We start from the raw sequence: 40,409 nt of genomic DNA, 5'->3' as shown, positions 1-40,409 counted from the left end.
AATACAGCGCCTGGAAATCATCGTTCATGTTGGCCAGGATGGCATCGACCAGTACTCGCAATTTGCGCAAGGGATGCGCATCCGGGATGCGTTCCTCCAACGAGCGGTAACTGTACAGAGAGTGCTGGGTGACGTCGGTCTTGCGCATGATGGCGGTGGGAAAGTGGGGCTGATGAAACAACGTTTACCGGCCCGTGATGGTTGACGGGCACGGCGATTAATTCAACACCCTGTTAGTGTAACGTCCTTGTGTCACAAATCCGACTAAGCCAGCTTAAGAACTTGATTCAACGCAACAATGTTCTGGCCAGAACAGGCCAAGATGGCAAGGCGCCGCCACGGTGGCGATGGGGGGAACGCTGGCCATCGGCGCAGGATTGGCAGAAACCGCGCGTTACAAAAATACAACAGGGCCGTACATTTATGACGCTTTTCACCAATTTTTTCACGCATATTTGACCAATCCCGCACGTCTTGCGCGCCGACGAACTAAGGTTCATTCATCGAAACGCGGCAGTCAGCGCATTTCAATCTGCTCGGATCTCGGACGGAACTCACTTTTAATAGGGAATAAGACATGAAAAAATCACTCGTTGCCCTCGCACTCTTCGGCGCCTTTGCCGCAACCGCACAAGCGCAGTCGTCCGTCCAAATCTACGGCACGATCGACGCTGGTCTGGGCAAAGCATCGAATGCGACCACCGCCGTCACCAAGCGCGACAACAACAAACTGGGCTTCAAAGGCACGGAAGATCTGGGCAATGGCTTGAAAGCTATTTTCCAACTGGAAATTCGCTATGAATCCGATACGGGCACGCTGGAAAGCAATGGCGCCCGTCCATTGTTCCAGGGTCAAAGCCGCGTCGGCCTGCAAGGCGACTTCGGTACCGTGCGTCTGGGCCGTGGCCTGACCGCATACCAGGAAGTGAGCACCATGTTCGAACCATGGTCGGGCATGCCTACGCAAGCCGGTTTCCAGACCGACCTGACCGTAGCCGGCTACACCAGCGATCCACTGAGCCCGGCTGGCAACTCGCGTAACCGCTTCTCGAACGCCGTGTTCTACAACTCGCCAGTGTTCAATGGCTTCCAGTTCAACGCCACCGTGGCCGCCAAGGAAGCAAATACCAATGCCGCCGTTGGCGCCACCGTAGCCAACACGACAACGAACGCCTCCGGCAACTTCGCCTTGGCAGCCAATGTGGCGCCAGCATCGAACCCGTACTCGATGTCGGGCACGTACAACAACGGTCAGTTCGCCGCCATGGCTGCCTACGAGCGCAATGGCCTGCAAGCGAAGCTGTGGTCGGTTGCCGCATCGTTCAATCCGGTAGCGGAACTGAAACTGATGGCCTCGTACCAGCACCAGGATGACGGCAATTTCAAAATCATCAATACCGACACCAAATCGTGGGTGCTGGGCGCCAACTATGACGTCGGCCCAGGCAAGATCCGCGCTGGCTACGGTCAGAAAACACCGGATGGCGTCGCCAAGACCAAGCAGGCATCGCTGGGCTATGACTACAATCTGTCGAAGCGTACCTATCTGTACGCAGATATTTCGAACAAGAAATCGGCCAGCGCCGCAAACTACAACAACACCACCTCGGTCAGCTACATCGGTCTGGGCGTACACCACAACTTCTAATGCCCCGCACATCACCCTCCAAGGGTGATTGCTGAGCAAGGAATGCAAGGCGGCATAGGCAACCATGCCGCTTTTTTCATGGGTGCGCGGAAAATGCATCGGTGCCGCCCCCTTTGCGCCTATGCCGGCGCACTCTCGGTTAGAATGAAGCGTTCATCCTTCACTGACAGATATTTTCAATGACCGCCACACTCGATTCCAGCACCGTCGCCCAGTACCTGAGCGAGCATCCGTCTTTCTTCGAAGAGCATACCGCGCTGCTCGGCGAGGTCAAGCTGAGCAGCCCGCTGACGGGACGCACCATCTCGCTGCAGGAGCGGCAGATGGAAGTGATGCGTGACAAATACAAGGCGCTCGAACTGCGCATGTCCAAGCTGAGCCGACTGGCTGAGGAAAATGGCGACATCGCCAGCAAATTCCACGGCTGGAACCAGGCCATGCTGCAAGTGCGCAGCGATGCCGCCATGCCGCGCGTGCTGGTCGATGCCTTGCAAAGCAATTTCGACGTGCCCTATGTCAGCCTGCGCCTGTGGCAAGTGCTGCCGGAACACGCCAGCGACTGGTTCACGGAAGATGTGACGGCCGATATACGCATGTTCGCCAACAGCCTGCAAGCGCCGTATTGCGGCAGCAACCGCGATTTCGAAGCCGTGCACTGGCTGCAGGCCGATAAAATCGCCTCGACCGTCATGATCGCCCTGCGCGCCCCCGGCACCACGGGCACCTTCGGTTTGCTGGTGCTCGGCTCGCCCGACGGCGAACGCTTTACCTCCAGCATGGGCACGGACTTCCTCGTGCACATCGGCGCCACGGCCAGCGCCGCCCTGGCCGCGCTACGCGCCTGAGAACGCCATGCATGCGGCGCGCAGCAAGGCCGAGTGGCTGGCCAGCTACCTGGCGCAGCTGGCCACGCAGCGCAAGCTGTCGCCGCATACGCTGGACGCCTACGGGCGCGACCTGCGCGCCTTGCTGGAACTGAGCGGCAATACGCCCTGGACGGCCCTCGCGCACAACGAAATACGCCGCTACACGGCCAAACTGCACGCTAGCGGCCTCGACCCGCGTTCGATCGCCCGCAAGCTGTCGTCGTGGCGGGGCTTTTTCAACTGGCTCAGTGGCGAGACCCAGCTTGACGCCAACCCTGTCGACGGCATCCGCGCGCCCAAGCGGGCCAAAACCTTGCCCAAAGCCCTGTCGGTGGACGATGCCGTGCGACTCGTGGCGCCCGCGCAACACCAGCAGGGTAGCGCCGAGCCGGAGCAATTGTGTAACCGCGCCATGTTCGAGCTGCTGTATTCGAGCGGCTTGCGCGTCTCCGAACTGACCAGCCTGGACACCCATTACTGCAAGGCCGAGGGCGGCCAGCCCGCCTCGCTGGGCTGGCTTGACATGGCCAGCTTCGAAGTCATCGTCACGGGCAAGGGCAGCAAGATGCGCAAGGTGCCCGTCGGCAAGGCAGCCCTCGTCGCGCTGGCCAGCTGGCTGGCCGTGCGCCCGCCCGCCAGGGATGGCAGCGCCGCCATGTTTTTAAGCACGCGCAACACGCGCATCTCGCCGCGCGTATTGCAGTTTCGCCTGAAGGCGCATGCGCTGGCCACCGACATTCCCGCCAACGTGCACCCGCACGTGCTGCGCCACTCGTTTGCCTCGCATGTGCTGCAATCGTCGGGCGACTTGCGCGCCGTGCAGGAAATGCTGGGTCATTCCAGCATCACCTCGACCCAGGTCTACACGGCCCTCGATTTCCAGCATCTGGCGCACGTGTATGACCAGGCGCACCCGCGCGCCAAGCTCAAGTAGGCAGCCGCGCCCGTTGAGCAGCCTGATCCATATCAAGTAGATGGGCGCGCATTTGCAAGCATTTGCAAAATTCCGGCATAATCGTCCGCATTCTTCCGCTTGCGCGGTGGCACCATCGATTACAGCATAGGCATCTCTCATGGCACTGATTCCAACCACCATCCTCACCGGTTTCCTGGGCGCAGGCAAAACCACCTTGCTCAACCGCATACTGCAGGAAGACCATGGCATGCGCATCGCCGTGATCGAAAACGAGTTTGGCCAGGAAAACATCGACAATGACATCCTGGTACAAGATAGCAACGAACACATCATCGAGATGAACAACGGCTGCATCTGCTGCACCGTGCGCGGCGACCTGATCGTGGGCCTGACGGAACTGGCGCGCAAGCGCGACGCCGGCCTGCTGGCGTTTGACCGCGTCGTCATCGAAACGACGGGCCTGGCCAATCCCGGCCCCGTGGCGCAAACCTTCTTTGTCGACGAAGAAGTGGGCAGCCACTACATGCTCGACGCCATTATCACGGTGGTCGATGCCCGTCATGCCATGAAGCAACTCGATGAATACGAGGAAGCCCAGCGGCAAGTGGGCTTTGCCGACAAGCTGCTGCTGTCAAAAACCGACCTCGTCAGTGAAGAAGACGTGGCCACGCTGACGCGCCGCCTGATGCGCATCAATCCCCGTGCGCCCATCGCCAAGGTCGATTTCGGCCGCGCGCCGCTGGCCGAGGTGCTCGACATCCGCGGCTTCAACCTGAATGAAAAGCTGGAACTGGACCCGGATTTCCTGGCCACCGAAACGGCGCACGTGCATGATCATGATAAAGCGCATGACCATGCAGATGTGCACGCAGATGTGCACGGCCACGATCATGCGCATGCGCACGAGCACAGCGACGCCTGCGCCACCGATTGCGGCCATGTTGACCACCACCATGCGCAGCACAGCGATGATATCGCCGCTTTTGTTTTCAAGAGCACGCAACCGTTCGACAGCGCCAAGCTTGACGAGTTCCTCGGCGGCCTGGTGCAAGTGTATGGCCCGCGCATGCTGCGCTACAAGGGCGTGCTGCTGATGCAGGGTGCCGAACGCAAGGTGGTATTCCAGGGCGTGCACCAGTTGATGGGTAGCGACCTGGGTGCCAAATGGGGCGAGAATGAAGTACGCGGCAGCAAAATGGTGTTTATTGGCAAGAATCTACCAAAAGACATTTTTATTCGCGGACTCGAACAATGTTTGGTATAAACTAGCCGGGTTTTGCAAAGTATTCTTTGCAAAACAGAAACAAAAGGGAAAGTTAAGCACGCTTTCCCGCTGTCCGACACCCATCTTGCTGGTATAAACCAACAAGTAGCCGTTTCTGATCGGCTAGGCAACAAATCGGGATGGCAATATAAGGCAAAGCATGCCAAAATCAGCGACGAAAACGGCCCATGTCGTTAGCCTGTCATGAAATGCTGGCAAACTGCCGCTGGCCACATGCCAGGCATGCAAGCGATCCACCCAACACGCCCTTGTCGCGCGCATAGCGCGACTGGCATAGAGCGGTAAAAAGTTATCAACATGGCACCATAGCCTGCCGGTAATCCTGGCTTTCGCCGGCAAGCCAAGGTCGCAAGCAGTACAGCGGGACAGCAATGCCAAGCGGAACCTGTACAGTTGCTCGGCATCGCCGCATCAACTGATCAATTTGAAAACTCTGTCGTATCGAAGGTAAGCGAAGTTATGACCAAAACTAATAAATCGACCCCGGCCGCCAACCAAGACATCCCTCTCATCAGCGAAGACCAAATTCGTGCCATGAGCGAAGATGACTACATGAATCCGGCACAACTGGCATTCTTCAAGGCGCGCCTGCAGCAGCTCGAGAAAGACCTGCTGAAAAACGCCGGCGAAACCACGGAACACTTGCGTGAAACCGTGCTGGTCCCGGATCCTGCCGACCGCGCCACCATCGAGGAAGAGCATGCGCTGGAACTGCGCACGCGCGACCGCGAACGCAAATTGCTGAAGAAAGTGCAGCAATCGATCGCCAGCATCGACGCCGGCGACTATGGCTGGTGCGAAGAAACGGGCGAGCCTATCGGCATACCGCGCCTGATCGCCCGTCCGACCGCCACCCTGTCGCTGGAAGCCCAGCAACGGCGCGAACTGAAGCAAAAGCTGTACGGCGACTGATCACCCCTCCCCTTGCGCGGCCGCTCCGGTGGCTCCGCAAGGCCGAAAAAAAAGCACACAACCGGCGTTGCGTGCTTTTTTTTCGTCCTGCGCCGACTACACTGAAGCAGGCACGGCCGCTTGCAATTGCCTTTTCCATCCCCACTTTTGAGCCATGGGCGCGCAGGCACATGACGCTGCACGCATCGGCATGAATCTTTTGAGGTCACTATGGAACAATTTCACGGCACCACCATCCTCTGCGTCCGGCGTGGCAAGCAAGTCGCCCTGGGCGGCGATGGCCAGGTAACTTTGGGTAACATCGTCATGAAGGGCACGGCCCGCAAGGTGCGTAAGTTATATCAGGGCAAGGTCCTGGTCGGCTTTGCCGGCGGTACGGCCGACGCCTTCACCCTGCTAGACCGTTTTGAAGGCAAGCTGGAAAAGCACCAGGGCAATCTGCTGCGTGCCTCCGTCGAATTGGCCAAGGACTGGCGCACCGACCGCGTGCTGCGCCGCCTGGAAGCGATGCTGCTGGTAGCCGACAGTGAGTCGACCCTGGTCATCACGGGCAATGGCGACGTGCTGGAACCGGAAGACGGCATCGGCGCCATCGGCTCGGGTGGCACCTTCGCCCAGTCGGCCGCCAAGGCGCTGCAGGAAAACACAGACTTGTCGCCGGCCGAAGTGGTCAAGAAATCGCTGACCATCGCCGCCGAGCTGTGCATCTATACCAATATGTCGCACATCATCGAGACGCTGGACTAAACGTCCCCGAGCTCAGAATACAGAAAGCCATTATGATCATGAACATGACCCCGTCGGAAATCGTTACCGAACTCGACAAACACGTGGTGGGCCAGGCCAAGGCCAAGCGCGCCGTTGCCATCGCCCTGCGCAACCGCTGGCGCCGCCAGCAGGTGGCCGAGCCCCTGCGCCATGAAATCACGCCCAAGAATATCCTCATGATCGGCCCCACGGGCGTAGGCAAGACGGAAATCGCGCGCCGCCTGGCCAAGCTGGCCGAGGCCCCGTTCATCAAGATCGAAGCGACCAAGTTCACGGAAGTGGGCTATGTAGGGCGCGACGTCGACACCATCATCCGCGACCTGATCGACATCGGCATCAAGCAGACGCGCGCGCTGGAAATGAAGAAAGTGCGCGCACGCGCCGAAGATGCAGCCGAAGACCGCGTCATCGACATCCTCGTGCCGCCGGCACGCGACTTCGGCTTCACGCCGAATACGCCAGCGGCCGCGGACAGCGGCAGCGGCAGCGGCGACAGCACGCGCCAGACCTTCCGCAAGCGATTGCGCCAGGGGGAGCTCGATGACAAGGAAATCGAGATCGAGCTGGCCGAAGCGGGCCCGCAGATGGAAATCATGGCGCCGCCGGGCATGGAAGAAATGACGGAGCAGATCAAGTCCATGTTCTCGGGCGTGGGCGGGCAGCGCAAGAAGGCGCGCAAGGTCAAGATCCGCGAAGCACTCAAACTGCTGGTCGAGGAAGAAGCGGCCAAGCTGGTCAACGAAGATGAGCTGAAACAGAAGGCCATCCAGAACGTCGAGCAGAACGGCATCGTCTTTCTGGATGAAATCGACAAGATCGCCTCGCGCTCGGAGTCCGGCGGCGCCGACGTCTCGCGTGCGGGCGTGCAGCGCGACCTGCTGCCGCTGGTCGAAGGCACGACCGTCAACACCAAGTACGGCATGATACGCACGGACCACATCCTGTTCATCGCCTCGGGCGCCTTCCACCTGGCTAAGCCGTCGGACCTGATTCCTGAACTGCAGGGACGTTTCCCCATCCGCGTGGAACTGGAATCGCTGTCGATTTCGGACTTCGAGCGTATTTTGACCAGCACCGACGCCTGCCTGACGATGCAGTACGAAGCTTTGCTGGCGACGGAAAACCTGACCTTGAAATTCGCGCCGGAAGGCATCACGCGCCTGGCGGAAATCGCCTATTCGGTCAATGAGCGCACGGAAAACATCGGCGCGCGCCGGCTGTACACGGTGATGGAAAAACTGCTGGAAGAAGTGTCGTTTACAGCCAGCGAAGGCAGCAGCAGCACGGAAAACCTGCTGGTAATCGATGCCGCGTATGTCAACGAACGCCTGGAAGCGCTGTCGGTCAACGAGGACCTGTCGCGCTACGTGCTGTAGTCAGGGAGGGGAAGCGATGGCAAACAAGGCATTGGCGACACGGCAGAAAATGCAATTGCGCGTCGAACCTTCGCAAAAACCGCGCAATCCGGTCGCCACGGCCGCCTTGCAGCGCGCCGCCGGGCCGCACGTGAAAACCGTGTCTGGCCAGCGCCAGCAGGAAAAACGCCAGCTGGCGACATTGCTGTTGAAGGTGGCGACGGACAAATAGGCCGCCCGCGGACACCCCCATCGGGGCGTCCGCCATCAAGCCACTCTCTGCCGCAGCAACATCCCTTTAAAAACGGTAGGACGCGCCCAGCGAAAACATGTCGACCTTGGTGGTTTGCTTGTCGTTGTACTTGACGGGCACGCGATCCCAGTCGAGGTGCAGCGACCAGTTCTGGTTCAGCGCATATGCCGTGCCGATGCCGTAGATCAGGCCAGCCTTGTTCTTCTTGTCCGAACCACCGGCCAGATAATCGACCTTGCCTTGCGTGTAGGCCACGCCGGCGCGCCCGCTCAGAGTGAAGGCATCGAACTGGTAGCCGAGCACGCCCTGCACGCCGGCGCCGGTGAACTTGCCGCGGCCGGCGCGCTTGCCCGCGCCCGTGTCGAAGCCGGACTTGACCTCTCCGCCCAGATACCCCACCAGCTCAAGCGAAGGCAGGGCCACGCCGCCCTGAAACGGCAGCGCGTCGAAACTGTAACCCACGTAGGCCTTGCCATTGCGCTTGCTGCTTTTATCGCAATCGCCTTGTCCTGGCAGGCAATCGAGGCCGGTATTGGCGCGAAAGCCGTAGCTGGCGCCCGCGTAGACGGGACCCGGTGCAGGCTCGGCAGCTACGGCATGCAGGGGAGCGATGCTGGCCAGCGCCAGCAGCGCTGCGGGGAAACGGAAAGATGGGAACATGGATAACCTCTACAAGTGGATGGATTGCCTGGTTGTAGCGCGCTGCGCGAGCCACAAGCGGGAGTGTCATCTCTTTTGCGGAGAAGTACTATCACCTTGTGCAAAGTGCCATTTGCGGCTACATTCGGTACCGTCATCCGCTACCAAACTTGCAAAAAAGGATATCTCGTGAGTTCACCTGAACTGGTTTTGCGCGTGCTGCGCACCCAATTGCGCGCCGCCGGCATCACGTACAAGGTCTTGGCCGAGCGCATCGCCATGAGCGAGTCGAGCGTCAAGCGCATGTTTGGCCAGCACGATATGTCGCTGTCGCGCCTGGCCCTGATCTGCAAGGCCTCGGGCATCGCCATGGAAGACGTGCTGCGCGGCGCGGCCGACATCACGCCGCACGCCGACACACTCACCCTGGTGCAGGAAAAGTCGCTGGTGGCGCATCCGCGCTTGCTGCTGGTGGCAATCTGCTGCCTGGGCCACTGGAGCCTGGAGCAGGTGGTGGAAACGTATGCGCTGACGCAGGCCGAATGCATAGGCTGCCTGGCAGAGCTGGACCGGCTGGGCTTGATCGAACTCAAACCGCTGAACCGCTACAGCCTGCGCGTCTCGAACGCCTTCCACTGGCTGGCCGACGGTCCCGTGCAGCAGTACTTCCGCGAACACGTGGTGGCCGATTATTTCAGTGGGCATTTCGATGGCGCCGGCGAAACCCTGATGTGCATTCCGGCGCGCCTGTCGCTGTCGAGCGCGCAAGAGCTGGTGCAAAAAATCCGCCAGCTGGCCGAGGAACTGGCGCGCCTGCACCAGAACGACCGGCGCCTGGCGCCCACCGAGCGCGATGGCTTTACCCTGCTGCTGGGCTTTCGCTCATGGGAATTTGCCGCCTTCACGGCCCTGCGCCGCAGTTCGGCCGCCGCCCTTCCCGCTGCGCCGACCGCCAACTACCAGACGGGTCCCAGGAACAGATAGAAGGTGCTCTCGCCCCCCTTCGATGCGCCCGAGGCCACATACACGGGACCGAAGCGCGTATCGACGGAGAGGAAGGCGCTGCTGGCCTGCGTGAACTTGCTGCTCTTCCAGCGTTCATTCTGATCGAAGCCGCCGCCCATTTCCAGCGAAAAGCCGGCCCGCACGGCGCCACCGAGGGTACTGGGCAGGGAAGCGATGCGGCGCGCCATCACGACCCGCGCCAGGGCGATGCTGCGCCCGCTCACCGATGCAAAGTCCGTGCCGGACAGGCGCAGGAAGCCGCCCAGGCTGAGCGGCGCCTCGCCGCGCTGCGCGCGCGCCCATTCGCCATACACGTGGCCAGCCCAGTTGCCATAACCGAAAGCCTTCAATGCCGTCAGCGAAGAACGGCCCAGCGCCGCTTCGCCCGAACCCGTGGTCGAAGCGCGCGTCCAGGTGGCGTCGAGCAGCGCACCGCGCGTGGGAAAGCCGGGCGAATCGAGCGTATCGACGCGGAACTGCACGAACTGCGTAGTGCCCAGCGCACGCGACTCTGGCAGCGTGGGATCGGCCGGTATCGCCAGCTTGCCCTTGATCTCCGTGCGCGTGACACCGAACTGCAGATCGCCCCAGGTACCGAACTCGCGTCCCAGCACCAGCGCCGCCGTCTGGCCGTTATACGTCAGGCGTGCGCTGCGCCGGCCCTGGTCGAAGACATCCATCGCCGAGGAGGTGTATTGCAGTTGCGGCGCGATATACCACGGGTTGCCCGCGCCCAGCGGCTGCCAGAATTGCACGCCATAACCGCGCGCATTGCCGATCTGCGCTGTGCTGCGCAACTCGCCGCCCCAGCTGTTCAGGTTCGAATGCACATGCAGCAGCTTCAAGGCGAAGCTGTTGCTATCCCTGAAATCGCTGGACAGCTCCAGGCCCACGCGCAGACGGTTGCTGGCCCACGGCGCCTCCACGGCCTTGATGCTGACCGTGCGCTGGTCGCCCGCGTCGACCACTTCGCTCTCCACGCGCGCCACGTCGCCGCGGCCATACAGCTTGCCGGCAGCCTTGATCACGTCTTCCTGGGTGACGAGCTGGCCTTCCACCAGCCCGGACTGGGCTTGCAGGATGCGCGGATTGATATCGCCTTCGCTCTCCACGGCCAGGCGCGTGAGCGGCAGGGCCACGTCCAGCAAGGCCGGCGCGGCCAGGCGCAGCTGCTCGCGCGCCGCGTACTGTTCCGGCGGCAGGGCCAGCGGCGCCAGGCGGGCGGCCAGGGCCTGCGCCGCCTGCTCGCCGGCGCGCATGGCGCGCGCATAGTTTTCAAAGTCGAGGAAACTCACGCCCGTCAGGTCCGGCGCCATGAGAATATCCTGTGGACGCAATTCCTTGAGCGAGCGCTGCACGTTTTGCTCCGTGAGGATCTGCAGCATCTGCTGCGCCACGCCGATGGCGCTGCCCAGCTCTTTTTCCGGCGCCAGCGGCGTGCCCACGTTGACGGCGATGATGATGTCAGCGCCCATGGCGCGCGCCATGTCGACGGGCAGGTTGCGCACCAGCCCCCCATCGACCACCAGGCGGTTGTTCACGCGCACGGGCGCAAACACGCCCGGCACGGCCAGCGAGGCGCGCATCGACAGGAACAGCGGCGTGTCGACCAGCTCCACCAGCTCGCCATTGACCAGGTCCGATGCCACGGAACGGAAGGGCAGCGGCAACTGGCTGGCGGGACGGTCGCGCATGCCGGCGGGCAGCAGCCGGTTCAAGGCTATTTCCAGCGCCGCATTGCTGGCCGCCGCCGGCGGCGTGGAAATGCCGTTACGACTGAGGCCAAACTCGATGCGCGACGGCAGCAATAAATCTTCCTCGCGGCGGCGGAACGCCAGTTCATCGCGCGGCGGCCGGTCGGCCACCACGCGCGCCCAGTTGGTCTCGCGCGCCATCTTTTCCAGGTCGGCCACGGAAGCGCCGGCCGCATAGGCGCCGCCCACCACGCCACCCATGCTGGTGCCCACCACCATGTCGATCGGCACATGCAGCTCCTGCAGCACTTTCAATACGCCGATATGCGCCAGGCCGCGCGCGCCGCCGCCCGACAGTACCAGGGCGATGCGCGGACGCGCCGGTACGGGCGCCGTCTGAGCGGCTGCCGGGGAAGCGGTGGTGGCGGCGCCAGCTTGCGGCAAGGCGCATAGCGCCGCCACGCAGCCTGCCAGGACGGCACGGATCAAGAACATGAAGACTCCTGTGGCGATGGCGGCACGGCACCATCGGAAAAATACGATAAAAACAGCGTTAATGCGACGGCGGCGTGCTGGTGGTGCTCACTTGCGGCGCCGGCATCATGGTTGCCGGACGCTGCTGCTCCATCGGCAGCGGCGGCGGCACCAGGTTCGTGACGGGCGCGGCAGCCGGCGTCGGGGTGGCAGACACTTGCGCCGGCAGGGCCAGCGCCTTGTCGTCGGCCACCAGGTCGATACGCTTGCTCACGCCGCCATCGCGCAGCAATACATGGCGCGCATGCACTTCCAGCACGGTCACGCCGGGCACCACCTCGGCGCCTTCGGGCAGGGCCACGGACGGCTTGCCATCGGTCGAGATGATGGCCACGCTGCCGCGGCCATTCGCGGCCGCTACCACGCCCTTGAGCTGATAGTTGCTGGCCGTGGCCACACTGACCTGGCCGCCGAACAGCGAGGCGCCCGCCTCCACGCTGGCATCCTGCACCACCGGCACGGCGGGTGGATTGATGGGGCGTTGCGGTGCCTTGAACAGCTGCATGGCCCAGTAGGCCAGCGACACGGACAGCGCCACGACGGCGAGCAAACTTGTAAATTGAGGCAAACGCTTCATGGCTTCCTTGAGTTTCTTATCTGACGAGCTGATTGATTTCGATAATCGGCATCAGCACGGCCAGCACGATCAGCAGCACCACCACGCCCATGGCCAGGATCAGGGCCGGCTCCAGCAAGCCGGCGATGGTCAGGGTGCGGCGTTCCAGGTCCTGCTCCTGCGCGCTGGCGGCGCGTTCCAGCATGGCCGGCAGCTCGCCCGTGATTTCGCCGGCGCGTATCATGTGGATCAGCATGGGCGGGAAATGCTTCTGCGCCGACAGCGCGCGCGCCAGGCTGACGCCCTCGCGCACGGCGCCGCTGGCTTCTTCCACCAGTTCCTGCATCGCCACATTGGTCAGCGTATCGCGGCTGGTGTCGAGCGCGCGCAGGATCGGCACGCCGGACCCCGTGGTAATGGCCAGGGTGCTGGCGAAACGCGCCGTATTCAGGCTGCGCTCGAACTTGCCGTACAGCGGCGCCGTCAGCAGCCAGGTATGCCAGCGCCGTTTCAAGGCCGGCTGCTGCAGCGCGCGGCGCCAGGCGACCCAGGCGCCGGCGAGGGCAATCGCCACGACGATGCCGTAATGGCGCACGAAGTCCGACAGCGCCAGCATGATCACGGTCAGCAGGGGCAGCTTCTGCTTGGTATTGGCAAACACGGAAACGATCTGCGGCACCACGTAGGTGAGCAGGAAAATCACGATGGAAAACGCCACCACCGTGACGATGGCCGGATAGGTAAACGCCAGCTTGACCTTCTGCACCAGTGCATTGCGCCGTTCGATATAGTCGGCCAGGCGCGACAGCACGCGCGACAAATGGCCGATCTGCTCGCCGGATGCCACCAGCGCCCGGTAAATTTCCGCGAAATCGCGCGGATGGCGCGCCAGCACGTCGGAAAACGCGGCACCGCCGATCACTTCCGAACGGATCGAGGCGATCAGGTCGCGCAGATACGGCCGCTCGGCCTGTTCCAGCAGGGCGGAAAAGGCCTGTTCCAGCGGCAGGCCCGCTTCCAGCAGGCTGGCCAGCTGGCGCGTAAACAGGGCCAGCTCGGTGCTGGACAAACGCTCGCCGAAGCCGCGCCGCTTGGTGACGCCGGCGGCGTCGACCTGCGCAGTGATCGGCTCGACGGCCAGCGGCACCAGGCCTTGCACGCGCAACTCGGCGCGCGCGGAACGGGGACTGTCGGCATTAAGCACGCCCTTGCGGGTGGCGCCCTGGGCGTCGACGGCTTCATAACGGAATGCGGGCATGGTGGCGGGCCTAGTCTTTGGTCACGCGCAGCAATTCAGCTTGCGTGGTGGTGCCGTCGCGCAGCCAGCGTTCGCCGTCATCGCGCATGTTCGTCATGCCATCCTGCAGGGCGACGGCGCGCACGTCCGCTTCCGAGGCGCGGTTGTGGATTTGCGCGCGGATCTGCTCCGTCGTGCGCAGCAGCTCGTATACGCCGACGCGGCCCTGGTAACCCGTCTGGCCGCACTGCTCGCAACCGACCGCCTGCCAGTATTGCCCATCGAAGGTCTTGCAAGCGCCGCACAATTTGCGCACCAGGCGCTGCGCCAGCACACCCAAGAGCGACGACGACAGCAGGAACGGTTCGATGCCCATGTCCAGCAGGCGCGTGACGGCCGCCGAGGCATCGTTGGTGTGCAGGGTTGCCAGCACCAGGTGGCCCGTCAGCGAAGCCTGCACGGCGATCTGCGCCGTTTCCAGGTCGCGGATCTCGCCGATCATGATTACATCGGGATCTTGCCGCAAAATCGCCCGCAGCGCCTTGGCAAAGGTCATGTCGATGCGCGGATTGACCTGCGTCTGACCCACGCCGGCCAGATCGTACTCGATCGGGTCTTCCACCGTCAGGATGTTCGTGGTGGTGGCATTGAGCATCGACAGCGCCGCGTACAGAGTGGTGGTCTTGCCCGAGCCGGTGGGTCCCGTGACGAGCACGATGCCGTGCGGCTGCGTGATCAGGCCATCGAACTGCTTCAGCATGGGCGCGCTCATGCCCAGGTGCTGCAAGTCGAGGCGGCCCGCTTCTTTGTCCAGCAAGCGCAGCACGGCCCGTTCGCCATGCCCGGTTGGCAGGGTCGAGACGCGCACATCGACGGGTTTGCCGCCCACGCGCAGGGTGATGCGGCCATCCTGCGGCAAGCGTTTTTCGGCGATGTCGAGCTGCGCCATGATCTTGATGCGCGAAATGAGCGAACCGTGGATGGCCTTGCGCGGGCGCACCACGTCGCGCAGGCTGCCATCGATGCGAAAGCGCACGACGGACGTCTGCTCGAACGGCTCGATGTGGATATCGGACGCGCCTTCGCGCAGCGCCTGCGTGAGCAAGGCGTTGATCATGCGGATGACGGGCGCGTCGTCGGACGATTCGAGCAAGTCCTCGATGGCCGGCACATCCTGCAGCAGCTTCGTCAAGTCCAGGTCGGCGTCGAACTCATCGGCCATCTGCGACGCATCGCCGCCACCGCCCGCGTAGGCGCCGGCAATGGCCGCATCGAGTTCGCCGCGCGGCAGCACCGTCAATTGAATCTGGCCGAAGCGGCGCGACACTTCGGCAATCGCCGCCGGCGCCGTCGATGCGGCCACCAGCACCTCGACCGGGGCGCCATCGACGGCGCCGGGCCGGGCCAGCAAGCCGAAATCGCGCGCGTAGGCGTAGGGAAGCAGATTACTCATGGCTGTCCCGTCACTTCTGCTGCTGCGGCTGTGACTGCTGCTGGTATTGCTGCAGCAGCGGCTGCGGCGGCGTGGCCGCGTTGGCCGGCGCGCCTGGCGGCGGCGTCGGCGCCGGCGGCACGGGGCGCGTCACCATATTGCCGCCCACCGGCTGGCCATCTTGCAGGGCCGGCAAGACGGGCGTGCCCAGGTCTTTCAGCATCAGATTGCCCATCGCCGGCACGGCGGCCGTCTCGGCCGAACGCATGTAGTCGTAGCGGTCGGCGGCCAGGCTGCCGCTCTGCTCCTTGTTGCGCACGATGACCGGGCGCAGGAAGATCATCAGATTGGTTTTCTTGCGCTCGCGCGTCTGGTACTTGAACAGGTTGCCGATCAGGGGGATATCGCCCAGGCCGCGCACTTTCTCGGCATTGTCGCCCGTGCTGTCCTCGATCAGGCCACCGAGCACGATGATCTGGCCATCGTCGGCCAGCACATTGTTTTCGATCACGCGGTTGTTGATGGTGATGCCGCTGACGGCCGACGCCGTGGACTTGTCCACGCTCGACGTCTCGTGATAGATGCCCAGCTTGATGGTGCCGCCTTCCGAAATCTGCGGGCGCACCTTCAGGGTCAGGCCCACTTCCTTGCGGTCGATGGTCTGGAACGGGTTGGTGTTGGTGCCGGCCGTGCTGGTGTACTGGCCCGTCAGGATGGGCACGTTCTGGCCCACCTTGATGGTCGCCAGTTCATTGTCCAGGGTGATCAAGTTCGGCGTCGACAGGATGTTCGCGTTGCCGTCCGATTCCAGCGCATGCGCCACGGCGCCCAGGCCCAGCGCGCCGTTGATCTGCTTGAAGATACCCACCGTCAGGCCGCCCGTCGGCAAGACCTTGCCGCCGCCCGTGGCGATGGCGCCGATATTGTTGCTGGTGCCGGAAGCGAACGACTGCAGCGCCCCCACGCGGTAGTTGCTGCCACTGTCGCCCGACAGGCCCAGCCACTGCACGCCGAACTCGGACGCCTTGGACGACGTCACTTCGACGATCAGCGCCTCGATGTAGACCTGGGCGCGGCGCACGTCGAGCTGGTCGATCACGGCGCGCAGGTTGCGGTAGACGGCTTCGTTGCAGGTCAGGATCAGGGTATTCGTCGATGCGTCGGCCTGGATGAAGCCGGCCGTGCCGCCCGACGACAACTGCTGCGGAGCATTGTTCAGCGAAGCGCCGCCCGAGCTGCGATTTTGCGTATTGCCGCCCAGGCCGGTGCTATTCATGCCGCTGTTGTTCTGGCTGATCGGGTTGTTGGTGGCGAGGTTGCTGGTGCCCTGCTGCGCCGTGGCGGCCGAGCCGTCCGACGTCACCACCGAGCGCAGGGTCTGCGCCAGCTTGGTGGCGTCCGCATTCTTCAGATACACCACGTGCACATTGCCCAGCTGCGTGGTGGGCTGGTCCAGCTTCGAGATGAGCGACTTGGCCAGGTTGGCGCGCGCCGCCGATGGCGCGCGCAGCACCAGCGAATTGGTGCGCGGGTCGGCCAGCACGGAGACCTTGCCCGTGTCGGCGGCCGCGCCGGCGCCCGCATTGCCGCCTTCCATCAGCTTGTTGACCATCGAAGCCAGGTCGGAAGCGATGGCATAGCGCACGGGGATCACGTCGAGGTCCGTCGAGGCGGGCACGTCGAGCGCGGCGATGATCTTCGCCAGGCGCTTGAGGTTATCCGCGTAATCGGTGATTACCAGCGAGTTGTTGCCCGGGTTGGCGTTGATCGTGTTGTTCGGCGAAATCAGGGGCCGCAGCACGGCCAGCAGGTTGGCCGACGATTCGTAGTTCAGGTAAAACACCTGGGTGGCGATCTGGTCGCCCTTCACCTGGCTGGCGCCGTTGCCCACCTGGGTCGGCACGGACTGCAGCTTGGCGTCCGCTTCCGGCACCACTTTCGCGTAGCCGTCGCCGGAGACCACCGCATAGCCTTGCAGGCGCAAGGCCGAGGCCAGCAGCCCGAAGGCTTGCGTCTTGCTGATCGATTTTTCCGACACCAGGGTGATCGTGCCCTTGACGCGCGGGTCGATGACGAAATTGATGTTGGTGTAATGGCCCACGGCCTTGATCACCGATTCGATGTCGGCGCCGACGAAATTGAGCGCCGCTTCATCGCCGGGCGCGGCCCAGGCGGGTGCCGGCATGCCGGCCACGGAACAGCACAGCAAGGCGGCGGCCGACAGGCGGCGCAGCGAGAAGGAGAAAGTATGGGGGCTCACGGATGGTTTTTTCATTGTCTGAACTCTAAGGCGATGATGTTTTTTTCGCTATTGCTACGGCGCTGTCCCAGCAAATTCAACAAACTCGCCAAGGTCTCTTCATATCCTGCTGCGGCCTGGGCCTGGCCGGAAAACTGCATGCGCCCCTGTTGCAGGCTGCCGCTGCCATCGAGCAGCAGCGGTCCCTTGATGGAGCGCAAGGTCAACGTCGCCTGCTGCCCCTGCCAATCGAAATCAAGCTCGTAGCTGCCCAGCGGACGCAAGGACGACAGGCGCGAGGCCATGTCCGTCATCTGCAAGGTGGTGCGGCCGACGGCGGAAAACTGCCGCTGCTCCAGGGCCAGCTCCAAGGTGCTCCACGACAATCGCATGCTGCCCGTCGGCGCCACGGTATTTAACGGCGCGCCCAGGCCACCGAGACCATCGGCCGGCAGCAGCAGGGCCGCCGGGCTGACCTGCCAGTGCGACCACGAACCGCGCAAGTTCACCGGCTGCGACAGCGCCTGCGGGTTTTGCAATTCCACGTCCGCCGATCCCCACAGCACCGAGGGCGAAATACGCCAGCTGAAACGCCCCGGCAGCAGGGGCGTCACGGCGCCGTTCGCGCTGGCCGCCCCGCCGATGAAGGCCGAACCGCGCCACAGGGTACCTTGCGCGTCGCCCAAGGTCAAACGTCCACCCGTCTGCTTTTCCACGATGCCGGCAACCCAGCCGGCCGGGAAAAATACCAGCAGGGTGAGGCAAACGCTGACGATGATGGCCAGCAGCCAGCCAAGCAAGCGCCTCATCGTGCCGCGCCCGGGCTCTGGTGCAGGGTCAGGCTGGCATCGACCAGCCCTGCCTTGCCCTGCGCCGTGATCTTCGCTTCCTGCACCGCCACGCGGCCTTCGCGGCGCAAGCCGTCCAGCCACAGCATGACGCTGGCAAATGGCACGCCGTTGAGCTGCACGCGCGCGTATTCGCCCGTCATCGACAGCGATTGCGGTGTCAAGCCGCGCGCTTTCAACGAGGCATCGAGGCTTGCGCGGCCCATGGGCGCGACCTGCACGGGTGCCTGACGCGCCAGTTCGCCCGCTTCGCGCGCCAGCGCCTGCAGCTGGGCCGCGTTCTGGCGCAGCTCGGGCAAGCTCTTTTGCAAGGCGATGCGGCCCGTCCAGGCAGGCTCGAAAAACACCGCGTAGACGAACGCCAGGCCCGCCACCACGCCGCCGATGGCCAGCAGCTTGCGCTCCTGCTGCGTGCGCTCCGCCCAGAACGTTTGCAGGTTCTGCTCCTGCCCCGTCAGGGCCGCGCGTATCTTGTTTACGGCTGCACTCATGCTTTTACTCCCGTGGCCGGCGTGATCTTCCACACGCCCGGCGCCGTTTCATTCAAGGCCAGCTTGCGCGCGGCCAGGCCGTCGCGCACCTGCGCCTGGGCGCTGGCGTCGACCATGTCCGGCTTCAGCTTGACGATCAGGGCGCGCTCGCGGTATTCCAGCGAGGCCACCACACCGCGCCCGGCCAGGCCGCCCAGCGCCTCGCCCAGCGCCGCGCTCATGCTGGTGAAGTCATCCATGCTGGCTTGTCCGCCCTGCAGACGGGCAGCAGCGATATTGCGCCGCATCTGCTCCGCTTCCAGCCCATACACGGGCGCTTCGTTCGGATACGCGGCCTTGAAGGTTTGCTGCATCGAGGTGCGCACGGTGGCGGCCTCGCGCTTCAGGCGCATCCATTCGATATTCATGCCGGCCAGATTGACGATCACGGCCAGCAGCCCCAGGCGCAGCGGCCAGCGCCAGCGGCGCCATTCGGTGGCCGATCCCGTGGCCGTGCCCAGTGCGGGCGCCAGGTCCAGCGACGTTGCGCGGGCACCGGCGATCCAATGCGCCCAATGATCGCTCTCCAGCGTCACGCCCTCCATGCCGGCAGCCAGCTGTTGATATTGCGCCAACTCGGCCTGCGCCACGTAGACCGTCAGGGGCACATCGCCGGCAAACGCGCGCGTCGTCAGCAGCGCCTGCTGCGGCTGAGCCGGCAAGACCAGGCCCAAACCCTCTTGCGGCGCCTGGCGCAAGGCCAGTTCCAGGCCGTCGCCGGCCGCGTGCAAGGAAGCCGTCACACTGCCAGGCTGCAAGGGCAGGCACAGCTGCGATGGCAGCAGCCGCACCTTGTGCGCGCCCTGCACCAGCAAGGCCTTGACCAGTACCTCGGCCCAGGCGCGCTGCGCCACAGCGACCGTGCGCATGCCCGCCCCATCGGGCGCACCGGCGGCCAGCAGGCAATCCTGAGTGTCACCGAGGATATGTTCTTCCACCAGGCCAGGCAAGGCCGCGCGCAAACGGGCGCCGGCCAGCGGCGGGGTTTTCAGGCGCAGCAGGGTCACGTCGGCCGCCGCCAGCAGCAATACCACCTGCTTCGCGCCGGCAATCAGCTGACCCAGGCTACCCAGCGGCGCACTGCCCTGTTGCAGCAAGGCGCCGCCGTCGCCGGCCAGCACGAAGGAGCAGGCAGGCGCGCTGTCGGTGGACGCCTTGGCCGGGTGACGGATATACAATATTGTCAAAGTGACTCGCTTTCAGGGGTTAATTTTCCCGCAACCAGACCAGACGGGTTGCCCGCTCCCGGTCTGGTTGTCGATAAATGAGGGCCACGGCATCGAGGGCGGCGCGATCCAGCCGCACGCGGATGACGGTCAGGAAGTAGCGACTCTTCACATCGAGTTCCACGCCTTCAATCACTTGCTTGCTATCAATATTATTCTTGAAGTTTGCCAAATCAACAAACTTTTTACGCGGATTGCTCAAGGTTAGGGCGCTGGCCTCGGACAGCGACATCATCGTCACGGCTGCCAGCACCTCGGCCGGGGCCGTATTCACGTTCACCGCCGTCACGTCGCCCGCATTCAGTTTCGGCAGCACGATGATGAAGTCGCGCAGTTTCTCGATGATCTGCGGCGTATAGCCGGACACAGCCAGCAAATCCTCGACCTGTGTGAACGCCACCGGCTCGCTGCTGCCGCCCGATGCGGGCGCGGCGGCGGGCGTCTTGCCGTCGCTGCCGCTGTCCACAGTGCGCGGTTTCGGCATCGTACGCAGCACGACTTCGGCCGTCGCCTGCGCCAGGCCGCTGTCGAGCCGCAGGTTCGACAGCAAACGCTGGTAGGCCAGCACCTGCTTCGGATTGATGCCGCCCGTGGCGGCGACCAGGTTGCTAATATTAAACCGCGCCTGCGCATCGAGTGCGCGGCCCGACACGGTGGCTTCGAATTTTTCCGTGTCGACCTTTTCGCGGTCCACATAATCGTCGAGCCGCGCTTCCTCGATGGGCGTGGCCCACACGCCGTCCAGCGCCGTCAGCGAGGGATTGTCCTGGCGCAACCAGAAGCGGGCGAAGTCGACCATGCCGCGCATGGCCCACTGCGTCTGCAGGCGCAAGCGCTGGTTTTCCATCGAGCGCACCTGCACTTGCTGCTGCCAGAACAGGCTGGCGACGACGGTGATGGCCAGCGCCGTCAGCAGCAAGGCCGTGATGACGGCCACGCCGCGCTGGCGGCCGGGGCGGATAAACGTCTTCATCCCGGTCCCAATAAAAAGACTTTGGACAGGCCCGCATCCTGGCCCGGCATTTGCAAGGTCACTTCCAGGCCCGGCACTTGCTTGGAAATGGCGGCGCCCGCCGTCAGCACGTTCCAGGCGCCATTGCTCCAGCCGCGCATGACCATGCTGTCGACGCCATGCATCAAGGCCACGTCGGCGTTGGAGGTATCGGTATCGTCGCGCGCCGCCTGCCACAGGGTGTCGAGCACGGCCAGGTCGCGCGTGCCGTTCGACTCGCGCCGCGTCAGCACGCCGCCGCGCAGACGGTAAGTGACCACTTGCAACTGCTGCGGCTCCTGCTCCGACGCGGCCAGGCGCACCAGGGTCAGGCGGTCGGTCTCGGCGCTCAGGTTGGTGCGGCCATTCAGCAAGGTATTGTTCTGGCCGGCACCGGCCAGGTGGTCACAATCACTTTGCATCTGGGCAAACGCCAGCTGCATGCCGCGCGCCTGCTCCAACTGGCTGGTGAGCACTTCGCGCGAGCGCATGATGCTGTCCAGGCCGCGCCAGCCCAGCACGGCGACCATGGCCAGGATGCCGATCGCCACGAGCAGCTCGATCAAGGTGAAACCTGCGGCGGAGTGATTACGGCGCGCCATCAGTCGTTGAACGCCAGCAAGACCAGGCGCACGATGCGCCGGGCCGGGTATTGCACATCGTACACATTCACGCGCACTTGCCGGATGCGGGGATTCGGCGTGGCCACCACTTCCTCTTCGCAGATGAGTTTTAAATCGCCCTGCGGGCAGTCGACCGTGCGCTTGCCCGTCTGCGGGAAGGTTTTCGCCAGGCGCAGCCGCACCAGGTGGTTTTCGGCCGACCAGGTGGCCATCATGGCGCTGCGCAAGCCGTCGCTATTTTGCGTCAGGCTGCCGACGGCGCGCAGCGAGGCGCCCAGGGCCGTGCCGACGATGACCAGGGCGACCAATACTTCCAGCAAAGTGAAGCCGCGCGGGTGGCGGCGAAATGAGCGCCGCATCATTGTTCGACCGTAAAATGGCCGATGCCGTCGGCGCGGATGGCCACGCTGCGTTCGCCGCTGGCCAGGGTCAGCACGAAAGGCTTGTCGACCGGTTCGCGGCCGAAGATGATGCGCAGCGGCTGGGCCACGCTGTTCGATGGCTGCACGCTGAGCAGCATGGGCGTGTTGGCAAATGCCCGCTCGCGCAGCAAATCGTCCTGCGTCACGGGTTGCCACAGCTTTTCATTGAGGACCAGGAAACGGTATTGATTTTCGTCAGCCTCGAATGCCACTTGCCGGCTGCGCACGATGGCTTCATCGCGCGCCAGTTGCAGCAGCAGCGCGATGCGCTCGGCTTCCTTCTGCAGCGCTTGCTGGCCATTCGGCATGGCGTTCAGCGACACCAGGCCCAGGGTGACGCCAATGATGACCATCACCACCAGCAATTCGATCAGCGTGAAGCCGCTGGCGCGTGGCCGGGGCGGTGCGCGACCGGTGGTCATGGCAGGCATGCAATGGAAAACTTACAGTTCCCAGGAGCCGATATCGGCATCGTCGCCGCTACCGCCAGGCTGGCCGTCGGCGCCCAGCGAAATCAGGTCGACTTCGCCTTTCACGCCCGGCGACAGGAACTGGTAGGGATTGCCCCACGGATCCTTCGGCATCTTTTCCAGGTAGCCGCCCGCCTTCCAGCCATTCGCGGCCGGTCCCGTGGTGGGTTTCTCGATCAGCGCCTGCAAGCCCTGCTCGGTGGTCGGGTAGCGCTGGTTGTCCAAGCGATACAGTTTCAATGCTTGCATCACGGTGGCGATGTCGACTTTCGCCGCCGCCACTTTCGACTCGCCCGTGCGGGCGATCAGCTTGGGCACCACCAGCGAAGCGAGGATGCCCATGATCACCACCACGACCATGATTTCGATCAAGGTGAAGCCGCGCGCGCGGCGCTGGCGGGTCGGATGGTTTGCTGCGTTTTGCATAAGAAAGAGAGAAGAAGGTGAGTAATGAGTGCAGAGTATAAAGCGGAAATATGACAAAGCCTGTCATATGGGGAAAAATTTGTGCGCGGCGACTCAGAGCGGCAAGACCACTCCACCGCAAACGGCGCAGCCGGGGTCGCGCGCGACCTGCATGCTGCTCCATTCCATGTGCAAACCGTCAAGCAGCAGCAGGCGCCCGGCCAGTGATTGCCCCACGCCCATCACCAGTTTCAGCGCCTCGGCCGCCTGCATGGCGCCCACCACACCCACCAGCGGCGCGAACACGCCCATGCTCGAACACGCCTCGTCCGTGAACTGCTGTTCCTGCGGAAACAGGCAGGAATAACATGGCTGGGTGCCCGTGCGCGGGTCGAACACGCTCACTTGCCCGTCGAAACGGATCACGGCGCCCGACACCAGCGGCACCCTGCCCGCCACGCAGGCGCGGTTGACGGCATGGCGCGTGGCGAAGTTGTCCGTGCAATCGAGCACCACCGTGGCGGACAAGACCAGTTCGGCCAGGCGCGCGCCGTCGAGGCGCTCTTGCAATGCAACGATGTCTATCTCGGGATTGATGCCGGTCAAGGTTTCGCGCGCCGACAGCACTTTCGGCTGGCCCACGCGGGCCGTCGTGTGGGCGATCTGGCGCTGCAGATTGGTCAGGTCGACCGTGTCGTCATCGACCAGGGTCAGCTTGCCGACACCGCTGGCGGCCAGGTACATGGCGGCCGGCGAGCCGAGCCCGCCCGCACCGACCACCAGCACATGCGCATCGAGCAAGGCTTGCTGGCCTTCAATACCGATCTCGTCTAACAGGATGTGGCGCGAATAGCGCAGCAGCTGATGGTCGTTCATGGCGGCAACTACGGTTTTTGCACAGGGATTTTCTTGTCGTCCGCCTTGATGTCGGAAGCGATTTCCGGCTTGGCGCTGATTTTCTCGCCCTTGGCCAGCTGCACCGGCAAGCCCTGGAAGTGGTTCAAGGCTTGTTGCAGCTGGAAATCATCCTTGGCGCCGTATTCGAGCGGCTTGCGCTTTTTCGCCGTGGCAATCAGGCGCTGCTCTTCTTCCAATTGATCTTGCATGCCTTCCATGGTTGGCTTGGCCGCTTCCGGCTTGCCATCATCGCTGCTCAAGTGCTTTTCCAGGTCCGCCTCGCGCACGCGCAGGCTGTTCCAGCCATCGCCTTCGGCCGTTTCATCGACCAGCAAGTCGGGCACGATGCCGCGCGCCTGGATGGCGCGGCCTTTCGGCGTGTAGTAGCGGGCCGTCGTCAGCTTGACGGCCGTATCGGCCGTGATCTGGCGCAAGGTTTGCACGGAACCCTTGCCGAAGGTCTGTGTGCCCATGACGGTGGCACGCTGGTAATCCTGCAAGGCGCCGGCGACGATTTCCGAGGCGGACGCGGAACCGGCATTGACCAGCACCACCAGCGGCACGGTTTTCAGCGCGGCCGGCAGCTTGGCCAGCGGGTCGGCCTTGGTGCCCGGTGGCGCATAGAATTCGCGGCGGCCATAAAACACCTGTTTCGACTCGGGCAACTGGCCCTTGGTGGAGACAATCACGGAGTTACCCGGAAGAAATGCTGTCGCCACGCCGATGGCGCCCGGCACCACGCCACCGGGATCGTTGCGCAAGTCCAGCACCAGGCCCTTGAGCTTGGGGTCTTGCGCATACAACGCGTTGATTTTTTTGACCATGTCATCGACGGTCGGTTCCTGGAACTGGGCGATGCGAAGCCAGGCATAGCCGGGCGCGACCATCTTGGCCTTCACGCTTTGCACGCGAATTTCCTCGCGCACGATGGGGAACACCAGCGGGCGGCTTTCGCCCTTGCGCGACATCGTCAGCACCAGCTTGGTGCCAGGCTGGCCGCGCATCTTCTTGATGACTTCCTCCAGCTGCAAGCCTTTCAGCGGGATATTGTCGAGACGGGTGATCAGGTCGCCCGCCAGGATGCCGGCCTTGGCGGCAGGGCTGTCTTCGATGGGCGAGACGACTTTCACGTAGCCGTCTTCCATGCTCACTTCGATGCCGATGCCGACAAACTTGCCCTGCACGCTTTCGCGCATTTCCTTGAAGGCATTCTTGTCGAGGTAGACAGAATGCGGGTCCAGCGACGACACCATGCCGGAAATGGCTTCCGTCAAGAGTTTCTTGTCTTCCACCTTCTCGACATAATCCGACTTGATCAGGCCGAACACATCGGACAGCTGGCGCAGCTCGTCGAGCGGCAGCGGGGCATTCGTGATTTTCTGCGCCACGGCCGGGAACTGCAGCGACATGCCGATGCCGGCCAATACGCCCAGACCGATCAGGCCGATACTTTTGACTTTGATACCCATGTATTCTTCGCAATCTACAAATTCGCTGCCGCAGCAATGGTGGGGAACTTAAAACTTCACCCAGGTGGCGGGGTCGAAGGCGCGGCCCTGATGGCGCAATTCAAAGTATAGCCCTGATTCCTCGTTGCCGCCGCTGTTGCCCGCGCTGGCAATGGCGTCGCCGCCCTTGACGGCATCGCCCACGCGTTTCAGCAAGGATTGGTTATTGCCATAAATACTCATGTACTGGCCGCCATGGTCGACGATGATCAAATTGCCGAAACCGCGCAGCCAGTCGGAAAATACCACGCGGCCGCCGGCGATGGCGTGGACCTCGCTGCCTTCGCCCGTGCGGATGAACACGCCCTTCCAGCTGGGGCCGTCACCGCGCTTACTGCCGAAGCGGGCGGCGATCTTGCCCGCCACGGGCGAGCGCAACTGCCCTTTCATGCTGGCAAAGGCGCCGGCCGGCGCGGCCGGGCCCAGGCTCGGGCGTTCCGGCTCAGGTTCCTTCGGCTCGGGCTTGGTCGCCACCTTGGCCACTTGCGGCGGCTCGTCGTCATCGATCGGTTCCAGTTTCACAGGCGGCGGTGGCGGCGTCTGCGGCTTGATCTTGCCCGACTTGTTTTGTTGCTCTTTCGCAATGCGCTCGCGTTCGGCCTGCGCCTGGGCGGCCTTGGCGCGCGCGGCCAGCAGGCGTTCGCGTTTTTCCGCCGCAATCTTGGCGTCGGCGGCCGCTTTGGCGGCGGCGCGCTGCTCGGCCAGCAATTGCTGGCGTTTCTTTTCGGCCGCAGCGGCGGCGGCCTGCTCTTCGATCAGTTTCGCCAGCTTGCCGACCAGGTTGCCCATGCGCTGCTCGTCGCGCTCGACATTGCCCACTTCCTTGCGCTGCGCCACCAGGCGTTGCGACAAGCTCGTCAGCAAGGCGGCGCGGCGCGCCTTTTCCTGCACCAGCAGGGCCTTCTGGTCGCGCTCTTCCTGCGCGATTTCTTCCAGTTCATCCTTGGCGTTCTGCACATCCGCCTGATTTTTCTCCACCGCCAGCAAGTTGACGCGCAAGGCTTCCAGCAAGCGTGCCTGCGCCTGCGACACATAGGCCATCAGTTGCAAATCGCGGTTGATGCGGTTCGGATTGTCGCCCGACAAGAGCAGCTTGATGCGGTCTTCGTTGCCGGCGACATATTGTTTACGCAGCAATTTGGACAGCTGCGCTTTTTGTTTCTCGACGGTGGCCGTCAGTTGCTGGTGCTCCTGCCCCAGCACATTGAGTTTCACGCCCGTCGCGCTTTGCTCCTGCGCCAGGTCGCGCAAGGCGCGGTTGGCGTTGGAAATGGCCTCTTCCGACTCGGCCAGGGTATCGGCCGCGTCATCCTTGGCGCTTTCCGTGCGGCTGATGTCGCGCTTGAGCGCCGTCAGCTTTTGTTGCAATCCAGCACGTTGTGCTTCCGCGGCCACTTTCTGCTTGCTGCGTTCGGTGGGCTTGGCACCCTGTACGGCGCCGCTCGACAACAGCAGCGCTGCGCACAGCATGGCACCGGCGCGCCACGCCGGCAGGGGTCGTTCAGCAGAGGGGGCGATCGCTGTGCCGCGGAAGAAAGACAACAAGTTACTTGGCCTTCCCTTGGTTCGCCACGGCCGCTTGCGCTGCCGCAATCGCTGCCGGGTCGCCCAGGTAGTAGTGACGGATCGGTTTCAGGTCGGCGTCCAGTTCATACACGAGCGGCTGGCCGTTCGGAATGTTCAGGCCCACGATGTCGCTGTCGCTGATGCCGTCCAGCATCTTGATCAGCGCGCGCAGGCTGTTGCCGTGGGCCGAAATGATGATTTTCTTGCCGGCGCGGATGGCCGGGGCGATTTCTTCGTCCCAAGACGGCATCACGCGCGCCACGGTGTCTTTCAGGCATTCCGTCAGGGGAATCGAGGCCTTCGGCAAGCCGGCATAGCGCGGATCGTTGAACGAGGCGCGGTCATCGTCAGCTTCCAGCGGCGGCGGCGGCGTGTCATAGCTGCGGCGCCATACCAGTACTTGCTCGTCGCCATACTTGGCGGCCGTCTCGCCCTTGTCCAGGCCTTGCAGGGCGCCATAGTGGCGTTCGTTCAAACGCCAGTCATTCTTGATTGGCAAATACATCATGTCCATCTCGTCGAGCGCCAGCCACAGGGTACGGATGGCGCGCTTCAAGACCGAAGTGTAAGCTACGTCGAACGTAAACCCTTCCTGCTTGAGGATCTGGCCGGCGGCCTTGGCTTCGTTGACGCCCTTTTCCGTCAGATCGACGTCGGTCCAGCCGGTGAAGCGGTTATCGAGGTTCCAGGTGGACTCGCCGTGACGCATGAAAACGATTTTGTACATAGTTCTATCTTCTCAAGGGGTTCAAATCAAAAAAGCAAAACGTAAAAAGACCTCGTCCAGCTTCTATTTTATAATGCGCGGATTGACTTAAACCATTGGACCCTACGTGAAATTCATTATCGACCACATTTTTCTGTTTGCCATCGTCATTATTTCCGGCGGCGCCCTCCTCTGGCCACTGCTGTCGATGCGCGGCAAACGCGCGACCGTGCTGGAAGTCACGCAACTGATCAACCGAGGCAAGACCATCATCATCGACGTGCGCAGCGCGGAAGAATTCGCCACGGGCCACTTGCCTGACGCGAAAAACATGCCGCTGCCGGAACTGGCAAAACGCCTGGGCGAGCTGGAAAAATTCAAAACGCGCCCCATTGTAGTGGTTTGCCAGAAAGGTTCGCGTTCGGCAACGGCCGTCGGCCTGCTGGGCAAAGCCGGTTTCGCCGAGGCAACGAGCCTGGAAGGCGGCCTCGACGAATGGAAAAAGCAAGGTTTGCCATTGAAAACCTTGTCGCTGGCCAAGTAAGCCTGCGCCAGCATTAACATAAGGAGTCATCATGAGTGTCCCAGTAATTGTGTATAGCACCGCCGTGTGCCCGTATTGCGTGCGCGCCGAACGCCTGTTGGAAGCCAAGGGCGTGAGCGTGCAAAAGATCCGCGTCGACCTCGACCCGGAAGAGCGCATCAAGATGATGGAACGCACGGGCCGCCGCACGGTGCCGCAAATCTATGTGGGCGACACCCACGTGGGCGGATTCGACGATTTGTATGCGCTCGATCAAGCCGGCAAGCTGGACCCCTTGTTAAATGGGACGGCAGCCTGATATAAAGCGGGTTCGAGAAATTGCTTGGTTTTTTGTCGTATTGTTTTGATACAATTGCCCTCGCACCTGATCTGGCCGTGCCTACCCGGCACGGTTTACATACCGCAAGCACCATATTTGAACGGTGTGCCGTTCTTGTCCTCTACAACGAAAGCGTTCCATGTCTGACGAAAATCTGCAACCAGTCTTCCAAATCCAACGCGTCTACCTGAAAGACATGTCGCTCGAACAACCAAATTCCCCAGCTATTTTCCTGGAACAAGAAGCACCAGCGATCGAAGTAGCTTTGGACGTGGGCGCTGCGCCTCTGGCCGACGGCATCTTTGAAGCCACCGTGACCATCACCGTGACCGCCAAAGTCGGCGATAAAGTCGCTTTCCTGGTCGAAGGCAAGCAAGCTGGTATCTTCGAAGCACGCAACATTCCTGCCGATCAACTCGATCCGCTGCTGGGAATCGGCTGCCCGAACATCATCTACCCTTACCTGCGCGCCAACATCGCCGACGTGATCACCCGTGCCGGCTTCCCGCCAGTGCACCTGGCCGAGATCAACTTCGAAGTGTTCTACCAACAACGTCTGCAAGCTATTGCTGACGCTGCTGCCGCAGCGCCAGCAGCCAGCGAAACGCACTAAGCTCTTGCAAGACCCCGCCAGCCGTCAAGGTTGGCCTGACACGGCGGCCTGGCCGCCGTGTTTCGTTAAGGTTCAAAAAATATCATGTTGAAAAGTGCGCTCTTGAGCAAGTTCCGCTGGATAGCCGGCGCCGTGCTGCTGCTGGCCTCCGCCGCCAGCCACGCCGTCGATTTCAAAACGGTGGGAGCAAGCCCCGTGATCCTGTACGACGCGCCATCCGCCAAGGGCGGCAAGCTGTACGTGGCGCCACGCGGCATGCCGCTGGAAGTCGTGCTCAGCTACGGCGAATGGGTCAAGGTGCGCGACGCCAGCGGCGAAATGGCCTGGACCGAAGCCAAAGGCCTGTCGGCCAAGCGCAACGTCGTGGCGCGCGCCGCGAACCTCAAGGTTCGCGCCAGCCCCGACGATACCGCCTCGCCCATCATCCTCGTCGACAAGGGCGTGCTGCTGGAAATGAGCGAGCAAGCCAGCTCCGGCTGGGTCAAGGTGCGCCACAAGGACGGCCAGAGCGGCTACGTCAAGACCAGCGAAGTGTGGGGCCTGTAAGCATCGTAAGCACCGCCAGATTCATCCGGGCAACGGCCAGCCGCGCCGTGCCCTTCCCCCTGCCAGACTGAGGTTGCATGCAAGTTTCCCCTGAAAACACTCCCGATACCAGCACCACAGCTGCCCCACGCCGCATTACCGTGCTGGGCGCCGGCGCCTGGGGCACGGCTGTGGCCATGGCCCTGGCAGGCCGCCACGACGTGCTGCTGTGGGGCCGCAACGGCGACGCCATGGCCGCCATGGCCGCCAGCGGCGAAAACAGCTATTTACCGGGCTTCCCTTTGCCGCCGCAATTGCGCATAAGCGCCGATTTCGACGCCGCCGTGGCGCACGCCGGTGGCGAACAGGGCCTCTTGATCGCCGCCTGTCCCGTGGCCGGCTTGCGGCCCCTGCTGCTGCAATTGAAAGACAAGGCCATCGGCAAGCTGGTGTGGCTATGCAAGGGCTTTGAAGGCGGCACGGGCCTGCTGCCGCACCAGATCGTGCAGAAAGTGCTGGGCGACAACATCCCCGGCGGCGCCCTGTCCGGGCCCTCGTTCGCGCAGGAAGTGGCACGCGGCTTGCCGTGCGCGCTGACCATCGCTTCGCACAGTGTCGCCTTGCGCGGCGCCGTCGTCTCGGCCTTGCATGGCGGCACCATCCGCGTGTATGCCAGCGAAGACCTGGTGGGCGTGGAAGTGGGCGGCGCCGTCAAGAACGTGCTGGCGATTGCCACCGGCGTGGCCGACGGCCTGGGCCTGGGCTTGAATGCGCGCGCCGCACTGATCACGCGCGGCCTGGCGGAAATCACGCGCCTGGGCACGGCCCTGGGTGGCCAGACGGAAACATTCATGGGCTTGACGGGCATGGGTGATTTGATTTTGACCTGCACGGGCGACCTGTCGCGCAACCGCCGGGTCGGCCTGGGCCTGGCGCAAGGCAAGGCGCTGGCCACCATCGTGGCCGAACTCGGTCACGTGGCCGAAGGCGTGCCCTGCGCCAATGCCGTGCGCGAACTGGCGCGCCGCATGGGCGTCGACATGCCGATCACCAACGCGGTAGCCGGCGTGTTGTTCGATGGCGATTTGCCGCACCTGATGGTGCAGCAACTGCTGTCGCGCGATCCGCGCGCTGAGGCGGCCTGAATCGCTAGGGGAATTAGCGCCCCACCTTGACCATCAATATCGTCAGCAGCACCAGACTGTCTTCGCGCGCGGCCAGCGCATGCGCCTGGCCGCCGTGCAAGTACAGCATCTGCCCCGGCCCCAGCAGGTGCTCCTTGCCATGCGCATCCACCGCCACCTGCCCTTGCAGGCACAGCAAGGTGATTTCACCGGGGACATGATGCTCGGGCATGGTCTTGCCCTTGGGCATGCACATGCGGATCAATTCCAGCTCCTCCGTCTTGGCCAGCGCGATGGCGGAAAACTGCGACAGGTCGTCACCGTCCCTGCGCAGCACCTCGATCACCTGTCCTGAACTTGCGTGCTCCAGTGCCATCATGTGCTCCTTCAGCAATTACTCGGGGACTTCGTCCGGCTCTTTCGCGCCGCGCATCCATTCGACCAGCGGCCACGCATCCTGCAAGCCTTGCGCCAGGGTCGACAGCAGTTTTTCCGGTTCGTTCACGGGCAGCGGCACTTCGCTCCAGACAAAAAAGCTCTTCAGCTTGATGAATTCGATATGTTCGGCGTCCGCCTCGAAACCCTTGGGCGGGCGCTGCAACTTGCCCTCGTTCTGGATGCTGCCGAAACGCGCCTTCAAGCGCTTATTTTTCAGTACTTTGGAAAAACCTGGCGCGTCGTTGACCATGTGTTCGCGCAGCGCCTTCAGGCGGCCGGGTGGCGGCATGTATTCGCCGGCACCGAACAATAGCTTGCTCTGGCCATCGATCTGCAGATAATACGTGGGGCCGCCCGCCTTGCTGGGGCGGCGCATGTCGTTTGGCGCGATGGCGGCCGAAAACCGCGTCTTGTACGGGCTCTTGTCGTGCGCGAAACGCACGTCGCGGTTGATGCGGAACAAGGCCTTCTTCGGATTGCAGTACTTCACGGCCGGGTCAAACTTGCCCAGCTCACCGATCAGGCTAGTCACCAGGGCGAGGAATTCCTCGCGCAGGATGTCGTAGCGGGGCTTGTTCATGACAAACCAGGGACGGTTGTTATTCTCGCTCAGTTCACGTAAAAATTGGGTCAAATCACGCACATGCATGTGTCAAATTCCGATCAGCAACTATTTGGAAAGCTCTTTCGGTAGAGGGCGCTTGCCCACCATCACGTCGAGCGCCGCTTCGCGATTCTTGCGCAGCACCGTCATTTTAGCTTTTCCGCCGGGTGGCAGTTGGGCGATCAGGTTGAGCATTTCCGTCGTATCGCCGACGGGCTTGCCATCCACCGTCAGCAGGATGTCGCCGGGCACGATGCCCGCCTTGTCGGCCGGACCGTTGCGCACCACGCCGGCGATGATGGCGCCGCTGGTACGCTGCAGACCAAAGCTTTGCGCCAACTCGGGCGTGATGTCCTGCGTTTCCACGCCGATCCAGCCGCGCACCACATGGCCATCCTTGATGATGGCTTCCATCACCGTCTTGGCCGTCGAGACGGGTATGGCGAAGCCGATGCCGACCGAGCCGCCGCTTTGCGAATAGATGGCCGTATTGATGCCGATCAGGTTGCCGCGCGTATCGACCAGGGCGCCGCCCGAGTTGCCGAAGTTGATGGCCGCATCCGTCTGGATGAAGTTTTCAAAGCTGTTGATGTGCAGATTGTTGCGGCCCAAGGCGGAGATGATGCCCATGGTCACCGTCTGGCCCACGCCGAACGGGTTGCCGATGGCCAGCACCACGTCGCCCACGCGTGCCAGTTCCGACTGGCCCAGCACGATGACGGGCAGTTTGTCGAGGTCGATCTTGATCACGGCCAGGTCCGTTTCCGGATCCAGGCCCACTACCTTGGCCGGCGCCTTGCGCCCGTCGGTGAGCACGACTTCGATTTCATCGGCGCCTTCCACCACATGGTTGTTGGTGAGAACATAGCCTTCATGGCTGACGATGACGCCCGAACCGAGGCTGTTTTTCAAGTCCTCGTCATCCTCGCCGTCCGGGGCGCGGTCGCCGAAGAAACGTTTAAAAAAGGGATCGCGCGCCAGCGGATGGGCGCCGCGCTTGGGTACTTGCAGGGTGAGGATATTGACAACGGCGGGCATGGCGCGCGCCGCCGCGTCGCGGTAGGAACCGGGCGACAGGCTGCTCGATGCCGTTTCCACCACGGGCACCGGTTTTGCAGCAGAGCCCAGCTGCTGTACCCGGCTGGCCGGGCGCAGCGCGCCGTACACAAAGTACAGCGCCAACGCGATGGTCACGGTTTGCGCAAACAATAACCAGAATCGTCGCATAGAGTTCTCTGCCCAGGTCAGCCGGCCGGTGCCGGAACGCCTTATTTTGCCAGATTGTTGCTGTTGCGTGCGTTCTGCTGCAGGGAGTCGCGGATTTCACGCAGCAACACGATGTCTTCCGACGTGACGGCGTCCGGCGTCGGGACCGGCGAGGCCGCTTCGCTGCGGCGGGCCTTGTTCATCAGGCGCACCATCTGGAAGATGATGAAGGCAAGAATGACAAAATTGAGCAAAATGGTCAGGAAGTTGCCGTAGGCCAGCACGGCGCCCGCCTTTTTCGCTTCCACCAGGGTCATCGTCGTGGCCTGGCCGTTCAGAGGCAAATAGTAATTGGCGAAATCAAGGCCGCCGAAAATGCGCCCGATGGGTGGCATGATCACGTCTTGCACCAGGGAATCGACAATCTTGCCGAAGGCGCCGCCGATGATGACACCGACCGCCAAGTCGACAACGTTGCCTTTCATTGCAAATTCTTTAAATTCCTTCATCATTGCCATGGCTACTCCTTCGGATAGGTATAAAAACATGTCGATCATACTATTGATTCCCGGTGCCACCAACTTGTGGTTGTCGTCAAGACCAATTCGGGCACAGCGGGGCGTATCTAGTTCGAAAGAACTAGCCACCTCCTGCAAAAGTATATAAATTATGGTACAAGCAACGTTTTTGTTTTATTCGTTGTTTGCTTCACTTATAATTTGCGGTTGCCAGAAGTGGCTTTTTCACTTCCGGATAATCAACAAGAAACTGGCACGGGCTGCGCCATTGGCCGAAGTTCCGCAGGGATGTTGCCACTTTACCGCGCAAAGATGCGGGTTGCGGCAATCGGTGGGAAAGAGCTTCGGCGACGGGTTTTTCGCGGCTGCCACTCATAATAAAGATTCGCATTTTGACTGATTGGGGTTTGCATGAGTAACGAAAAGCAGGTCGATTCAGGCCGTCGCGGCTTGCTCGTCGCCACGTGCGCGGCGGGCAGTGTAGTTGGATTGGCAACCGCGGGAGCCTTGGTAAGCACCTTCCAGCCGTCGGAGCGCGCGAAAGCGGCTGGCGCGCCGGTTGAAGTAGACATCACCACCTTGCAAGCCGGCGAAATGCGCACCGTCGAATGGCGCGGCAAGCCGGTCTGGATCATCAAGCGCACGCCAGAAATGATCGCGTCGCTCAAACAAACCGATGGCAAAGTCGCCGATGCCAATTCCCAACGCAATCCCGCCGAATTCACGCCTGACTACTGCATGAACGAATGGCGCTCGATCAAGCCTGAAATTCTCATCGCCGTCGGCATCTGCACCCACCTGGGCTGCTCCCCTTCCTCAAAATTTACCCCCGGCCCGCAACCGTCGCTGCCCGATGACTGGGAAGGCGGCTTCCTGTGCCCTTGCCATGGCTCCACCTTTGACATGGCAGGCCGCGTGTTCAAGAACAAGCCTGCGCCGGACAACCTGCAAGTGCCGCGCCATATGTACCTGAGCGACACCAAATTGCTGATAGGTAAAGACGAGAAAGGCGAGGCTTGATCATGGCTGCTTTTAAAGAAACGAAATTCCCGGCCGACGCTCCCGTCGCCGAAAAAGCGCTGGGCTGGGTCGATGACCGCTTTCCCCTGACCAAGCTGTGGAATGACCAATGGGGCAAGTACTACGCCCCGAAAAACTTCAATTTCTGGTACATCTTCGGCTCACTGGCCATGCTGGTGCTGGTCTTGCAGATCGTCACCGGCATCTTCCTGACGATGCACTACAAACCGGATGCGGCGCTGGCCTTCAATTCCGTCGAGTACATCATGCGCGAAGTACCGTGGGGCTGGCTGGTGCGCTACATGCACTCGACGGGCGCCTCGGCCTTCTTCATTATCGTCTACCTGCACATGACGCGCGCCCTGCTGTACGGCTCGTACCGCAAGCCGCGTGAACTGATCTGGCTGTTCGGTTTCGCCATCTTCCTGTGCCTGATGGCCGAAGCGTTCTTCGGCTACCTGTTGCCATGGGGCCAGATGTCGTACTGGGGCGCACAAGTGATCGTCAACCTGTTTGGCGCCATCCCGTTCATCGGCCCTGACCTGTCCTTGTGGATCCGCGGCGACTACGTTGTGTCCGACGCGACCCTGAACCGCTTCTTCGCCTTCCACGTGATCGCCATCCCGCTGGTACTGCTGGGCTTGGTTGCAGCACACTTGATCGCCCTGCATGAAGTGGGCTCCAGCAACCCGGACGGCATCGAAGTGAAGGAAAACCTGGGCGCCGATGGCCACCCGCTCGATTCGATTCCTTCGCATCCGTACTACACCGTGCATGACCTGTTTGGCGTGTCGATCTTCCTCGTCATTTTCAGCGCCGTCGTGTTCTTCGCGCCGGAAATGGGCGGCTATTTCCTGGAATACAACAACTTCCTGCCTGGCGATTCGCTGAAAACCCCGCTGCACATCGCGCCAACCTGGTACTTCACGCCGTTCTACTCGGTGCTGCGTGCCACCACGGCCGACTTCATGTACGTGCTGATGGGTGTCGTGGCGGCCTACGTGGTATTCATCTGGCTCAAGTCGCGCCTGTCGACGACGATCAAGTCGGCCATCGCCGGCATCGCCATCGTCGCCATCATCGGCATGCTGCCGCAGGTGCTGGACGCGAAATTCTGGGGCGTGGTGTTCTTTGGCGGTTCCGTCGTGATCCTGGCCTTCCTGCCATGGCTCGACCATTCCCCAGTGAAATCGATACGCTACCGTCCGAACTGGCACAAATATGTGTACGCCATCTTCGGCCTGTCGTTCCTGATCCTCGGCTACCTCGGTACCCAGGCGCCAACGGATACGAAAACCATCGTGTCGCAAGTGTGCACACTGATTTACTTCAGCTTCTTCCTGCTGATGCCATGGTGGAGTGCAATGGGCAAGTTCAAGACCGTGCCGTCGCGTGTGACGTTTCACCCGCACTAAGCCGCTCTCACGCCACGCTCAAAGGACCTTACATGAAATTTTCAAAAAAACTGCTCGCCATCCTGGCCTTCGTGCCCGCCATGGCTCTCGCCAGCGAAGGCGGCTTTCCGCTGGATAAGGCGCCTGACCGCCAGACCAACATGGCAGCGCTGCAACATGGCGCCAAATTGTTCGTCAATTATTGCCTGAATTGCCACGCCGCCGTGTCGATGCGCTACAACCGCCTGCGCGACCTGGGCTTGACGGAAGACCAGATCAAGCAGAATCTGTTGTTCTCCGGCGATAAAGTAGGCGACTTGATGACCACGGCCCTGGCACCGCAGGACGCCAAGGCGTTCTTTGGCGTCGTACCGCCGGATTTGTCGGTAATTTCGCGCGCGAAATCATCTTCCGCTGGCACAGGCGGCGACTACCTGTATACTTACCTGCGTACGTTCTATAAAGACGACACTCGGCCGACCGGCTGGAACAACATGGTCTTGCCGAATGTTGCCATGCCGCATGTATTATGGGAATTGCAAGGTGTCCAGACTGCCAAGTTCGTGGAAGAGACGGATCCCCACGAGCCAAGCAAGAAGATCCACAAATTTGCCGGCTTCGAGCAGGTCAAGCCCGGCACGTTGAACAAGATCGAGTATGACAATGCGGTAGCCGACCTGGTCGGCTACATGGAGTGGATGGCCGAACCGGCACAGCAAACACGCAAACGCCTGGGCGTGTGGGTGCTGCTGTTCCTGTCGGTATTTGCTCTGCTGGCATGGCGCCTTAACGCGTCGTTCTGGAAGGAAGTCAAATAAGTGAGGCGCCGGCCATAGGCCGGTTTATGCCTGTTTCTGCGTTGTCCGCATGAGTGGACAAGCGACCTGGGGTGAGCCGTTCGCGGCTTCACCCCCTTTGTTTCTAAGGAACTATAAAAAATGATGGTTCTCTATTCGGGTACAACCTGCCCATTTTCGCAACGTTGCCGCCTGGTCCTGTTTGAAAAAGGCATGGACTTCGAAGTGCGCGACGTCGACCTGTTCAACAAACCGGAAGACATTTCGACCATGAACCCGTATGGCCAGGTGCCTATCCTGGTCGAGCGCGAACTGATCCTGTATGAATCGAACATCATCAACGAGTACATCGATGAGCGCTTCCCGCATCCGCAACTGATGCCGGCCGATCCGCTGATGCGTGCCCGCGCGCGCCTGATGCTGTTCAATTTCGAAAAAGAGCTGTTCGTGCACGTGCACGTGCTGGAAAGCGAACGCGCCAAGAGCAACGACAAGGCCCACGACAAGGCACGCGCGGAAATCCGCGACCGCCTGACGACCCTGGCGCCGCTGTTCCTGAAAAACAAGTACATGCTGGGCGACGAATTCTCGATGCTCGACGTGGCTGTCGCGCCGCTGCTGTGGCGCCTGGACCACTACGGCATCGAACTGTCGAAGACGGCTGCACCGCTGATGAAATACGCCGAACGCATCTTCTCGCGTCCTGCCTACATCGAAGCGCTGACGCCATCCGAAAAGGTCATGCGCCGTTAAGATATTCCCGGCAAGCCACGCTTGCCGGGGTATCTGTGTCTTTTGAACTACCGGTGCGCCCGCCTCAAGCTTGACGAGGGGCGCTCCCGCCTCACAGTGCCTATCATGTCTGAAATCTCAACCAAACCTTATATGCTGCGCGCCATCTACGAATGGTGCACCGACAGCGGCTACACGCCTTATCTCGCGGTCAAAGTCGATTCGCGCACCACGGTACCGATGGAATACGTGAAAAAGGGCGAAATCGTGCTCAACATCAGCTTCGGCGCCACCAGCGCCCTGAAGATGGACAACGACGCCGTCCGCTTCCACGCCCGCTTTGGCGGCGTCTCGCGCGAAATCTACGTGCCGGTCGACAACGTGATGGCCATCTACGCCAACGAAAACGGCCAGGGCATGGCTTTCGAGCCCGTGCTGGGCAACGATGACCCCGACGCGCAACCGACCGACAGCCCAGCCTCCGCCGACCTGCCACCGCCAGCACTGGCCCCGGTCTCCAGCGCCCCGGCCCTGTCGTCCGTGCCAACCAGTTCCCCCGAACAACGCGACAACGCCACGCCCGGCGACGACGAGCCACCAAAAAAAGGCGGCCGCCCGACCCTGACGCGCATTAAATAGCGTATAATTCGCAACGCACAGTTTTTGCCGACTTAGCTCATTTGGTAGAGCAGTTGATTTGTAATCATCAGGTGGCCAGTTCGAAACCGGCAGTCGGCACCAATAAATTCAAGCACTTAGCCCAATGCTCAGGATTGGGCTTTTTGCTTTCTGGACGCCATGTAACCCCTGTGTAACCCGGCTTGATCAATCAAGCCGGATTAACCAGCGGCCTGTCGCACCATGCATAGGAGATCAAAGAGCCCAAAAGGGCTCTTATCGAATACATCGCATGCACAGGTGCGACGCCCTTCTCTCAAGCACCAAGAACGCGCCGGATACCCTCTACCGGCCAGGCCAACCGGCCGTTCACCCGAATCGGTCGCAGAGGTCCATTTTCGGCGGACGCCCATACCCGCAATGTCTGCGGTTTTCTCCCCAGGTGGTAAGCAGCACATGCGGTGTCGACATGTGTCCGCCGTTCCAAGTCAAGCGGCATAAAGCCAAGCCAAGATTGAGAACCTGCCATCAGGTGTTCTACTGCTCGCGGTTGTTGCTGATCCATTCATCGCCTCGAAATTTGAGCGCCGAACAACAGGCCAACCTCAATGGTCAGCGTCACATTGTCCGGCACATGTCCGACAACGCCGGGGCACGGCCCCAGCCCAAGAATACTGTTCCGTATCGACGTCGCCCCTGACGCGCAGTCAATACGCAAGCGCCTTTCGGCGCTTGTCCCCCACCCGGCTTCAGGCGCCGGGCGCAACTGCCATGCGGTCTCCCGCGTCGCGCTACCTGCAAAAGAGACAGGTCATTGGTGGCGCCACACCGGTTTTTCATATTCAGAGATGGGGACGGCAAACGTAGTCCGGCCAATGGCCTGGTTAATGTGTTGGATCGACACACGACCAGTTAAAGCTGATGAGGAGAAGCGTCAGGATGAAAAAAACAGGCTTGCCGGGTACTGGAGACGATACTCCGCTTGTGAAACGTCGATGGCGCCTGCTATGCGTCGCTCATTGTTCTGCTGGACCGAGGTAGAAAGCAGTTCGTTGGTCAGTCAAGAGACGAAATAGAAATGGTGCGCCATTCAAACTGGCGTTACTTGAAGAGCAATTCCCGCCATAGCGGGCATTGTGTGTTGAGGTAGATTTCAGTTTTCAGGAAGTAAATCCCTGGCCATTCCGCAGAGCGAATCAGCATCATGAAGCAACACATATTGCCTGTCAACAAGTTTCCAATCATGAGCTTCAGGCATTGATACCCGTCCCTGCCCCCTGCAGACGCTGCGATCAAAATGACGTTGCCACAGAGAAATTGAAGTGATACTATTAGATGTCGCCATGCGGCAATATTGTAAATGCAATTCCCTGTAAAAAGTAACCAACAAAGCAGTTCACAAAATCGTCAGCTTCTGACGCTTCTTCCAGCAAACGCTTGGCGATTGCTCGGCTGAACACGCTCAACATCAGCAACTCTTGGCATATCAGTAATTACCGTATCCCTGAATCTTCTCGTGTATACGCCTGACGTTTCGTGATCTTCACGATGTGTCATCTTGGTCGACCATCTGCAACGTAATCCCAACGCCAACCAGGGCAGGAACCTATACGCCTGTGCTCCACCAACGCTGGCGCGCCCAGCATCGCCATCTTGGGCAATTCCTATTCCGCCCCATTCCCTCCTCAACTCTTCTGCGTCTGCCTGGACCTTTCGTGATCAGCTCACGACTAGAGCCATCAGGTCGATCCGCATGCAATGCAGTACCCGGGTGCGACCGGGCAGATGAGAGCAGTTCCTCGTCTATTCGCACACAACCGTGGGTACGTTTTACTCATACCTGTATGCATATTGGATCAAGGAGGATGGCATGTTTTTTAGCACCAACGAAATAGCGCAGCTTGCTATTACGTTCCCCTGGGGACACACGGCCCAAGTCAAAATCAAGGCAGCAAAACACGGCGTGGCACCGGACGACATCATCCAGGAAGGACGCGAAATAATTCTGGAAAAAGCTCCGGTATTTGACCCAGCCAAAGGCACCCTGTGCCAGTTCGTATTTGGCCACCTGGAGAAAAGAATGCTCCGTCAGCTGGGCGCACACACGTTTGCTGTTTCCATCGACAGCGACGAACATTTTGGTGACAGTACACGCAGCATCATCGCCAATCTGGAGGCGCCAGCAGTGTACGACGACGATTTCCCTCCACCTTCAGATCAATCCAAAAGTTCTAAGGCCTTGTCAATCGCCAGTTTTGTGAGCGGAAAGTCGACTACGGATCTTGCACGGGCCCTTGGCTGGGTATTTCGGTCCATCGTGCCCACCGATTCCGGTCCATTGTGCCCAGCCATTCCGGTCCATCGCGCCCACCCATTCCGGTCTATCGTGCCCAGTTTGAGGGCCAGACCGGAATCACTGGTCACGA

Annotated in this window: 43 protein-coding genes, 1 tRNA gene and 1 pseudogene; 21 read left to right on the top strand and 24 right to left on the bottom strand. The window is 61.9% G+C overall.

The window, feature by feature from the left end:
* A pseudogene (locus tag CSZ94_RS28835) lies at nucleotides 1-148 on the bottom strand (IS5/IS1182 family transposase); the annotation flags it as partial.
* 429 nt (nucleotides 149-577) lie between these two features.
* On the opposite strand from CSZ94_RS28835, the gene CSZ94_RS19845 reads away from it, so the two are divergent.
* The 8 genes from CSZ94_RS19845 to CSZ94_RS19810 all read left to right on the top strand — a co-directional run bounded on the left by CSZ94_RS19845 (nucleotide 578) and on the right by CSZ94_RS19810 (nucleotide 7,982).
* Nucleotides 578-1,648, top strand: coding sequence for a porin (locus CSZ94_RS19845; protein WP_102123103.1), 1,071 nt, complete (start codon nucleotides 578-580; stop codon nucleotides 1,646-1,648).
* Nucleotides 1,649-1,827: 179 nt separating this feature from the next.
* Entirely contained in the window at nucleotides 1,828-2,493 is a 666-nt protein-coding gene (locus CSZ94_RS19840) for a DUF484 family protein (RefSeq protein WP_102123102.1), read from the top strand.
* A gap of 7 nt (nucleotides 2,494-2,500) precedes the next feature.
* Nucleotides 2,501-3,448 (top strand): tyrosine recombinase XerC, encoded by a 948-nt coding sequence (locus CSZ94_RS19835; protein WP_102123101.1) that lies wholly within the window; start codon nucleotides 2,501-2,503, stop codon nucleotides 3,446-3,448.
* Between the two features lie 139 nt (nucleotides 3,449-3,587).
* The gene (locus CSZ94_RS19830) at nucleotides 3,588-4,694 is read left to right on the top strand and encodes a CobW family GTP-binding protein (protein WP_102123100.1); all 1,107 of its coding nucleotides are present in this window, start codon (nucleotides 3,588-3,590) and stop codon (nucleotides 4,692-4,694) included.
* Between the two features lie 480 nt (nucleotides 4,695-5,174).
* Nucleotides 5,175-5,627, top strand: coding sequence for an RNA polymerase-binding protein DksA (gene dksA, locus CSZ94_RS19825; protein WP_034753066.1), 453 nt, complete (start codon nucleotides 5,175-5,177; stop codon nucleotides 5,625-5,627).
* Nucleotides 5,628-5,837: 210 nt separating this feature from the next.
* Entirely contained in the window at nucleotides 5,838-6,374 is a 537-nt protein-coding gene (gene hslV, locus CSZ94_RS19820; protein ID WP_096233303.1) for an ATP-dependent protease subunit HslV, read from the top strand.
* 38 nt (nucleotides 6,375-6,412) lie between these two features.
* A complete protein-coding gene (gene hslU, locus CSZ94_RS19815; RefSeq protein ID WP_102123105.1) occupies nucleotides 6,413-7,771 on the top strand; it encodes an ATP-dependent protease ATPase subunit HslU in 1,359 nt (452 codons plus the stop codon).
* A 16-nt stretch (nucleotides 7,772-7,787) separates the two neighbouring features.
* Complete coding sequence (locus CSZ94_RS19810) at nucleotides 7,788-7,982, top strand: hypothetical protein (protein WP_102123099.1); 195 nt, start codon at nucleotides 7,788-7,790, stop codon at nucleotides 7,980-7,982.
* Nucleotides 7,983-8,048: 66 nt separating this feature from the next.
* On the opposite strand, the gene CSZ94_RS19805 is transcribed toward CSZ94_RS19810, so the two are convergent.
* The gene (locus CSZ94_RS19805; RefSeq protein WP_102123098.1) at nucleotides 8,049-8,663 is read right to left on the bottom strand and encodes an outer membrane protein; all 615 of its coding nucleotides are present in this window, start codon (nucleotides 8,661-8,663) and stop codon (nucleotides 8,049-8,051) included.
* Between the two features lie 168 nt (nucleotides 8,664-8,831).
* Here CSZ94_RS19805 and CSZ94_RS19800 point away from each other — a divergent pair, with 168 nt between their 5' ends.
* The gene (locus CSZ94_RS19800) at nucleotides 8,832-9,626 is read left to right on the top strand and encodes a helix-turn-helix domain-containing protein (RefSeq protein WP_102123097.1); all 795 of its coding nucleotides are present in this window, start codon (nucleotides 8,832-8,834) and stop codon (nucleotides 9,624-9,626) included.
* On the opposite strand, the gene CSZ94_RS19795 is transcribed toward CSZ94_RS19800, so the two are convergent.
* From CSZ94_RS19795 to gpmA, 17 genes are all read right to left on the bottom strand, one after another.
* Nucleotides 9,599-11,836 carry a patatin-like phospholipase family protein gene (locus CSZ94_RS19795; protein ID WP_102123096.1) on the bottom strand — a complete coding sequence of 746 codons (2,238 nt, stop codon included), beginning with the start codon at nucleotides 11,834-11,836 and terminating at the stop codon, nucleotides 9,599-9,601. The genes CSZ94_RS19800 and CSZ94_RS19795 overlap by 28 nt on opposite strands.
* Nucleotides 11,837-11,894: 58 nt before the next feature.
* A complete protein-coding gene (locus CSZ94_RS19790) occupies nucleotides 11,895-12,452 on the bottom strand; it encodes a type II secretion system protein N (protein ID WP_102123095.1) in 558 nt (185 codons plus the stop codon).
* Nucleotides 12,453-12,468: 16 nt separating this feature from the next.
* Nucleotides 12,469-13,689 carry a type II secretion system inner membrane protein GspF gene (gspF, locus tag CSZ94_RS19785; RefSeq protein WP_102123094.1) on the bottom strand — a complete coding sequence of 407 codons (1,221 nt, stop codon included), beginning with the start codon at nucleotides 13,687-13,689 and terminating at the stop codon, nucleotides 12,469-12,471.
* Between the two features lie 10 nt (nucleotides 13,690-13,699).
* Complete coding sequence (gspE, locus tag CSZ94_RS19780; protein ID WP_102123093.1) at nucleotides 13,700-15,121, bottom strand: type II secretion system ATPase GspE; 1,422 nt, start codon at nucleotides 15,119-15,121, stop codon at nucleotides 13,700-13,702.
* Nucleotides 15,122-15,131: 10 nt separating this feature from the next.
* Nucleotides 15,132-17,375: a type II secretion system secretin GspD gene (gspD, locus tag CSZ94_RS19775; RefSeq protein ID WP_102123092.1), complete on the bottom strand. Its 2,244-nt coding sequence runs from the start codon at nucleotides 17,373-17,375 to the stop codon at nucleotides 15,132-15,134.
* Complete coding sequence (locus tag CSZ94_RS19770; protein ID WP_102123091.1) at nucleotides 17,372-18,148, bottom strand: type II secretion system protein N; 777 nt, start codon at nucleotides 18,146-18,148, stop codon at nucleotides 17,372-17,374. Before CSZ94_RS19770 ends, gspD begins: the two co-directional genes overlap by 4 nt.
* Nucleotides 18,145-18,678 (bottom strand): type II secretion system protein GspM, encoded by a 534-nt coding sequence (gene gspM / locus CSZ94_RS19765; RefSeq protein ID WP_102123090.1) that lies wholly within the window; start codon nucleotides 18,676-18,678, stop codon nucleotides 18,145-18,147. The genes CSZ94_RS19770 and gspM overlap by 4 nt, the downstream gene beginning before the upstream one ends.
* Entirely contained in the window at nucleotides 18,675-19,904 is a 1,230-nt protein-coding gene (gene gspL / locus CSZ94_RS19760; RefSeq protein WP_258001103.1) for a type II secretion system protein GspL, read from the bottom strand. The genes gspM and gspL overlap by 4 nt, the downstream gene beginning before the upstream one ends.
* A gap of 19 nt (nucleotides 19,905-19,923) precedes the next feature.
* Nucleotides 19,924-20,916 carry a type II secretion system minor pseudopilin GspK gene (gspK, locus tag CSZ94_RS19755; protein WP_102123088.1) on the bottom strand — a complete coding sequence of 331 codons (993 nt, stop codon included), beginning with the start codon at nucleotides 20,914-20,916 and terminating at the stop codon, nucleotides 19,924-19,926.
* Nucleotides 20,913-21,536, bottom strand: a complete 624-nt coding sequence (locus CSZ94_RS19750; RefSeq protein WP_102123087.1) for a PulJ/GspJ family protein — start codon at nucleotides 21,534-21,536, stop codon at nucleotides 20,913-20,915. Before CSZ94_RS19750 ends, gspK begins: the two co-directional genes overlap by 4 nt.
* On the bottom strand, nucleotides 21,536-21,916 hold the full coding sequence (gene gspI, locus CSZ94_RS19745) for a type II secretion system minor pseudopilin GspI (protein WP_289950767.1): 381 nt from the start codon (nucleotides 21,914-21,916) through the stop codon (nucleotides 21,536-21,538). Before gspI ends, CSZ94_RS19750 begins: the two co-directional genes overlap by 1 nt.
* Nucleotides 21,916-22,410: a GspH/FimT family pseudopilin gene (locus CSZ94_RS19740; RefSeq protein WP_051959291.1), complete on the bottom strand. Its 495-nt coding sequence runs from the start codon at nucleotides 22,408-22,410 to the stop codon at nucleotides 21,916-21,918. Before CSZ94_RS19740 ends, gspI begins: the two co-directional genes overlap by 1 nt.
* 12 nt (nucleotides 22,411-22,422) lie before the next feature.
* Nucleotides 22,423-22,875: a type II secretion system major pseudopilin GspG gene (gene gspG, locus CSZ94_RS19735; RefSeq protein WP_102123085.1), complete on the bottom strand. Its 453-nt coding sequence runs from the start codon at nucleotides 22,873-22,875 to the stop codon at nucleotides 22,423-22,425.
* A gap of 93 nt (nucleotides 22,876-22,968) precedes the next feature.
* The gene (locus tag CSZ94_RS19730; RefSeq protein ID WP_102123084.1) at nucleotides 22,969-23,730 is read right to left on the bottom strand and encodes a HesA/MoeB/ThiF family protein; all 762 of its coding nucleotides are present in this window, start codon (nucleotides 23,728-23,730) and stop codon (nucleotides 22,969-22,971) included.
* 8 nt (nucleotides 23,731-23,738) lie between these two features.
* Nucleotides 23,739-25,220 (bottom strand): S41 family peptidase, encoded by a 1,482-nt coding sequence (locus CSZ94_RS19725; protein WP_102123083.1) that lies wholly within the window; start codon nucleotides 25,218-25,220, stop codon nucleotides 23,739-23,741.
* Nucleotides 25,221-25,268: 48 nt separating this feature from the next.
* Complete coding sequence (locus tag CSZ94_RS19720) at nucleotides 25,269-26,729, bottom strand: murein hydrolase activator EnvC family protein (RefSeq protein ID WP_102123082.1); 1,461 nt, start codon at nucleotides 26,727-26,729, stop codon at nucleotides 25,269-25,271.
* 76 nt (nucleotides 26,730-26,805) lie between these two features.
* Nucleotides 26,806-27,552, bottom strand: coding sequence for a 2,3-diphosphoglycerate-dependent phosphoglycerate mutase (gpmA, locus tag CSZ94_RS19715; RefSeq protein ID WP_101483505.1), 747 nt, complete (start codon nucleotides 27,550-27,552; stop codon nucleotides 26,806-26,808).
* A gap of 106 nt (nucleotides 27,553-27,658) precedes the next feature.
* On the opposite strand from gpmA, the gene CSZ94_RS19710 reads away from it, so the two are divergent.
* The 5 genes from CSZ94_RS19710 (at nucleotide 27,659) to CSZ94_RS19690 (ending at nucleotide 30,677) form a co-directional block, all read left to right on the top strand.
* Nucleotides 27,659-28,075 carry a rhodanese-like domain-containing protein gene (locus CSZ94_RS19710; RefSeq protein ID WP_102123081.1) on the top strand — a complete coding sequence of 139 codons (417 nt, stop codon included), beginning with the start codon at nucleotides 27,659-27,661 and terminating at the stop codon, nucleotides 28,073-28,075.
* Nucleotides 28,076-28,106: 31 nt separating this feature from the next.
* Complete coding sequence (gene grxC, locus CSZ94_RS19705) at nucleotides 28,107-28,373, top strand: glutaredoxin 3 (RefSeq protein ID WP_102123080.1); 267 nt, start codon at nucleotides 28,107-28,109, stop codon at nucleotides 28,371-28,373.
* A gap of 160 nt (nucleotides 28,374-28,533) precedes the next feature.
* Nucleotides 28,534-29,007, top strand: a complete 474-nt coding sequence (secB, locus tag CSZ94_RS19700; RefSeq protein ID WP_010394167.1) for a protein-export chaperone SecB — start codon at nucleotides 28,534-28,536, stop codon at nucleotides 29,005-29,007.
* Between the two features lie 84 nt (nucleotides 29,008-29,091).
* Nucleotides 29,092-29,553 (top strand): SH3 domain-containing protein, encoded by a 462-nt coding sequence (locus CSZ94_RS19695; RefSeq protein ID WP_102123079.1) that lies wholly within the window; start codon nucleotides 29,092-29,094, stop codon nucleotides 29,551-29,553.
* Between the two features lie 77 nt (nucleotides 29,554-29,630).
* Nucleotides 29,631-30,677: an NAD(P)H-dependent glycerol-3-phosphate dehydrogenase gene (locus tag CSZ94_RS19690; protein WP_102123078.1), complete on the top strand. Its 1,047-nt coding sequence runs from the start codon at nucleotides 29,631-29,633 to the stop codon at nucleotides 30,675-30,677.
* 13 nt (nucleotides 30,678-30,690) lie between these two features.
* Here the strand turns inward: CSZ94_RS19690 and CSZ94_RS19685 are convergent, their stop codons facing one another.
* Genes CSZ94_RS19685 through mscL form a run of 4 tightly spaced genes read right to left on the bottom strand, consistent with a single transcriptional unit; the run spans nucleotide 30,691 to nucleotide 33,422 of the window.
* The gene (locus tag CSZ94_RS19685) at nucleotides 30,691-31,035 is read right to left on the bottom strand and encodes a cupin domain-containing protein (RefSeq protein ID WP_258001102.1); all 345 of its coding nucleotides are present in this window, start codon (nucleotides 31,033-31,035) and stop codon (nucleotides 30,691-30,693) included.
* 15 nt (nucleotides 31,036-31,050) lie between these two features.
* Nucleotides 31,051-31,743 (bottom strand): DUF2461 domain-containing protein, encoded by a 693-nt coding sequence (locus CSZ94_RS19680; protein ID WP_102123077.1) that lies wholly within the window; start codon nucleotides 31,741-31,743, stop codon nucleotides 31,051-31,053.
* A 21-nt stretch (nucleotides 31,744-31,764) separates the two neighbouring features.
* Nucleotides 31,765-32,925: a Do family serine endopeptidase gene (locus CSZ94_RS19675; RefSeq protein ID WP_180977544.1), complete on the bottom strand. Its 1,161-nt coding sequence runs from the start codon at nucleotides 32,923-32,925 to the stop codon at nucleotides 31,765-31,767.
* 41 nt (nucleotides 32,926-32,966) lie between these two features.
* Nucleotides 32,967-33,422: a large conductance mechanosensitive channel protein MscL gene (mscL, locus tag CSZ94_RS19670; RefSeq protein ID WP_102123075.1), complete on the bottom strand. Its 456-nt coding sequence runs from the start codon at nucleotides 33,420-33,422 to the stop codon at nucleotides 32,967-32,969.
* A 411-nt stretch (nucleotides 33,423-33,833) separates the two neighbouring features.
* On the opposite strand from mscL, the gene petA reads away from it, so the two are divergent.
* The 6 genes from petA (at nucleotide 33,834) to CSZ94_RS19640 (ending at nucleotide 38,106) form a co-directional block, all read left to right on the top strand.
* Complete coding sequence (gene petA, locus CSZ94_RS19665; RefSeq protein WP_102123074.1) at nucleotides 33,834-34,442, top strand: ubiquinol-cytochrome c reductase iron-sulfur subunit; 609 nt, start codon at nucleotides 33,834-33,836, stop codon at nucleotides 34,440-34,442.
* 2 nt (nucleotides 34,443-34,444) lie between these two features.
* Complete coding sequence (locus CSZ94_RS19660) at nucleotides 34,445-35,857, top strand: cytochrome b (RefSeq protein ID WP_102123073.1); 1,413 nt, start codon at nucleotides 34,445-34,447, stop codon at nucleotides 35,855-35,857.
* Nucleotides 35,858-35,889: 32 nt separating this feature from the next.
* Nucleotides 35,890-36,654: a cytochrome c1 gene (locus CSZ94_RS19655; RefSeq protein ID WP_102123072.1), complete on the top strand. Its 765-nt coding sequence runs from the start codon at nucleotides 35,890-35,892 to the stop codon at nucleotides 36,652-36,654.
* A 120-nt stretch (nucleotides 36,655-36,774) separates the two neighbouring features.
* On the top strand, nucleotides 36,775-37,386 hold the full coding sequence (locus CSZ94_RS19650; protein WP_010394154.1) for a glutathione S-transferase N-terminal domain-containing protein: 612 nt from the start codon (nucleotides 36,775-36,777) through the stop codon (nucleotides 37,384-37,386).
* A 105-nt stretch (nucleotides 37,387-37,491) separates the two neighbouring features.
* Entirely contained in the window at nucleotides 37,492-38,004 is a 513-nt protein-coding gene (locus CSZ94_RS19645; RefSeq protein WP_102123071.1) for a ClpXP protease specificity-enhancing factor, read from the top strand.
* Between the two features lie 26 nt (nucleotides 38,005-38,030).
* A tRNA-Thr gene (locus tag CSZ94_RS19640) sits at nucleotides 38,031-38,106 on the top strand.
* A gap of 1,208 nt (nucleotides 38,107-39,314) precedes the next feature.
* Here the strand turns inward: CSZ94_RS19640 and CSZ94_RS28100 are convergent.
* Nucleotides 39,315-39,452 carry a hypothetical protein gene (locus CSZ94_RS28100; RefSeq protein WP_180977543.1) on the bottom strand — a complete coding sequence of 46 codons (138 nt, stop codon included), beginning with the start codon at nucleotides 39,450-39,452 and terminating at the stop codon, nucleotides 39,315-39,317.
* Nucleotides 39,453-39,853: 401 nt separating this feature from the next.
* On the opposite strand from CSZ94_RS28100, the gene CSZ94_RS27710 reads away from it, so the two are divergent.
* Nucleotides 39,854-40,409, top strand: a 556-nt coding sequence (locus CSZ94_RS27710; RefSeq protein WP_146009855.1) for a hypothetical protein, incomplete at its 3' end; no start/stop codon positions are given.

Source organism: Janthinobacterium sp. ROICE36, from assembly GCF_002869965.1.
Taxonomy (GTDB): domain Bacteria; phylum Pseudomonadota; class Gammaproteobacteria; order Burkholderiales; family Burkholderiaceae_D; genus Janthinobacterium.
Note: the sequence above shows the minus strand (reverse complement) of the source record. Positions and strands in the feature narration are given on the sequence as shown.

What these genes read in the sequence shown, in the direction of transcription:
- mscL (WP_102123075.1), bottom strand. Translation starts at nt 33,422, where the DNA reads ATGGCAATGATGAAGGAATTTAAAGAATTTGCAATGAAAGGCAACGTT.
- CSZ94_RS19655 (WP_102123072.1), top strand. Translation starts at nt 35,890, where the DNA reads ATGAAATTTTCAAAAAAACTGCTCGCCATCCTGGCCTTCGTGCCCGCC.
- CSZ94_RS19690 (WP_102123078.1), top strand. Translation starts at nt 29,631, where the DNA reads ATGCAAGTTTCCCCTGAAAACACTCCCGATACCAGCACCACAGCTGCC.
- gspK (WP_102123088.1), bottom strand. Translation starts at nt 20,916, where the DNA reads ATGAAGACGTTTATCCGCCCCGGCCGCCAGCGCGGCGTGGCCGTCATC.
- CSZ94_RS19695 (WP_102123079.1), top strand. Translation starts at nt 29,092, where the DNA reads ATGTTGAAAAGTGCGCTCTTGAGCAAGTTCCGCTGGATAGCCGGCGCC.
- grxC (WP_102123080.1), top strand. Translation starts at nt 28,107, where the DNA reads ATGAGTGTCCCAGTAATTGTGTATAGCACCGCCGTGTGCCCGTATTGC.
- CSZ94_RS19845 (WP_102123103.1), top strand. Translation starts at nt 578, where the DNA reads ATGAAAAAATCACTCGTTGCCCTCGCACTCTTCGGCGCCTTTGCCGCA.
- CSZ94_RS19730 (WP_102123084.1), bottom strand. Translation starts at nt 23,730, where the DNA reads ATGAACGACCATCAGCTGCTGCGCTATTCGCGCCACATCCTGTTAGAC.
- dksA (WP_034753066.1), top strand. Translation starts at nt 5,175, where the DNA reads ATGACCAAAACTAATAAATCGACCCCGGCCGCCAACCAAGACATCCCT.
- gpmA (WP_101483505.1), bottom strand. Translation starts at nt 27,552, where the DNA reads ATGTACAAAATCGTTTTCATGCGTCACGGCGAGTCCACCTGGAACCTC.
- CSZ94_RS19725 (WP_102123083.1), bottom strand. Translation starts at nt 25,220, where the DNA reads ATGGGTATCAAAGTCAAAAGTATCGGCCTGATCGGTCTGGGCGTATTG.
- CSZ94_RS19770 (WP_102123091.1), bottom strand. Translation starts at nt 18,148, where the DNA reads ATGAGGCGCTTGCTTGGCTGGCTGCTGGCCATCATCGTCAGCGTTTGC.
- gspD (WP_102123092.1), bottom strand. Translation starts at nt 17,375, where the DNA reads ATGAAAAAACCATCCGTGAGCCCCCATACTTTCTCCTTCTCGCTGCGC.
- CSZ94_RS19680 (WP_102123077.1), bottom strand. Translation starts at nt 31,743, where the DNA reads ATGCATGTGCGTGATTTGACCCAATTTTTACGTGAACTGAGCGAGAAT.
- hslV (WP_096233303.1), top strand. Translation starts at nt 5,838, where the DNA reads ATGGAACAATTTCACGGCACCACCATCCTCTGCGTCCGGCGTGGCAAG.
- CSZ94_RS19675 (WP_180977544.1), bottom strand. Translation starts at nt 32,925, where the DNA reads ATGCGACGATTCTGGTTATTGTTTGCGCAAACCGTGACCATCGCGTTG.
- CSZ94_RS19645 (WP_102123071.1), top strand. Translation starts at nt 37,492, where the DNA reads ATGTCTGAAATCTCAACCAAACCTTATATGCTGCGCGCCATCTACGAA.
- CSZ94_RS19750 (WP_102123087.1), bottom strand. Translation starts at nt 21,536, where the DNA reads ATGGCGCGCCGTAATCACTCCGCCGCAGGTTTCACCTTGATCGAGCTG.
- CSZ94_RS19660 (WP_102123073.1), top strand. Translation starts at nt 34,445, where the DNA reads ATGGCTGCTTTTAAAGAAACGAAATTCCCGGCCGACGCTCCCGTCGCC.
- hslU (WP_102123105.1), top strand. Translation starts at nt 6,413, where the DNA reads ATGAACATGACCCCGTCGGAAATCGTTACCGAACTCGACAAACACGTG.
- petA (WP_102123074.1), top strand. Translation starts at nt 33,834, where the DNA reads ATGAGTAACGAAAAGCAGGTCGATTCAGGCCGTCGCGGCTTGCTCGTC.
- CSZ94_RS19790 (WP_102123095.1), bottom strand. Translation starts at nt 12,452, where the DNA reads ATGAAGCGTTTGCCTCAATTTACAAGTTTGCTCGCCGTCGTGGCGCTG.
- secB (WP_010394167.1), top strand. Translation starts at nt 28,534, where the DNA reads ATGTCTGACGAAAATCTGCAACCAGTCTTCCAAATCCAACGCGTCTAC.
- gspF (WP_102123094.1), bottom strand. Translation starts at nt 13,689, where the DNA reads ATGCCCGCATTCCGTTATGAAGCCGTCGACGCCCAGGGCGCCACCCGC.
- gspE (WP_102123093.1), bottom strand. Translation starts at nt 15,121, where the DNA reads ATGAGTAATCTGCTTCCCTACGCCTACGCGCGCGATTTCGGCTTGCTG.
- gspG (WP_102123085.1), bottom strand. Translation starts at nt 22,875, where the DNA reads ATGCAAAACGCAGCAAACCATCCGACCCGCCAGCGCCGCGCGCGCGGC.
- CSZ94_RS19810 (WP_102123099.1), top strand. Translation starts at nt 7,788, where the DNA reads ATGGCAAACAAGGCATTGGCGACACGGCAGAAAATGCAATTGCGCGTC.
- CSZ94_RS19740 (WP_051959291.1), bottom strand. Translation starts at nt 22,410, where the DNA reads ATGCCTGCCATGACCACCGGTCGCGCACCGCCCCGGCCACGCGCCAGC.
- CSZ94_RS19720 (WP_102123082.1), bottom strand. Translation starts at nt 26,729, where the DNA reads ATGCTGTGCGCAGCGCTGCTGTTGTCGAGCGGCGCCGTACAGGGTGCC.
- CSZ94_RS19650 (WP_010394154.1), top strand. Translation starts at nt 36,775, where the DNA reads ATGATGGTTCTCTATTCGGGTACAACCTGCCCATTTTCGCAACGTTGC.
- gspM (WP_102123090.1), bottom strand. Translation starts at nt 18,678, where the DNA reads ATGAGTGCAGCCGTAAACAAGATACGCGCGGCCCTGACGGGGCAGGAG.
- CSZ94_RS19795 (WP_102123096.1), bottom strand. Translation starts at nt 11,836, where the DNA reads ATGTTCTTGATCCGTGCCGTCCTGGCAGGCTGCGTGGCGGCGCTATGC.
- CSZ94_RS19685 (WP_258001102.1), bottom strand. Translation starts at nt 31,035, where the DNA reads ATGATGGCACTGGAGCACGCAAGTTCAGGACAGGTGATCGAGGTGCTG.
- CSZ94_RS28100 (WP_180977543.1), bottom strand. Translation starts at nt 39,452, where the DNA reads ATGTTGAGCGTGTTCAGCCGAGCAATCGCCAAGCGTTTGCTGGAAGAA.
- CSZ94_RS19830 (WP_102123100.1), top strand. Translation starts at nt 3,588, where the DNA reads ATGGCACTGATTCCAACCACCATCCTCACCGGTTTCCTGGGCGCAGGC.
- CSZ94_RS19835 (WP_102123101.1), top strand. Translation starts at nt 2,501, where the DNA reads ATGCATGCGGCGCGCAGCAAGGCCGAGTGGCTGGCCAGCTACCTGGCG.
- CSZ94_RS19840 (WP_102123102.1), top strand. Translation starts at nt 1,828, where the DNA reads ATGACCGCCACACTCGATTCCAGCACCGTCGCCCAGTACCTGAGCGAG.
- CSZ94_RS19805 (WP_102123098.1), bottom strand. Translation starts at nt 8,663, where the DNA reads ATGTTCCCATCTTTCCGTTTCCCCGCAGCGCTGCTGGCGCTGGCCAGC.
- gspI (WP_289950767.1), bottom strand. Translation starts at nt 21,916, where the DNA reads ATGCGGCGCTCATTTCGCCGCCACCCGCGCGGCTTCACTTTGCTGGAA.